This is a genomic window from Kocuria sp. CPCC 205235, assembly GCF_040980905.1.
Taxonomy (GTDB): Bacteria; Actinomycetota; Actinomycetes; order Actinomycetales; family Micrococcaceae; genus Kocuria; species Kocuria carniphila.
This window is the reverse complement of record NZ_JAVKPR010000001.1, coordinates 173,015-229,751: the sequence shown is the minus strand read 5'-3', so window position 1 is coordinate 229,751 and position 56,737 is coordinate 173,015. Positions and strand designations below refer to the sequence as shown.

At 63.7% G+C, this 56,737-nt stretch carries 50 protein-coding genes, 2 pseudogenes and 2 riboswitches (2 of these 54 cut by a window edge); of the genes and pseudogenes, 26 read left to right on the top strand and 26 right to left on the bottom strand.

What is annotated here, in order from left to right; all coding sequences use genetic code 11:
- From paaI to RF638_RS01065, 3 genes are all read left to right on the top strand, one after another.
- On the top strand, window positions 1-276 hold the 3' portion of the coding sequence (gene paaI, locus RF638_RS01075) for a hydroxyphenylacetyl-CoA thioesterase PaaI (protein WP_303382944.1). 135 nt of this gene lie to the left of the window's left edge; the window shows 276 of its 411 coding nt (coding positions 136-411); its start codon lies beyond the left edge, outside the window; the stop codon is at window positions 274-276.
- 5 nt (window positions 277-281) lie between these two features.
- Complete coding sequence (locus RF638_RS01070) at window positions 282-1,619, top strand: phenylacetate--CoA ligase family protein (RefSeq protein ID WP_303382943.1); 1,338 nt, start codon at window positions 282-284, stop codon at window positions 1,617-1,619.
- 112 nt (window positions 1,620-1,731) lie between these two features.
- Entirely contained in the window at window positions 1,732-2,361 is a 630-nt protein-coding gene (locus RF638_RS01065) for a TetR/AcrR family transcriptional regulator (RefSeq protein WP_259915451.1), read from the top strand.
- A gap of 249 nt (window positions 2,362-2,610) precedes the next feature.
- Here RF638_RS01065 and paaZ read toward each other — a convergent pair whose 3' ends face one another.
- Entirely contained in the window at window positions 2,611-4,722 is a 2,112-nt protein-coding gene (gene paaZ / locus RF638_RS01060; RefSeq protein ID WP_368841242.1) for a phenylacetic acid degradation bifunctional protein PaaZ, read from the bottom strand.
- 167 nt (window positions 4,723-4,889) lie between these two features.
- Here paaZ and RF638_RS01055 point away from each other — a divergent pair, with 167 nt between their 5' ends.
- Window positions 4,890-5,387 (top strand): hotdog fold thioesterase, encoded by a 498-nt coding sequence (locus RF638_RS01055; RefSeq protein WP_095796182.1) that lies wholly within the window; start codon window positions 4,890-4,892, stop codon window positions 5,385-5,387.
- Between the two features lie 494 nt (window positions 5,388-5,881).
- Here RF638_RS01055 and aceA read toward each other — a convergent pair whose 3' ends face one another.
- Window positions 5,882-7,168, bottom strand: a complete 1,287-nt coding sequence (gene aceA, locus RF638_RS01050) for an isocitrate lyase (protein ID WP_095796183.1) — start codon at window positions 7,166-7,168, stop codon at window positions 5,882-5,884.
- 164 nt (window positions 7,169-7,332) lie between these two features.
- Here aceA and RF638_RS01045 point away from each other — a divergent pair, with 164 nt between their 5' ends.
- Both RF638_RS01045 and rraA read left to right on the top strand, forming a co-directional pair.
- Window positions 7,333-8,877, top strand: a complete 1,545-nt coding sequence (locus tag RF638_RS01045; RefSeq protein ID WP_368841241.1) for a helix-turn-helix domain-containing protein — start codon at window positions 7,333-7,335, stop codon at window positions 8,875-8,877.
- A 138-nt stretch (window positions 8,878-9,015) separates the two neighbouring features.
- Window positions 9,016-9,483 (top strand): ribonuclease E activity regulator RraA, encoded by a 468-nt coding sequence (rraA, locus tag RF638_RS01040; protein ID WP_095796185.1) that lies wholly within the window; start codon window positions 9,016-9,018, stop codon window positions 9,481-9,483.
- A 27-nt stretch (window positions 9,484-9,510) separates the two neighbouring features.
- On the opposite strand, the gene RF638_RS01035 is transcribed toward rraA, so the two are convergent.
- The 9 genes from RF638_RS01035 to RF638_RS00995 all read right to left on the bottom strand — a co-directional run bounded on the left by RF638_RS01035 (window position 9,511) and on the right by RF638_RS00995 (window position 20,135).
- Window positions 9,511-10,788: a type II toxin-antitoxin system HipA family toxin gene (locus RF638_RS01035; RefSeq protein WP_095796186.1), complete on the bottom strand. Its 1,278-nt coding sequence runs from the start codon at window positions 10,786-10,788 to the stop codon at window positions 9,511-9,513.
- Entirely contained in the window at window positions 10,785-11,315 is a 531-nt protein-coding gene (locus RF638_RS01030; RefSeq protein ID WP_368841240.1) for a helix-turn-helix domain-containing protein, read from the bottom strand. The genes RF638_RS01035 and RF638_RS01030 overlap by 4 nt, the downstream gene beginning before the upstream one ends.
- 223 nt (window positions 11,316-11,538) lie before the next feature.
- Window positions 11,539-12,324, bottom strand: coding sequence for a hypothetical protein (locus tag RF638_RS01025; RefSeq protein ID WP_095796188.1), 786 nt, complete (start codon window positions 12,322-12,324; stop codon window positions 11,539-11,541).
- A gap of 312 nt (window positions 12,325-12,636) precedes the next feature.
- Window positions 12,637-13,503, bottom strand: a complete 867-nt coding sequence (locus RF638_RS01020) for a 3-hydroxyacyl-CoA dehydrogenase family protein (protein WP_368841239.1) — start codon at window positions 13,501-13,503, stop codon at window positions 12,637-12,639.
- The gene (locus tag RF638_RS01015) at window positions 13,500-14,327 is read right to left on the bottom strand and encodes an enoyl-CoA hydratase/isomerase family protein (protein ID WP_368841238.1); all 828 of its coding nucleotides are present in this window, start codon (window positions 14,325-14,327) and stop codon (window positions 13,500-13,502) included. Before RF638_RS01015 ends, RF638_RS01020 begins: the two co-directional genes overlap by 4 nt.
- A gap of 7 nt (window positions 14,328-14,334) precedes the next feature.
- Window positions 14,335-15,558 (bottom strand): acetyl-CoA C-acyltransferase, encoded by a 1,224-nt coding sequence (locus RF638_RS01010; protein ID WP_368841237.1) that lies wholly within the window; start codon window positions 15,556-15,558, stop codon window positions 14,335-14,337.
- A gap of 232 nt (window positions 15,559-15,790) precedes the next feature.
- Window positions 15,791-17,221 (bottom strand): MFS transporter, encoded by a 1,431-nt coding sequence (locus RF638_RS01005; RefSeq protein WP_095796192.1) that lies wholly within the window; start codon window positions 17,219-17,221, stop codon window positions 15,791-15,793.
- Between the two features lie 355 nt (window positions 17,222-17,576).
- Window positions 17,577-18,557: a hypothetical protein gene (locus tag RF638_RS01000; protein WP_368631007.1), complete on the bottom strand. Its 981-nt coding sequence runs from the start codon at window positions 18,555-18,557 to the stop codon at window positions 17,577-17,579.
- 366 nt (window positions 18,558-18,923) lie between these two features.
- The gene (locus tag RF638_RS00995; protein ID WP_129700883.1) at window positions 18,924-20,135 is read right to left on the bottom strand and encodes a cobalamin-independent methionine synthase II family protein; all 1,212 of its coding nucleotides are present in this window, start codon (window positions 20,133-20,135) and stop codon (window positions 18,924-18,926) included.
- A gap of 13 nt (window positions 20,136-20,148) precedes the next feature.
- Window positions 20,149-20,239, bottom strand: a riboswitch (SAM riboswitch).
- Between the two features lie 93 nt (window positions 20,240-20,332).
- Between RF638_RS00995 and RF638_RS00990 the strand changes: the two genes are divergently transcribed.
- A complete protein-coding gene (locus RF638_RS00990) occupies window positions 20,333-21,085 on the top strand; it encodes a 3-hydroxybutyrate dehydrogenase (protein ID WP_368841236.1) in 753 nt (250 codons plus the stop codon).
- Here RF638_RS00990 and RF638_RS00985 read toward each other — a convergent pair.
- Together RF638_RS00985 and RF638_RS00980 are read right to left on the bottom strand one after the other, a co-directional pair.
- Window positions 21,082-21,714 carry a M23 family metallopeptidase gene (locus RF638_RS00985; protein ID WP_254049193.1) on the bottom strand — a complete coding sequence of 211 codons (633 nt, stop codon included), beginning with the start codon at window positions 21,712-21,714 and terminating at the stop codon, window positions 21,082-21,084. The genes RF638_RS00990 and RF638_RS00985 overlap by 4 nt on opposite strands.
- Window positions 21,715-21,935: 221 nt before the next feature.
- The gene (locus RF638_RS00980; protein WP_129700889.1) at window positions 21,936-22,754 is read right to left on the bottom strand and encodes an IclR family transcriptional regulator; all 819 of its coding nucleotides are present in this window, start codon (window positions 22,752-22,754) and stop codon (window positions 21,936-21,938) included.
- 167 nt (window positions 22,755-22,921) lie between these two features.
- On the opposite strand from RF638_RS00980, the gene RF638_RS00975 reads away from it, so the two are divergent.
- From RF638_RS00975 to RF638_RS00960, 4 genes are all read left to right on the top strand, one after another.
- The gene (locus RF638_RS00975) at window positions 22,922-23,665 is read left to right on the top strand and encodes a CoA transferase subunit A (RefSeq protein ID WP_173674259.1); all 744 of its coding nucleotides are present in this window, start codon (window positions 22,922-22,924) and stop codon (window positions 23,663-23,665) included.
- Entirely contained in the window at window positions 23,662-24,339 is a 678-nt protein-coding gene (locus RF638_RS00970) for a CoA transferase subunit B (RefSeq protein ID WP_095796197.1), read from the top strand. Before RF638_RS00975 ends, RF638_RS00970 begins: the two co-directional genes overlap by 4 nt.
- Window positions 24,336-25,526 carry an acetyl-CoA C-acetyltransferase gene (locus RF638_RS00965; protein WP_368841235.1) on the top strand — a complete coding sequence of 397 codons (1,191 nt, stop codon included), beginning with the start codon at window positions 24,336-24,338 and terminating at the stop codon, window positions 25,524-25,526. Before RF638_RS00970 ends, RF638_RS00965 begins: the two co-directional genes overlap by 4 nt.
- Window positions 25,527-25,634: 108 nt before the next feature.
- Window positions 25,635-26,468 (top strand): CoA ester lyase, encoded by an 834-nt coding sequence (locus tag RF638_RS00960; RefSeq protein WP_129700891.1) that lies wholly within the window; start codon window positions 25,635-25,637, stop codon window positions 26,466-26,468.
- A gap of 10 nt (window positions 26,469-26,478) precedes the next feature.
- On the opposite strand, the gene RF638_RS00955 is transcribed toward RF638_RS00960, so the two are convergent.
- Both RF638_RS00955 and RF638_RS00950 read right to left on the bottom strand, forming a co-directional pair.
- Window positions 26,479-27,699, bottom strand: a complete 1,221-nt coding sequence (locus RF638_RS00955) for an NAD(P)/FAD-dependent oxidoreductase (protein WP_368841234.1) — start codon at window positions 27,697-27,699, stop codon at window positions 26,479-26,481.
- Between the two features lie 48 nt (window positions 27,700-27,747).
- Window positions 27,748-28,293, bottom strand: a complete 546-nt coding sequence (locus RF638_RS00950) for a MarR family winged helix-turn-helix transcriptional regulator (protein ID WP_095796201.1) — start codon at window positions 28,291-28,293, stop codon at window positions 27,748-27,750.
- A gap of 180 nt (window positions 28,294-28,473) precedes the next feature.
- Here RF638_RS00950 and RF638_RS00945 point away from each other — a divergent pair, with 180 nt between their 5' ends.
- A complete protein-coding gene (locus RF638_RS00945) occupies window positions 28,474-29,001 on the top strand; it encodes a DUF2243 domain-containing protein (protein ID WP_368629041.1) in 528 nt (175 codons plus the stop codon).
- A 56-nt stretch (window positions 29,002-29,057) separates the two neighbouring features.
- Window positions 29,058-29,822 (top strand): cytochrome c oxidase assembly protein, encoded by a 765-nt coding sequence (locus RF638_RS00940; protein WP_368841233.1) that lies wholly within the window; start codon window positions 29,058-29,060, stop codon window positions 29,820-29,822.
- A 10-nt stretch (window positions 29,823-29,832) separates the two neighbouring features.
- Here RF638_RS00940 and RF638_RS00935 read toward each other — a convergent pair whose 3' ends face one another.
- The gene (locus RF638_RS00935) at window positions 29,833-30,327 is read right to left on the bottom strand and encodes an N-acetyltransferase family protein (RefSeq protein ID WP_368841232.1); all 495 of its coding nucleotides are present in this window, start codon (window positions 30,325-30,327) and stop codon (window positions 29,833-29,835) included.
- Window positions 30,328-30,487: 160 nt separating this feature from the next.
- On the opposite strand from RF638_RS00935, the gene RF638_RS00930 reads away from it, so the two are divergent.
- Entirely contained in the window at window positions 30,488-31,882 is a 1,395-nt protein-coding gene (locus RF638_RS00930) for a short-chain fatty acid transporter (protein WP_368841231.1), read from the top strand.
- On the opposite strand, the gene RF638_RS00925 is transcribed toward RF638_RS00930, so the two are convergent.
- The gene (locus RF638_RS00925) at window positions 31,879-32,373 is read right to left on the bottom strand and encodes a GNAT family N-acetyltransferase (protein ID WP_129700901.1); all 495 of its coding nucleotides are present in this window, start codon (window positions 32,371-32,373) and stop codon (window positions 31,879-31,881) included. The two genes, RF638_RS00930 and RF638_RS00925, sit on opposite strands and share 4 nt — an antisense overlap.
- Window positions 32,374-32,476: 103 nt before the next feature.
- On the opposite strand from RF638_RS00925, the pseudogene RF638_RS00920 reads away from it, so the two are divergent.
- A pseudogene (locus tag RF638_RS00920) lies at window positions 32,477-33,585 on the top strand (alcohol dehydrogenase catalytic domain-containing protein).
- A 27-nt stretch (window positions 33,586-33,612) separates the two neighbouring features.
- On the opposite strand, the gene mmsB reads toward RF638_RS00920, so the two are convergent.
- Both mmsB and RF638_RS00910 read right to left on the bottom strand, forming a co-directional pair.
- Window positions 33,613-34,533, bottom strand: a complete 921-nt coding sequence (gene mmsB / locus RF638_RS00915; protein ID WP_129700903.1) for a 3-hydroxyisobutyrate dehydrogenase — start codon at window positions 34,531-34,533, stop codon at window positions 33,613-33,615.
- Window positions 34,534-34,567: 34 nt separating this feature from the next.
- Complete coding sequence (locus RF638_RS00910; RefSeq protein WP_095796208.1) at window positions 34,568-35,971, bottom strand: MFS transporter; 1,404 nt, start codon at window positions 35,969-35,971, stop codon at window positions 34,568-34,570.
- A gap of 130 nt (window positions 35,972-36,101) precedes the next feature.
- On the opposite strand from RF638_RS00910, the gene RF638_RS00905 reads away from it, so the two are divergent.
- Entirely contained in the window at window positions 36,102-37,052 is a 951-nt protein-coding gene (locus RF638_RS00905) for a LysR family transcriptional regulator (protein WP_368841230.1), read from the top strand.
- A 27-nt stretch (window positions 37,053-37,079) separates the two neighbouring features.
- Here RF638_RS00905 and RF638_RS00900 read toward each other — a convergent pair whose 3' ends face one another.
- The gene (locus RF638_RS00900) at window positions 37,080-37,601 is read right to left on the bottom strand and encodes a TetR family transcriptional regulator (RefSeq protein WP_368629029.1); all 522 of its coding nucleotides are present in this window, start codon (window positions 37,599-37,601) and stop codon (window positions 37,080-37,082) included.
- A 93-nt stretch (window positions 37,602-37,694) separates the two neighbouring features.
- Here RF638_RS00900 and bioB point away from each other — a divergent pair, with 93 nt between their 5' ends.
- The 4 genes from bioB to bioD all read left to right on the top strand — a co-directional run bounded on the left by bioB (window position 37,695) and on the right by bioD (window position 42,201).
- Window positions 37,695-38,798 (top strand): biotin synthase BioB, encoded by a 1,104-nt coding sequence (bioB, locus tag RF638_RS00895; protein WP_095796211.1) that lies wholly within the window; start codon window positions 37,695-37,697, stop codon window positions 38,796-38,798.
- Window positions 38,791-40,239, top strand: a complete 1,449-nt coding sequence (locus RF638_RS00890; RefSeq protein ID WP_129700909.1) for an aspartate aminotransferase family protein — start codon at window positions 38,791-38,793, stop codon at window positions 40,237-40,239. The genes bioB and RF638_RS00890 overlap by 8 nt, the downstream gene beginning before the upstream one ends.
- 88 nt (window positions 40,240-40,327) lie before the next feature.
- A complete protein-coding gene (locus RF638_RS00885) occupies window positions 40,328-41,485 on the top strand; it encodes an 8-amino-7-oxononanoate synthase (protein ID WP_129700911.1) in 1,158 nt (385 codons plus the stop codon).
- Window positions 41,485-42,201: a dethiobiotin synthase gene (bioD, locus tag RF638_RS00880; protein ID WP_095796214.1), complete on the top strand. Its 717-nt coding sequence runs from the start codon at window positions 41,485-41,487 to the stop codon at window positions 42,199-42,201. The genes RF638_RS00885 and bioD overlap by 1 nt, the downstream gene beginning before the upstream one ends.
- A 181-nt stretch (window positions 42,202-42,382) precedes the next feature.
- On the opposite strand, the gene RF638_RS00875 is transcribed toward bioD, so the two are convergent.
- Window positions 42,383-43,909: a gluconokinase gene (locus RF638_RS00875; RefSeq protein ID WP_129700913.1), complete on the bottom strand. Its 1,527-nt coding sequence runs from the start codon at window positions 43,907-43,909 to the stop codon at window positions 42,383-42,385.
- 253 nt (window positions 43,910-44,162) lie between these two features.
- Here RF638_RS00875 and ilvD point away from each other — a divergent pair, with 253 nt between their 5' ends.
- The 4 genes and pseudogenes from ilvD (at window position 44,163) to RF638_RS00855 (ending at window position 50,544) form a co-directional block, all read left to right on the top strand.
- Window positions 44,163-46,001 (top strand): dihydroxy-acid dehydratase, encoded by a 1,839-nt coding sequence (gene ilvD / locus RF638_RS00870; RefSeq protein WP_095796216.1) that lies wholly within the window; start codon window positions 44,163-44,165, stop codon window positions 45,999-46,001.
- A 188-nt stretch (window positions 46,002-46,189) separates the two neighbouring features.
- Window positions 46,190-47,815, top strand: coding sequence for an amino acid permease (locus RF638_RS00865; RefSeq protein ID WP_095796217.1), 1,626 nt, complete (start codon window positions 46,190-46,192; stop codon window positions 47,813-47,815).
- Window positions 47,816-47,872: 57 nt separating this feature from the next.
- Window positions 47,873-48,903, top strand: a pseudogene (locus RF638_RS00860) (ornithine cyclodeaminase).
- Between the two features lie 138 nt (window positions 48,904-49,041).
- The gene (locus tag RF638_RS00855) at window positions 49,042-50,544 is read left to right on the top strand and encodes a sodium:alanine symporter family protein (RefSeq protein ID WP_129700917.1); all 1,503 of its coding nucleotides are present in this window, start codon (window positions 49,042-49,044) and stop codon (window positions 50,542-50,544) included.
- A 124-nt stretch (window positions 50,545-50,668) separates the two neighbouring features.
- Here the strand turns inward: RF638_RS00855 and RF638_RS00850 are convergent, their stop codons facing one another.
- On the bottom strand, window positions 50,669-51,964 hold the full coding sequence (locus RF638_RS00850; protein WP_368841229.1) for a hypothetical protein: 1,296 nt from the start codon (window positions 51,962-51,964) through the stop codon (window positions 50,669-50,671).
- 144 nt (window positions 51,965-52,108) lie between these two features.
- Between RF638_RS00850 and RF638_RS00845 the strand changes: the two genes are divergently transcribed.
- The gene (locus RF638_RS00845; protein ID WP_129700919.1) at window positions 52,109-52,675 is read left to right on the top strand and encodes a hypothetical protein; all 567 of its coding nucleotides are present in this window, start codon (window positions 52,109-52,111) and stop codon (window positions 52,673-52,675) included.
- 132 nt (window positions 52,676-52,807) lie between these two features.
- Here the strand turns inward: RF638_RS00845 and RF638_RS00840 are convergent, their stop codons facing one another.
- The 4 genes from RF638_RS00840 to RF638_RS00825 all read right to left on the bottom strand — a co-directional run bounded on the left by RF638_RS00840 (window position 52,808) and on the right by RF638_RS00825 (window position 56,460).
- A complete protein-coding gene (locus RF638_RS00840; RefSeq protein ID WP_095796220.1) occupies window positions 52,808-53,299 on the bottom strand; it encodes a CoA-binding protein in 492 nt (163 codons plus the stop codon).
- Window positions 53,296-54,690 carry an O-acetylhomoserine aminocarboxypropyltransferase/cysteine synthase family protein gene (locus tag RF638_RS00835; RefSeq protein WP_368841228.1) on the bottom strand — a complete coding sequence of 465 codons (1,395 nt, stop codon included), beginning with the start codon at window positions 54,688-54,690 and terminating at the stop codon, window positions 53,296-53,298. Before RF638_RS00835 ends, RF638_RS00840 begins: the two co-directional genes overlap by 4 nt.
- Before the next feature lie 61 nt (window positions 54,691-54,751).
- Window positions 54,752-54,849, bottom strand: a riboswitch (SAM riboswitch).
- Window positions 54,850-54,961: 112 nt separating this feature from the next.
- The gene (locus RF638_RS00830) at window positions 54,962-55,657 is read right to left on the bottom strand and encodes a succinate dehydrogenase/fumarate reductase iron-sulfur subunit (RefSeq protein ID WP_095796222.1); all 696 of its coding nucleotides are present in this window, start codon (window positions 55,655-55,657) and stop codon (window positions 54,962-54,964) included.
- Window positions 55,657-56,460 (bottom strand): succinate dehydrogenase cytochrome b subunit, encoded by an 804-nt coding sequence (locus RF638_RS00825; RefSeq protein WP_259916401.1) that lies wholly within the window; start codon window positions 56,458-56,460, stop codon window positions 55,657-55,659. The genes RF638_RS00830 and RF638_RS00825 overlap by 1 nt, the downstream gene beginning before the upstream one ends.
- 178 nt (window positions 56,461-56,638) lie before the next feature.
- Here RF638_RS00825 and RF638_RS00820 point away from each other — a divergent pair, with 178 nt between their 5' ends.
- Window positions 56,639-56,737 carry the 5' portion of a hypothetical protein gene (locus tag RF638_RS00820; protein WP_129700923.1) on the top strand. 459 nt of this gene lie beyond the right edge of the window, so the window shows 99 of its 558 coding nt (coding positions 1-99); its start codon is at window positions 56,639-56,641; the stop codon falls past the right edge of the window.

Below are 56,737 nucleotides of genomic sequence, written 5' to 3'. Positions count from 1 at the left end.
CACGGAGGCATGATCTTCAGCCTGGCTGATTCGTGCTTCGCCATGGCCTGCAACGATCCCACCGGGGATGGCAGCACCATTACGGTGGCGCAGGGTGTGGACATCAACTTCATCAGTTCAGCTCGAGTCGGTCAGACCCTGACCGCCGAGGGTCGTGAGATCGCCACCACCGGTCGCAGCGGCCTCTACGACCTGTGCGTCACAGCCGAAGACGGCTCCGTGGTCGCCCAGTTCCGCGGCCGCAGCCGCACCGTGCCCAACCGTCAGAAAGCTTGAAGGTCATGACCACCTGCTCCGTTCCCAATCCGTACAAGCCCACCAAGTCCGCGGATCCCTCGCAGCCGGATCCCGAAGAGACCATGAGCCGGGACCAGATCGAGGCGCTGCAGACCGAGCGTCTCAACTGGACCCTGCACTACGCCTACGAGAACGTTCCCGCGTACAAGGAACTCTTCGACGAGCACGGCGTGCACCCCGATGAGTTCAAGGAACTGGAAGACCTGGCCAAGTTCCCGTACACGGACAAGGAGTTCCTGCGAAAGTCCTACCCGTTCAAGTCCTTCGCCACGCCCATGTCCGAGATCCGCCGCATCCACGCGTCCTCCGGAACCACCGGTCAGCCCACCGTGGTGGCCTACACCGAGGATGATCTGGAGACCTGGGGAACCCTGGTGGCCCGTTGTTTCCGCATGTCCGGCGTGAAGCCCGGCGACAAGGTGCACAACGTGTACGGCTACGGCCTGTTCACCGGTGGCCTGGGTGCCCACTACGGCGCCGAGCGCCTCGGGTGCGCCGTGATCCCGATGTCCGGCGGTCAGACCGACAAGCAGGTGCAGCTGATTCAGGATTTCCAGCCGGAAATCATCCTGTCCACCCCCACCTACCTGCTGACCATTGCCGATGGCTTCCGTAAGCACGGGATCGATCCGCGCGAGACCTCCCTCAAGCACGCCGTGCTCGGTGCCGAGCCGTGGACCGAGGAAATGCGCCACGAGATCGAGAAGACCTTCAACATCACCGCGTGCGACATTTACGGCCTGTCCGAGGTTATGGGCCCCGGCGTGGCCGGCGAGTCCGTGGAGACCAAGGACGGTTCCCACATCTGGGAGGACCACTTCCGCCCGGAAATCATCGACCCGTTCGACGATCGCGTGCTGGACACGGGTGAGCCCGGTGAGCTGATCTTCACGTCACTGACCAAGCAGGCGTTGCCGATCATTCGTTACCGCACCCACGACCTGACACGTTTGCTGCCGGGTTCGGTGCGCCCGGGTCACCGCCGCATGGGCCGCATCACGGGCCGTTCGGACGACATGATCATCCTGCGCGGGGTGAACCTGTTCCCTTCCCAGATCGAGGAACTCGCGCTGCAGGTCCCGACCCTCTCCCCGCACTTCACGTTGGAGATCACCCGGCCCAAGCGCATGGACCAGATGACCATCCACATCGAGCGCCGTGAGGGGGCCACGCTCGAGGAGGCTCAGGAGGGCGGCAAGAAGCTCGTCCACGAGATCAAGACCAAGATCGGTTCTTCGGCTTCGATCAATGTGGTGGAGCCCGGCTCGCTGGAGCGTTCCTCCGGCAAGTTGCGCCGCATTTACGATCACCGCGAGAAGTAGGGGCTGATCAGCCATGACGCCGAGCACCGGGGGATTTCCTCCGGTGCTCGGCGCGTTCGGCTCGCGGTAGCCTGTTGTGATTGTTCAGTAACTGAAAGTAGAGTCCGGGTTCATGCCAGCACAGCCACGCTCACTTACACACGACGACGCCGCCTCGGCACCACGTCGTGGCCGTCCAGGCTATGACCGGGAGACTTTGCTGGCCGTGTGCGTGGAGGTGTTCAACCGCCACGGTTACGACGCCACGTCCATGGGCACGCTGTCCACTCACCTGGGTATTTCCAAGTCCGCGATCTACCACCACGTGGCCTCCAAGGAAGAGATCCTGGAACAGGCGCTCAACCGCGCGCTGGATTCCCTGGAGGCCGTTTTTGAGCACGTCCAGGCCACCGATTCCCGCGCCGTGAACAAGCTCGAGATGATCATTCAGGGCTCCGTGCGGGTGCTGGTGGATCAAATGCCCTACGTGACGCTGCTGCTGCGACTGCGCGGGAACTCGCCGGTCGAGCTGAAGGCGCTCGAGCGGCGTCGGCAATTGACGCGGATGGTCGAGAACCTGGTGCGCACGGCCCAGGACGAAGGCGACCTGCGCACCGACATCTCCAACAAGTCCGCGCCCCGTTTGATGCTGGGCATGGTCAACTCGATCGTGGACTGGTACCAGCCCGAACGCTCCGGAACCGTGGACCAGCTCTCGGACACCGCGGTCAAGATGATCTTCGCCGGGCTGCGGGCGATGTAGCGGCAGATTTCGAGTCACCGCCGAGATCTGAGACGTCCTTAGGCCGCCGCCAAGATTTCAGACACTTTCACGCCGCCCAGAGCCGCTCTGAGTGGCTTTAGAGTGCCAGGAATCTGTCCCGGCCGTGCCGAGTGGCCTGAGAGTGACTGAGTTCTGGTTCCTAGTCAGGTGGCAGGAACGCAACGGCGGTGGTGGGGACTCGAATCGAGTCCCCACCACCGCCGTTTTCAGTTGCTTGGCCAGCCCGGGTTACTCAGTGTCCTCCGGCATCGGCCAGGTCTTGGAGACCAGAGTCAGCACGTCGTAGGTGGCGACGATCTCGTCGTTCTGGTTGGTCAGACGGGCGTCCCAGGCGACCTCGCCGTATTCATCGGTCACGCGCGGGGTGATCTTCTTGGCGGTCAGGGTCACGCGGATGGCGTCGTCATAGGTGACCGGAGTGATGAAGCGCAGGTTCTCCAGGCCGTAGTTGGCCAGCACGGGTCCCGGGGCGGGCTCCACGAACAGGCCGGCGGCCCAGGAGACCAACAGGTAGCCGTGGGCCACGCGGCGCGGGAAGAACGGGTTGGCCATAGCGGCCTCCTCGTCCGTGTGCGCGTAAAAGGTGTCGCCGGTCTTGTCCGCGAATTCCAGGATGTCGTCGAGCTTGACGGTGCGCAGGTCGGAGACGAACTGGTCACCGATGCGCAGCGTCTCCAGCGACTTGCGGAACGGGTGCTCGCCCGTGCCGTTCTCAACGTCCTCCCGGGTCACGGTGTTGGCCGTCGCGCCCCAGTGCCACTGGCCGGTGATGCCGGTGAGCAGATCCGGGGAACCTTGGACGGCGGTGCGCTGCATGTAATGCTTCACCGCGCGGATACCACCGAGCTCTTCACCGCCGCCGGCGCGACCGGGTCCACCATGCACCAGGTGCGGAACGGGGGAGCCGTGACCGGTGGAGGTCTTGGCGTCGTCGCGGTCCAGGAACAATACACGGCCGTGGTGGGAGCCGATACCTGCCGCGAATTCACCGGCCAGTTCTGGCGAGTGCGTGCACACCGTGGCCACCAGGGAGCCGCCGCCGAGTGCCGCGATCTCCACGGCGTCGGACACAGAACCGTCGTAGCTGATCACGGAAGTGACGGGGCCGAAGGCCTCGACCTCGTGCACGGCGGGGGTGCGAGCGTCGTCGAAGGACAGCAGGGTCACGGGGAAGAATGAGCCCTCGGACGGAACTGAGGACAGCGCCTCCGGGCCGCCGAATTCCACGACCGCGCCGGCGTCGATCAGGGCGCGTACGGAGCGAGAAACCTCTGACTGCTGCTCGTCGGAGGCCAGGGCACCAACGGTGGTGTCAGAGGAACGAGGATCGCCCACCTTCGCGCGTTCGGACACGCGGGACTCGATGGCCGAGATGACCTCCGAGCGGATGTTCTGCGGGACGATCACGCGGCGCACGGCGGTGCACTTCTGACCTGCCTTGGCGGTGATCTCCAGGACCACGGACTTCACGAACGCTTCGAACTCGGGCGAATCGGAGGTGACGTCCGGGGCCATGATCGCTGCGTTGAGGGAGTCGGTCTCCGCGGTGAAGCGCACGCCCTTGTCCTGCACGTTCGTGTGTGAGCGCAGGGACTTGGCGGTCGCGGCTGAGCCGGTGAACGCCACGTGATCGCGGGCGTCCAAGTGGTCGAGCAAGTCACGGGCCGAGCCGGAGATCAGCTGCAGCGAACCTTCAGGCAGCAGGCCGGAATCCAGCATCAGGCGCACGCACGTCTCGGTCACGTAACCGGTGGGCGTCGCGGGCTTCACGATGGACGGAACGCCGGCAATGAACGCCGGAGCGAACTTCTCGAGCATGCCCCATACCGGGAAGTTGAACGCGTTGATCTGCACGGCCACACCGGGGATGCGGGTGTAGATGTGCTCACCCAGGAACGAGCCGTCGCGCGAGAGCTGTTCCACGGCGCCGTCGACGATCACGTTTGAGTTGGGCAGTTCGCGGCGACCTTTGGAGGAGAACGTAAATACGGTGCCGATGCCGCCGTCGATGTCGATCAGGTGGTCCTTGGCGGTGGAGCCCGTGGCGTAGGAGATCTCGTAGAGCTCGTCCTTGTGCTCGGTCAGGTATTGCGCGAGCTGCTTGAGGATCAGCGCACGGTCGTGAATGCGCAGCTTGCCCAGGTTTTCCTGGCCCACCGTGCGGCCGTATTCAATGGCGGCGGCGGTGCCCAGGCCGTCGGTGCTGACGCGGGCCACGAGCTCGCCGGTCGCGGCGTTGTTCACGTCCGCGACTCGCTCCGGGTTCTCCGGCTGCCACCACTGGCCGCTCACGTAGCTGGGGAGGATCTCGATGTCCTGGGTTTTGGTTTGGGTGCTCACGCGCCGGTCCCTTCTCAACACTTCAAGCCGAACGATCGGTCAGTATTTAGTCCAGGATAACCTAGGTCACAACAGCGCACCACCGTTTTTCGGGCAACGACGCCGCTCGGGTACCTCGCGCACGCAACGCACCGCGGCGGCGTCGGACGCCAAGTTAAGGAGGAACCATGCACGAGGACCCCACCCCGGCGGACATCCGCGCGGACCAGGACCGGAAGAACCGCGAGAAGCTCCCCTTCGAGGACGCGGACGGCCAACCCTACGAGCCGTGGACCATCCAGCTGGGCGAGTTGGACAACAAGATGGGCGTGGTGATCGAGGAGCAGTCCGCCGAGCGCGTGGTCGCGACCATGCCGGTGGAAGGTAACCGTCAGTCGCTGGGCCTTTTGCACGGCGGTGCATCCGTGGCCCTGGGCGAGGCGCTCGGTTCGTGGGCCGCGGTAATTCATGCCTCCACGTTCGGCAAGGTGGCCGTGGGCGTGGACATCAACGCGACCCACCACTCCTCCGCACGCTCCGGCATGATCCGCGGCGTGGCCACAGCCATTCACCTGGGCCGCTCGGCCACAACTCACGAAGTGGTCATCAGCCACATCGACACCGGCAAGCGCCTCTGCACGATTCGCATCACCAACTTCCTCAAGGACACCAAGAAGAAGTCCTGACGGATTACCCCGCGCACGGAACAGCACTGCGGCCCGCACACTCACTGACGAGTGTGCGGGCCGCAGCGCTGAGGGGCCTGGTGCGACGGACGCGAGCGAGCGGCGTCGTCGATAATTGGTCGAGAGAGCGGTTGGCCGTCGGGCAGTCCATGTGCAATCTCAGGTGAGGTAACAGCATTCGGATGGCCTTATGTGAGGACAATGCAGTTTCGGGGCCCGGAATCTGCATCTTCCTCACATCAGGCTGCACCCTGCGGTTTCCTCACATCACGCTTGCCAGAGCACCATGCGCCGACAATTTCGCGTGAGGGAACGGCAGGCGGGAAGCGCAGCTCTCTTTTGCCAACGCCCTTCGCCTGATCGAGAGTGCTCAGGCGCGAGGGGGAAGGTGGCGCGATTCGCCAGGGTGAATCCTGACATAACGGTCGCCCGGAGGATCATGCCCTCCGGGCGACACGACTACTTCTACTTGGAGGCGACTACTCGCGCATCGCTCAGAACTGCGCGGTCTCCGTGGAGCCGGCCAGAGCGGTGGTCGAGGAGTTGGGGTTCACAGCCTGGGAGACCAGATCGAAGTACCCGGTGCCCACCTCGCGCTGGTGCTTGGTGGCGGTGTAGCCGCGTTCCTCGGCGGCGAACTCGCGCTCCTGCAGCTCGACGTACGAGGTCATCTGGTTGCGGGCGTAACCGTGGGCCAGGTCGAACATCGAGTAGTTGAGGGCGTGGAAACCGGCCAGGGTGATGAACTGGAAGCGGTAGCCCATGGCGGAGAGTTCGCGCTGGAACTTGGCGATGGTCTCGTCGTCCAGGTGCTTCTTCCAGTTGAAGGACGGCGAGCAGTTGTACGCGAGCATCTGGTCCGGGAAGTCCTCGTGCACGGCGTCTGCGAACTTGCGAGCGAGCTCAAGGTCCGGGGTGCCGGTCTCCATCCAGATCAGATCCGAATAGGGAGCGTAGGCCTTGGCGCGGGCCACACAGGGCTCCAGGCCGTTGCGGACCTTGTAGAAGCCTTCGGAGGTGCGCTCGCCGGTGATGAACTCGGCGTCCTGCTCGTCCACGTCGGAAGTGATGAGGGTGGCGGCCTCGGCGTCGGTGCGGGCAATGATCAGGGTGGGAACATCCTCGATGTCCGCGGCCAGGCGGGCGGCGTTCAGGGTGCGCACGTGCTGCTGCGTGGGAACGAGTACCTTGCCGCCCAGGTGACCACACTTCTTCTCGGAGGCCAGCTGGTCCTCCCAGTGCACACCTGCGGCGCCGGCGTTGATCATGGACTTCATCAACTCAAAAGCGTTGAGCGGGCCGCCGAAACCGGCCTCCGCATCCGCGACGATCGGGGCCATCCAGTTGTCGACCGTTTTGATGCCCTCGGAGTGCTCGATCTGATCCGCGCGACGCAGTGCGTTGTTGATGCGCTGGACCACCTGCGGCACCGAGTTGGCGGGGTACAGGGACTGATCCGGGTATGTCTGCCCGGCCTGGTTGGCGTCACCGGCGACCTGCCAACCGGAGAGGTAGATGGCCTTGAGGCCGGCCTTGACCTGCTGAACCGCCTGGTTACCGGTCAGAGCGCCCAGAGCATTGATGTAATCCTCCGTGTTGAGCAGCTGCCAGAGCTGGTCTGCACCGCGGCGTGCGAGGGTGTGCTCCTCTCGAAAGGAACCCTGCAGACGCAGGACCTCCTCGGGCGTGTAATCACGGGTGATACCGAGCCAGCGGGGATTCTCGTCCCAGTCCTGCTGAATCTCCTGGGCGCTGCGCTGATTGCTGTTCGTGGGGTTCATGACGGTCTCCTTCGTCCTTGTGATGCGACGGTTGTGCGATGAAGTTCCGCCGCTCTGTGCCTTGTGACTACTACTTTGGCGGGTTTTCAGCCGGTTGCACCCAGAAAATTCTGTGAAGAAATCAAGTTCTTCACGTTTCGGCATGTTTTCCGTAAGCTCGTGCCATGGCACCTCGTTCGACGACGCCGCAGGGCCAACGCACCCGCGCGAGCGCACCTTCTGCCCCGCCCGCCGATTCGGTCTTCGACGGCGATCCCGCGGACCCTATCGCCGTGGGTCGCCGCATCCGCTACCGCCGTAAGAGGCTCCGCGTGACCCTGGGGCAGCTGGCCGATCAGGTGGGCATGGCGGCGTCGGCGTTGTCGCTGATCGAGAACGGAAAGCGCGAACCCAAACTCTCCACGCTGGCGGCCATCGCCAAGGCGCTGGACACGTCCGTCGAGCAGCTCATCGGTGCCAAGACGCAGTCCAAGCGCATGGAGCTGGAGATCGAGGTGGAGCGGGTACAGCGCGGGCCCATGTACTCGTCGCTGGGGCTGCCGTCCGTGCGTGTGGGGCCGGGGCTGAGTACCGAGGCGCTCGAGGCCATCGTCGCGCTGCAACGGCAGCTCGCCCACCGTCTGGATGAACAGGCAGCGACACCCGAGGAAGCCCGACGCGCCAACACCGACCTGCGGGCGCGCATGCAGAAACTCAACAACTACTTCGAACGCATCGAGACGATGGCCGGGGAGCTGCTGGCGGCCATCGGGCACGGCGGTGGGCCACTCTCTGAGCACCACATTTCGTCGCTGGTCTCCCACGTGGGGTTCGAGATCCACCAGGTCCCGGATCTGCCGCACTCGACTCGGTCGGTCACCGACCTGCGTAACAAGCGGTTCTACCTGCCGGCGCGCTCGAGTATCGGCTCCACCTGGTCCGTGTTGCTGCAGGCCGTGGGGCATTTGCTGCTGGACCACAAGCGTCCCGAGAACTATGGGGAGTTCCTGGAGCAGCGGGTTGAGACCAACTACTTTGCGGCCGCGCTCATGATTCCGGAGTCCTCGGCGGTGAAGTTGCTCGCCGAGTCCAAGGCCCGCCGGGAGCTGTCCGTGGACGACCTGCGCGACGCGTTCGCCGTCTCCCACGAGACCGCCGCGCACCGCATGACCAACTTGATGACCCAGCACTTCGGGATCCCCACGCACTTCGAGAAGGTCCATTCCTCCGGGATCATCCACAAGGCCTGGTCCAATGACGGCATCGCATTCCCCACCGACCACACCGGCGCGGTCGAAGGCCAGCGCGCGTGCCGCTACTTCTCTGCACGGCAGGCGTTTTCGGCGACCAACCGGTTGCTCTCGCACTTCCAGTACACGGATACCCCCGGCGGCACGTTCTGGTGTTCGGCGCGGGTGGAGCGGTCCACGGGCGGCGAGTTCTCCATTGCGTTCGGGGTGCCTTACGAGCACGTCAAATGGTTCCGCAACAGGGACACCGCCGTGCGCAAGCAGTCCACCTGTCCCGACCCCGCGTGCTGCCAAGAGCCGCCCGGCGCGCTCGCGGATACGTGGGACGGGCAGTCCTGGCCCTCGGCAAGGCCCGCGACCCACATGCTTGCGGCGATGCCGGCCGGTGCCTTCCCGGGGGTGGACGAGACCGAGGTCTACCGCTTCCTGCGGCGGCACCAGCCCGCGCCCACCATTGATCCGGACGGTGACCTCACGTAGCCTCCAGAACATTCCCGCCGACGACGCCGCTCACGCGCCTCGAAGCCGGAGCTCACGTTTTCGTGACCTCGGCACCCGCGAGTAGAGAGCCGTCGGCGACCCGTGTTTCACGTAATTTCTGCCGACGAAAGGCGACCCATGAGCTTTGCGACCGCTGACCTGTACGACGAGCACGGCGAGGACCTGCAGTCCGTGACCACCCAGATGATCTCGGTGGGCGGTGTGCATCGGTTCACCGGCCCCATCCGTACCGTGCGCTGCTTCGAGTCCAACGTGGAGGTCAAGAAGCTCGTGGCCACCCCGGGCGACGGCGCAGTGCTCGTGGTCGACGGCCAAGGATCCATGAACCGCGCACTCCTGGGCGACAACGTGGCCCGCACCGCCATGGAGAACGGCTGGGCCGGTGTGATCGTCAACGCCCCCGTGCGCGACCGCGTGGAACTGGGCACGCTGCAGATCGGCGTCAAGGCGTTGGGCACCAATCCCCGCAAGTCGGAGCCCAATGACTCGGGCGAGACGGACGTGATTGTGAACTTCGGTGGGGTGACCTTCCGCCCCGGCAAGACCGTGTGGGCTGATGAGGACGGGATCCTCGTGGAGCGGTGATCTGAGACTCAGGCCTCAGTCGTGGAGCTAGCGATCGAGAAGGGTGATCGTAGTTTCACACAGTGACCTGACCGTTGGAAGTAGTCGATCAGGCAGTTGACTGCCGGTAACCGCATGACGTTCTTCGGAGATGACTTCTTCTAGAGCATCAGGAATCATCATTGCGAGCACCCGCACAGTTGCCAGGAGCCATTGCCCATCAACTTTGGCTTCTGCGGCGAATTTGGCCCAGTGTCTGTGTGCAACTCGTCCGAACCGCCGCTCACCGCCTATGGCCATGGCAGCGTTTCGTAGCCCGTCCTTTTTATCGGGGAATCCGTTTTCATTCTTGTACTCGTAAGGTAAGCCAGAGGCTACGTCGTATAGCGGGGCAAGGGCCACTACATCCGGTGCAAGAATTATCGAATAGTTCTTTGCGTGCGCATCTGGCGCACCGATTAGATAGTTCCCTATCAACCCTTCGATGAACCGCAGGACCTCGCTTTCCTCTGCACCCGCCCGGCGTAGGGTTCGGACAATTGACAGTGCGCTTGGACCCTGTTGAGCTTCGTATTTCTTGGTCGGTAGGGTCGATGTTGCCTGACAGAAGTCTTCTTGATGGATGCGAAGCACTCTGCCATCGATTGTCATCCGGTCGTAGCGTTCCACAACAATGGCATTTGTGCCGTCGAATTGCATATACCTTGAGTTGGCAACCGTGAGCCCAACTTTCGAGAGTGTTCGGAGCGAAAGATGCTCATTGAGCGCTTGGTCTCGAAAATCATGAATGCCAGGTTTAAAAATGTGAGTGGTTGGCTCCGCCCCCGTTGCTTCGAACCACCCGTCGTCCCAGCGCAAGGCAAACTTCGATTGTGCTCCTGCTAACGACCAGCGTTCTCTGTCAACAAGCCAGGACCCCTTGGGCTGAGAGATTAGTGCGCGTAGGCGCTCACCAACCTCGCGTTCTGTGCACGGAATCAAGTTACCTTTACTTTGCCGAGCTGAATCCAGTTCATCTGGGCGTGCAAACTGGATAGCACCTGCGCACTCCAATCCAATGTGTTCCAGGAGCGCGAACGGATTTCCAGAAGAGATACCGAAATTGTGGGCTAGAGCCTCCCTTACGCCTTCTCCTTCTGGCAGAAGACCCTCAATGAACGCGTCAGTCGCCCGTCTCGGGTATGGGGCCAGGCGGTACGGCAATGCCACGGAGACCTCTAAGGCGGGGTCCGAGTCTTTGAGGTATTGGAACGTTCGGTTCCCTTGCGGGCTTTGAATCAGAACACCGACTACTTCTCCATGGAGCAGCACAAGCAATTCTTTCATCCTGCATCATCCTGCTTCGGATGATCGTCAGGGAGTGTGTTGCCGGTGAGCTTGGTCGCTTGGCGGATGGTTTCGAGGAGCTCGGGTGGGAGCTGGGCGGCTTGGCGCATGGTTTCGAGGAGCTCAGGCCGAACCTGGGCAGCTTGCCGCACGACGTCGAGTGTGGTGCGTGACGGCGCCGAATATTGACGCATGATGTTCAATGCTTTTCGAGCTTCAGATGTGGTTGAGTCTCTGATCTTTTGCGCAGATACGGTGCCCGGGGTGGAGGCCTTAGCTTGTGGTGATCCTGCCTCGTCTTGCTCTGGCTGCTCGATTAGCTGGATGGAGAGATCTAGGGCTCGCAAGACCGCGAGCACTTTGCTTAGCTCGGCTCCCGTCCGTGCCCCTTGTTCGAGGCCGATCAGCCACTTGCGGGAGACTCCGGCGCTTGTTGCCAGCGAGGCCTGAGTCAGTCCGGCACGGGTGCGAGCGTCGTGGATTGCTGCGCCTAGTTGGCGTCCTGTTGTGATAGCTCGGTTCCCCATGATGTGAACGTACCATCACATGATTATTTGTGTACATACCGTCACTTCTGGAGGGGTGCACGTATCGTCACATTCTGTAGTGTGAAGGTGCTGTCACATTATCCAATGTCCATGCAGTTGATTTTTGACGGCTGCTCCCCAGCCAAAATCAGGACTGCGGCCCCGCTTCGTGTGAAGTGGGGCCGCAGTCTTATTCGGGGGCGCGAGCTGCCGCTCAGCACATTTACTGTTCGGGAACCAGAGCCTGGCCGTCCCAGACGTAGTTCACGGTTTCCCCGGTCTCCCGGCCTTCGCCCTCCAGGGTCTTCTGAATCACAGTGGGTTCTCCGTCCTCACTGATTTTCAGATCAGCATTGGAGAACGGGGTCTTTACTGCACCCTCACCCGGGGGCATGGTGCCGTTGGAGTCGTAGCCCTGATCGGTGGGCGTCAACACGGTCACACCCTTGTCATAGGAGAGGTACACATTGCCGTACTTGTCCACGTTGGAGCCGTTGTTGAGCTCCCACTTCTGGCCACCCAGGGAGGGGGAAGTGCCGAAGGACACCACGGGGCTGCTGTCTTCCGATCCCACGTAACCCACGGGCTGACCGTTCTGGTACAGAGCGTATGAAGCCAGACCGGTGCTGGGCGCAGCGCCCTCGGGGCTCGTGACCTCGTGATAGGTCACGACCTCCATGGCACCGAACTTGGGGTGCTCCACGGGGATGCGTCCGGTTTCAGTGCACTGGCCAGCGCACGGATCGGCTACTGCAGGCAGCTGTTCTGCGCCGTCGGATTGCTCACCGGTTGCGGTTGAAGCCGGGTCTGCGCCGGGTGTCGCAGATTCGGTGCCCTGTGCGGGCTCCTCGGTGCCAGAACCGTGAGCGGTCTGAGCCGCGGGGCTGGTGGTTCCTTCCGCGCTGTCCGCTGCGGGGCTCGCGGTGGCCTCGGTATCGGCCTGGCCGCAGCCCACCAGCAGCGGGATGGAGAGAGCAGTTGCGGTGATGGCAGTAGCTTTCTTGTTCATGATCCTGACCTCCTTGGAGGTGGTTGCCGTTCAGGTCACAACCCACACTTCCCGGGGTGATTTGCGAATGCAATACCTCGTGACGGAATCGTGATCCGCTGCTCAGCCCCTCGGGCTGCCGTGTCGAGCGGGGGAATCCGCTTCCCCGCGCGGCTGACAGCAGCAGCTAACTATTAACCAATGCAAACGAAAAGCCCCGGTGGATAGTTCATGTATGAACTATCCACCGGGGATGGTGCGATGTGCCCGTGGGGCGGGCCGAGCGGCGTCGTCGGGCGGGAATCCAGCTATGCCGGAGAACCCGAGACGAGGCTACGAGTAGTCGTAGAAACCCTTGCCGGACTTCTTGCCCAATTCGCCGCGCTCAACCATGTCGCGCATGAGCTGCGGGGGTGCGAAGCGCGGGCCGAGCTTGGATTCGAGGTACTCCGCGATGCCCAGGCGCACGTCCAGACCCACGATGTCCGTGAGCGCGAGCGGTCCGATGGGGTGCTTGTAGCCGAGCACCATGGCGTTGTCGATGTCCTCGGCGGAGGCCACGCCTTCCTCGACCATGCGAATGGCCTCGAGACCCAGCGCAACGCCCAAGCGGGAAGACGCGAAGCCGGGAGCGTCGTTCACGGTGACCGGGGTCTTGCCGATGCCGGCCACCCACTCGAGGGTCAGCTTCTGCAGCTCATCGCTGGTCTGCTTGCCGATCACGATCTCCACGAGCTTGGAGGCCGGAACCGGGTTGAAGAAGTGCAGGCCGCAGAAGCGCTCGGGGCGCTTGAGCTCGGCAGCCAGCCCGTCCACGGACAGGGAGGACGTATTGGTGGCCAGCCATGCGGTCTCGGAGAGGTTCGCCTCGACCTGCTGCAGCGAGGAGACCTTGAGGTCCCAGATCTCGGGAACGGCCTCGATGACCAGCTCGCACTCGGAGAAATCGGAGTGCTCGAGGCTCACAGCGAGGTTCTCTGCCCACTTGTCCAGGTTGCCGTCGATCTTGCCGCGCTCAAGCGACTTGGCAAGGTCGGATTCGATGCGCTCCTTGGCAGCCGCGGCCGCCTGGGGATTCGCCTCGACCACGGTGACGTTGGAGCCGGAGATCAGGAACGCGTGCGCGATACCCGCACCCATGCGGCCACCGCCCAGCACGCCCACCTTGGCGGGAACAGTGCCCTTGGTCTCTTCGCTCATTTCTTGCTCTCCTTCTTCCGGTCCAGGAACGCCTGCATCCGGTCAAACTTGGCTTGGGATTCGAACAGGACCGCCTGCGCGAGTTCGTCCACGTGCGGGTGGGACTCGCGCGGCATGTGGAACACGCGCTTGGACACGCGCACGGCCAGCGGGTCCTGCTTGCCGATGCGGTCGGCCAGCGCGTGCGCGGCATTCACCAGTTCAGCCGGTTCGTGAATTTCGGTGATCAGGTGCGCGGCCAAGGCTTCTTCCGCGTTGAGGATGCGTCCGGCCAGCACGATCTCCTTGGCCACCGGTTCACCCGCGAGTTCCTTGATGCGCCACAGGGCACCCGCAGCGGCGATGATTCCCAGGCCGGTTTCCGGCTGGCCGATCTTCACGTACGGGGTTCCCAAGCGGAAATCCGCGGCCCACGCGAGTTCCGCACCGCCACCCAGCGCGTAGCCGTCCAGCGCAGCGATCACGGGCATGGGCAGTTTGGCGATCCGGTCGAAAATCTGCGAATTCACCCCGCGCAGCGCATCCTCACGACGCCGCTCGCGCAGCTGCGCGATATCCGCACCCGAGGCGAAAATCCCCTTGCCGTTCACTTCCGTGCCGGACAGGATCATGATCTTCGGGTTGCGTTCCAGGTAGCCGCACACGGTGTGCAGCTCGTCGACCATGGTCTGGTCGATCGCGTTGCGCACGTCCGGGCGGTCCAGGATCACGTGCAGGCGGTCCGGGGTTTCTTCCAGACGGATGGCGCTGAAGTCACCCTGCAGGATCTGCTGATTCGCTTCGGCTTGATTCTTACCGTTCGACGACGTCGCGTGCTCGCTCATGCGGGCATCACACCTTCTCCACGAGCATGGCAGCACCCTGGCCCACGCCGATACACATGGTGGCCAGACCCTTGTCCGCGTTCTCGCGTTCCATGCGGCCCAGCAGGGTGATCACGATGCGCGAGCCGGAGGAGCCCAGCGGGTGGCCCAGGGCGATGGCACCGCCGTCGCGGTTGACGATGTCCGGGTTCAAACCAAGACGGCGGATCGAGGCCAGGGACTGGCTGGCAAAGGCTTCGTTGATCTCGGCGGCCCCGAGGTCATCCACGGTCCAGCCCGCACGCTTGAGGACCTTCTCTGTGGCGGGGACCGGGCCCAGGCCCATAATCTCGGGAGCCAGCCCGGCGGAAGCACCGTCGATCACGCGGGCACGGGCCTTCAAACCGTATTTCTCGATGGCGCTCTCGGAGGCCACGATGATGGCGGAGGCGCCGTCGTTGAGGGATGAGGCGTTACCGGCCGTGACTACGGAACCGCCCTTGACTACGGGGCGCAACTTAGCCAGGACGTCCAGGGTGGAGCCGGCTCGAGGACCCTCGTCGGTGTCAACGGTGGTGACGGCACCCTTGCGGCCCTTGACCTCGACCGGCACGATTTCGTCCTTGAAGCGGCCGGCCTCAATGGCTTTGATGGCCTTTGCGTGGGACTCGGCGGCGAATTCGTCGCAGTCCTCACGGGAGATGTTGTCCACGCGGGCCACTTCCTCTGCAGTTTCCGGCATGGAGTAGGTGGCCTTGCCGTCGCGGGAGAGCGGGCCGTCCTCGAACTTCTCGTTCACGAAGCGCCAGCCGATGGAGGTGTCGAAGGCTTCGCCGGGCTTGGCGAACGCGGTCTTGGGCTTCTCGACAACCCACGGGGCACGGGACATGGACTCCACGCCACCGGCAATCACGATGTCAGCCGCGCCGGACTTGATCATTTGGGAGGCGATGGTGATCGCGGACATGCCGGACGCGCACAAACGGTTCACGGTGATGCCGGGCACGGTGTCCGGGTAGCCGGCCAACAGCCACGCCATGCGGGCCACATTGCGGTTTTCTTCACCGGCGCCGTTGGCGTTACCGAGGATGACCTCGTCAACGGCTGCGGGATCGATGCCGGCGGCTTCGACCACGGACTTGATGCAGAGGGCGGCCATGTCGTCAGGGCGAACGGAGGACAGTGCCCCGCCGTACCGACCTACAGGGGTGCGGGCCCCTCCGACTAGAAAAGCTTGCGGCATCGTGGACATGCTGTCTCCTTCGCAGGGGCAATAACTGACCGATCGTTCATCTAAAGATTCCACGACTTTGTGACCTACGTCAATACACTCGGTCGGGATTGCGGGATTCGGACTTTTTCGGCTCCAATGCGTTCGGTTTCATGCTGAGGGTCGGAGCTGAATGACCTGCGAATGCGATGTGGCCGGACCCGCGAAGGATCCGGCCACATCTGTGATTCAGTTGCATGCACTGCGCGGAGCTTTACCGGCGGTGCTGCGGGGCATTGCTGTCCATGTCCTCGGGCAGTACCGGGGGAACTTCTTCGCCCGGGTGCTTGGCAATGAATTCCTCGTGCACTTCCTCGATGTGCAGGTCGCGGCCCTGGTCCGACTTGCGGACGAAGCACACGGCCGTGAAGGACACGACGGAGAGCAGAGCGATGTAGAGGCCAATGGTCCAGGACTGGCCAGTTTCGTTCAGCAGCAGTTGGGCGATCAAGGGGGCAAATGCGCCGCCAATGATGGATCCGAGTGCGTAACCGATCGAGATGCCGGAGTAGCGGACACGAGCCGGGAACATCTCCGCGTACATCGCGGACTGAGGGCCATAGGACGGGCCCAGGCCGATGGTCAGGATGAAGATCGCCGCCGCGAACAGTGGCAGCGATGCCGTATTCAGCATGAACCACATGGGGATGGCCCACAGGATGATGAACGCGTAACCCAGCTGGAACGTCAGTTTTCGTCCGATCTTGTCTGACATCCAGCCGCCGAGCATCGTGAAGATCAACCAGCCGATGCCCCCGATCAGGGATGCGACCAGGGTTTCGGATCGGGGCATACCCAGGACCGTGGCACCGTAGGACGCGAAGAACGCGATCACTAGGTAACCGGCGGCGTTGTTGGCGGCAAAGATCAGGGCGGCCAGGGTTACTTCGCGCTTGTTGGTGCGGAACAACTGGCCCAGCGGAGCTGAAGACTCCTTGGCGCGCTGCTGCATGGCAACGAACACGGGAGACTCATCCACCGCGCGGCGAATCGCGTAGCCAACACCGATCAGCACGATCGAGAACAAGAACGGAACGCGCCAGCCCCAGGACTCGAACTGCTCGGGGGTCAGCAGGGATGTCACGCCGAACATGAACAGGGTGGCCATCAGCATGCCCAAGGGCACGCCGATCTGCGGGTAAGCCCCGAACAGGCCGCGCTTGTGGTTGGGGGCGTGCTCCACAGCCATCAGGGCCGCGCCTCCCCACTCGCCACCGGCTGAGAAGCCCTGCAGGACGCGCAAGCAGAGCAGAATAATGGGCGCCGCAATACCGATCTGTTCGTAGGTGGGAAGCAGGCCGATCAAAGTGGTGGCCGCGCCCATGCCGAACAGCGTCAGCACGAGTGTGATCTTACGACCGTACTTATCGCCGATATGGCCAGCCACGATGGCGCCCAGCGGACGGAACAGGAAGCTGATGCCCAGGGAAGCCCAGGCGACGATCTGTCCCACAGCCGGATTCTCAGCGCCTGCCGGGTTGAAGTAGTGCGTGGCCAGGATGAAGGCCGCTGCCTGAGCGTAAATGAAGAAGTCGTACCACTCGATGGTTGTGCCCACCAGGGTGCCGGCGAGAACCTTGCGCTCTTCGCGGGACATGGTGTGCGCCTGCTGCTGTGCGGGCGGGGAAGCTGCGTTTGTAGCCATGGAAGCTCCAGGATCATGAGTTGCGCGGTCCGGGCCCGGCAAGATCTGTGATTACTGACCGAATGGTCGTTGGAATAGATAGTACTGATGATCGTGACTCGCGTCACTACCTCCGCGCAAAATTATCAAAGGTTTGAGGAAACACGTGTGAAGCTCTGTCTCGGGTGCCGTGCTGACCAGTCTCTTCCCCTGGGCGACGACCTTCCCTCGGGCGTCCAATGAGCCATTTCATTCGGTCTTACTGTGTGGTAGACCCGGTTACTCTGCAGTACGGTCGCATCAAATGGTTGCGCGGGGTCTGGTCCCGCGTTCCGAATTTCGCAACCAGGCTCAGCAGCGCGGATCAACCGGTCACCTAGCGCAACTGCTGATCCAACCAGCACATCCACTGGGCTCGACGGTCTGGGTGCCTGAGGTCGTCCCAGGTCAGCACTCGCACCTTCCATCCAGCATCACGAAAGCGTTCGAGCCTGTAGTTCTCGTCCCGGTAGATCTGAGTGTCGATTGCGTGGTCATTGCTGTTGTATTCGAGGGCCGTCCGCTTGGCGACCCATGCGAGGTCGGGGAATCGTTCCCGGCCATCCAGCATCACCAGTGGGTTCATGCTGGGCGGCGGGAAGCCGTTCTTGAGGACCAGCAATCGAGTCAACGTTTCGGGTGAAGACCACGTGCGTTCCACCGCGTGGCTCAGAAGTCTGGCGATTCGACAGGCGGAGCGTGAGCGTGGGGGAAGCAGGGCGAGAGTCCGCGAGATTTCTTCACGGTCGAACGGTTTCAGCCAGATCTTGTTGGTGACCTGGATCCGGTGCGCCAGCAGGTAGTCCAAACAGGCAATGATTCGCCACGCGGACAGGTAAGGGGCGGCCACGGTCAGTGCTTCGATCGGATGGGTGAGGGCGCACTCCGATGGACCCAAGTACGGGTTCAGCCCATAGGACTTGGTCAATGTGGCACCACCCAGCTCTGACGTGGGGCGGTAACGGTTCCAGGCCAGGTGGGGTGAGCCCATGGCGCTCACAAAGGCGCGTGCTCGCGGAGCGGGTTCGTGTCCGAGCGTCGGATTGATCCAGTGTTGAGTGGAGTCGACGGGCACCTTGTACAACCGCAATGCGTGGAGGCCGGTGATCGGCAAGCCGCTCATGTTCCGCCGGAAGTGTCGGTGCAGCAGCACGGAGAGCATCGCGGGTTCGTAATGCTCTGGCTTGTGGAACCAGTATCCGCGGGTCAGGCGCACCATGGCGGGGTCCGCGTTGAGCTGAGGAGCGCGCAGACCCCAGTCGACCGTCGGCAACACATCTGGCAACGGGTCGAAACTCAGTACTCGAGCGGCTTTCATGACCGCGACTGTAGGCGGTCTCGGGGTCGGTCAGTTCGAGTTATCCACAGGCACTTCTGCCGACTGTGCTAGCTCTCCGGTTGAGCCCCACCATTTCATCCTGCCTTACTGCCCGGTAGGGCGGGTTACTTTGCCGTAAGGCGGCATCAGATGGTCGGCCGCGATGGCCGGCTGAGCTGCGACGCCGGCCGGACCCGGCGGACCCGGCGGGCGGGGAGGCGGCGTGGCCCTAGGCGGCAGCGGGGGCACTAGCGGTGGGGTGGGGAGGATGAGCCAGGGTGATGGGGGCGGGAAATGAGGGGGCAGAGGCGGGTGGCGCGAGCGGCGTCGTCGTCGATTGATTGCCGACGCCGCTCGCGAACCTTGCTAGAACAAGCGCTCGGTCGCGAGGCGCGCGCCTTCGACCAGGGAGCCGAGCTTGGCCAACGCGATCGAGGGGTGGAGGCGACCGCCCAGGCCACAGTCAGTGGAGGCGATGACGTTCTCGCGACCCACCACGGACGCGTACTGCTCGATGCGGTCGGCCACGAGCTCCGGGTGCTCCACCACGTTGGTCGAGTGGGAGACGAAACCGGGGTAGACCACCTTGCCCTCGGGGAGCGTGTGGTCCTTCCAGACCTTCCACTCGTGGCCGTGGCGGGGGCTGGACGCCTCGAAGCTGTAGCCGCCCGCGTTGATGGTGAGCATGAGGTCCACCAGGTACTTGAACTCGAGGTCTGTGGTGTGCGGGCCGTGCCACGAACCCCAGCACAGGTGGAAGCGGATCTGGTCCTCGGGGAGGTCGCGCAGGGCGTAGTTGAGGGCGTCCACGCGGATCTTGGTGAAGGCCAGGTAGTCCTCCACGGTGGGCTCGGGGTTGATCTGGTCCCAGGACTCGGCGATGGAGGGGTCGTCGATCTGAACGGTCAGGCCGGCATCGATGATGGCCTTGTACTCCTCGCGCATGGCGTCCGCGCAGGCGTACACGAGCTCTTCGTCGGTCGAGTAGTACTCGTTGCGGACACGTGCGCAGGAACCCGGGGACAACGCGGCCACGAAACCCTGCTGGGCTCCGGTCTCGACCATTGCGTCCTTGAGACGGCGGATGTCGCCGGCCACGGCTTCCTGACCGGCGTAGGTCAGCGGCCCGGTGATCTTGGGCTGGGCGACCGAGGCGCGGTGCGCGAGAACTCCGGCCGTGGGGTCCTCGTAGGCGTCGCGGAAACGAGCGCGGTCGCGGCGGTCCGGGAAGCTGGTCAGAACGATGTTGCCGGGGGAGGAGCGCTTGACCTCGGCGTCCTGCCAGCGGTCCTCGTTGGTGGGGGTCAATCCGCCCAGTCGGGAGAACGAGTAGTTCCACCACGCGCCGTAATCCACGGAGGAGGACATGGTGTGGCCGTATTCGCCGTCGTTGACGATGTCCAGACCGATCTCGCGCTGCTTGCGGACGATGTCGATCACGCCGTTATCGAGCGCGGCATCCAACTCCTGAGCGGTGGCTTCACCCTCCTGGAAGCGCTTGTTGGCCTCCAGCAAATCGGGGGTGCGGGGCAGCGATCCCACGTGGGTGGTCTGAATACGATCGGTGTTCTGAGGCATGAACTAGCAGTCCTTTCCATCGGTCCTGGCGGTAGCACCGTGGGCTCAATCCCGGGTTGCTGCGGCGTCGACGAGCCAGATCTCTCGGCCGCTCTGGATGGGTACTCACTCATCAAACAACATGCATGGGTGGTCGGGCCAATTGTGGCGCGCGTAATGTGTGGGACGTAGATCACCCATTACCGAGGAGTTGGGGCATGTCGGACAGCACTCTCAAGGGCAAGAAAGCACTGGTCACGGGCGGTGCGAGTGGCATCGGCGCGGCAGCGGTTCGGGCCCTCGCGCAACGCGGCGCCCACGTGATCGTGGCCGACATCGACCCCGCCGCCGCCGAGACCATGGCACAAGAAGTCGGCGGAGAGGCGTGGGCCGTTGACCTCACCGACACCGCAGCGCTCGCGGACCTGAGTCTCGACGTGGATGTGCTGGTCAACAACGCCGGGATTCAAAAGGTCGCGGCAGTCCAGGACTTCGATCCCGCTGACTTCCACAGGATCCTCACGCTCATGCTCGAGTCCCCGTTCCTGCTGATCCGCGCCGCCCTGCCCCACATGTACGAGCGCGAGTGGGGTCGGATCATCAACGTGTCCTCGATTCACGGTCTGCGCGCCTCAGCGTTCAAATCCGCGTACGTCGCCGCGAAGCACGGTTTGGAGGGGCTGTCCAAGGCCGTGGCCCTGGAGGGCGCTCCGCACGGTGTGACCAGCAACTGCGTGAACCCCAGCTACGTGCGCACGCCTCTGGTCGACAAGCAGATCAAGGACCAGGCGGCCACCCACGGAATCCCCGAGGACGAAGTGGTCGAGAAGATCATGCTCACCGAATCAGCGATCAAACGCCTGGTCGAGCCGGAGGAGGTTGGCGAGCTCATTGCCTTCCTGGCCGGTCCCTCCGCCGGCATGGTCACCGGTGCCGCCTACACGATGGACGGCGGCTGGACGGCGTCCTAGCCAGATGGCACCGGGCGCTCCGGGCCGTCGCCCACGATCTGACCGTTGCGGGGTAGGCCGTCCGGAAATGACAGGGGTAAGCCAACAGCCTGAGCGAAATCCAGAGAATCGACCGCCTGCACATGCACGTGCGGTTCGGTGCTGTTCCCAGAATTTCCGAATTGGGCAACTGCGGTCCCAGCCTGAATGCTCTGGCCAACTCGAACCCTGATGCTGCCTTGCCGCAGGTGGCACAGTGCTACGTACTGGCCGCTGAAGGAATCCTGCACCACCACGTAATTTCCAGCCAACGCGCCCCATCCGGCGGCGACGCGGCAGGCTTGGGTCAGCGCGTAACCAACGGAGGACAACCCGCGGAAGGCGTCGTGATCTTCGGCGTGGTCGTCCGCCAGAACCACCGTGCCGGTCACGGGTGAAATGACCGGTTGTCCGAAACCGACGAACTTCTCGGGAGCCTCCGTGCGCAACAGCGACGTGCCAGTGAACCTGGCCGAACGGTTCTGTCCATCCACCGGCACAAAATCCATCGCGAAACTGGTGCCGAACCGATCGGTTCCGTGGCTCGGCACTCGATTCGCGGGGCTGTTCTGCACCAGGCACCGCCCGTGGAACGGATAGTCGAGTTCCATGCCCTTCATTCTTGCCCGTCCGGCGACTCGTGGGAATAGGCCACGACGCCGCTCACACACCCCGGCACGCACGGCGGGTGGGCCGAGCGGCGTCGGCGAACCATTTCGTCAGGGGTTACGACAAAGTAACCGGGTCTACTGCGCAGTAAGCCCTCATCACATGGTCCGGCCCGTACGCCACGCCGACGACGCCGCCCGCACACCCTTCCAGGCCCGGCACCTTACGCCGAGGGCGCCCCGGTGCGCAGGGCCGTGGACAATTTGTGCGCCTGATCGAGCAGCGCCGCGCCCAGTTGGGGGCGGCGTTCGGCGCGGAATCTTGATTCGATGCCGGTCAATGACAGGGCGTACCGGGGTTGTCCGGAGGCATCGAACACCGCGGCGGCCATGCCCCATGACCCTTCGACAATGCGTCCCGGATTCAGGGACCAACCGTGGTCGCGAACGCGGGCGACGAGTTTGCGGACGTGTGCGTCGCCGTGCTGAGAGCCGAGGCGTTGCCGTTCGTCCCGGGTGTCCGCTAGGGCGGTTTCGAGCTGATCCGGCGGGAGTTGACCGAGGATCGCGATCCCCGCGGACGCCACGCCCAGCGGGAGGCGGAGCCCTTCGTAAAGCACATGGGAGCGGACCGGAAACGACCCCTCGACGCGGGCCAGACAGATGACTTCGTTGCCGCGGCGGGCAGAGAAGAACGCGGATTCACCCGTGGCCTCCGCGAGGCGCTGCAGGCACGGGGTGGCGAGTTCCTGAGCCGGATAGCGCTGGGCCGCCACGGTGCCCAGGATGTGGAGTTCGGGTCCGAGCGCCCAGTTGCCGTTCTCGGTGCGGTCGACCAGGCCTTCATCGGCCAGCGCCGTCAGGAGCCTATGGGTGGTGGGCCTGGTCAGTCCGGTGTGGAGCGCAATTGCCGCGGTAGAGCCAGCCGTTTCACTCGCGGCAACCGCCTGCAGGATGGCCGCCACCCGGGCCACGACCTGAGTGCCCCTCTGGGTATGCGGTGAGCGGGAGTGCGACGAGGTATTGGAATCCGGTGTCGTCATCGTCGTCCCCTGGCTTGGAGCTGTCGCGAAGTTGTTCACATTATGGACAGACTAGACGCTGTTTTTCAGAATGTGAGGACTTGCCCGGAAGAATGCGGAAGTTCATTGACCAGGATGTGGGCGCTTCCTACGCTGAGATGGAGATCACACATTACGAAAGGGTGACCGTGTCCAAACTCAGAGACAACGTTGCCGAACTCCTGGCCGACACACTGCGGGACGGCATGACCCTGGCCGTGGGTGGCTTTGGCCTGTCCGGTATCCCGCGGGACCTCATCGAAGCGGTGAGGGACAGCGGCGTGAAAGACCTGACCGTGGTGTCCAACAACATGGGCGTGGACGGCAAAGGCCTGGGACTGCTGCTCGAGAACAAGCAAGTCACCAAGGTTTTGTCTTCCTACGTGGGGGAGAACAAGGAGTTCGCCCGTCAGTACTTGGAGGGTGAGCTCGACGTCGAGTTCACACCCCAGGGAACGCTTGCCGAGCGGCTGCGGGCCGGCGGTGCGGGAATCCCCGCGTTCTACACGGCCACCGGTGTTGGCACCTTGGTTGCCGAGGGCAAGCCGACCGCGGAGTTCGACGGCCGAACCTATGTTCAGGAACGCGGGATCGTCGCTGACGTGGCTCTGGTGCACGCGTGGCAGGGAGATACGGACGGCAACCTGATCTACCGCCGCACCTCGCGGAACTTCAACCCGGTGTGCGCTGCCTCCGGCAAGGTCACCTTTGCCGAGGTCGAGAACATCGTGGAACCGGGCGAGCTGGATCCGGACCACATCGTGACGCCCGGTGTGTACGTGCAGCACGTGGTGCAGTACTCGGGTGCCCCCAAAGACATCGAGCAGCGGACCACGCGACCGAGGCCGGGCGCGGCGACGTCGTCGGCCGAATCGGAAGGAGGCGCGGCATGAGCTGGACGCGCGACGAGATGGCGGCCATTGCGGCGTCGGAACTCAACGACGGCGACTACGTGAACCTGGGTATCGGCATCCCCACGATGGTGGCCAACAACCTGCCCGAGGGCGTGAGCGTGGTGCTGCAGTCCGAGAACGGTGTGCTGGGCATGGGGCCGTTCCCGTATGAGGGCGATGAGGACCCGGACCTGATCAACGCCGGCAAGCAGACCATTACTCTGCAGGACGGTGCGGCGATCTTCGACTCGGCCACGTCCTTCGGAATGATCCGAGGCGGCCACGTGAAGATGGCGATCCTGGGTGCCATGCAGGTCTCCGAACAGGGGGATCTGGCTAATTGGATGATCCCCGGCAAGATGGTCAAGGGCATGGGTGGCGCCATGGACCTTGTGGCCGGAACCCCGCGTGTGCTGGTCTTGACGGAACACGTGGCCAAGGACGGTTCGGCCAAGATCAAGCGCGAATGCGACTTGCCGCTGACCGGCGTGGGCGTGGTGGACCGGATTGTCACGGACTTGTGCGTCTTCGACGTGGAGGATGGCGGGTTGGTGCTGCGGACCCTGGCCCCGGACGTGACCGAAGAAGAAGTGGCAGAAAAAACCGAAGCGAAGTACCGGGTTGACCTTGTGGACGTCACCCCGGATTCCGTTCCCGTACAGGAGGACAAATGACCGAGAACGCCAATGATGTTGTGATCGTCAATGGGGCGCGTACCCCGCAGGGCAAGCTGATGGGCACGCTCGCGTCCCTGAGCGCGGTGGAGCTTGGGGCGCACGCCATCAAGCACGCCGTGGAGCGCTCGGGTATTGCCCCTGACACCGTGGATTACGTGTACATGGGCAACGTGGTGCAGGCCGGAAACGGCCAGAACCCCGCAAAACAGGCCGCCGTGGAAGCGGGTCTGCCCATGACCGTGCCCGCCATGACGTTGAACAAGGTGTGCCTGTCCGGGCTGGTCGCGGTGACCGAGGCGGCCCGCATGATTCGCGCCGGCGAGGCCTCCGTGGTGGTGGCCGGCGGCATGGAATCCATGACCAGCGCGCCGCACCTGTCCCTGGGCGCTCGCAAGGGCAAGGCCTACGGCGACATGACCCTGGCCGATTCGCTGGCCAATGACGGTCTGGTCGACGCCGCTTTGGGGGTTGCGATGGGCGAGCTCACAGAGACGGGCAATTCCGAGCGCTCGATCGGCCGCGAGCAGCAGGACCAGGTCGCGGCACGTAGCCACCAGCTGGCGGGTGAGGCGCAGTCCTCGGGTGTGTTCGCGGACGAGATCGCGCCGCTGGAGATCCCGCAGCGCAAGGGCGATCCGGTCACGGTGTCCGAGGATCAGGGTGTTCGTCCCGAGTCCACGGCCGAGGGCCTCGGCAAGTTGCGCGCTGCGTTCACCAAGGACGGCACGATCACTGCCGGTAACTCGTCCCCGATTTCGGACGGCGCCGCGGCCGTTGTGCTGACGACGCGCGCCTACGCGGAGGAGCACGGTCTGTCCTGGCTGGCCGTGGTGGGCAAGCCGGGTCAGGTTGCGGGTCCGGATACGTCCCTGCACTCCCAGCCGTCGCGAGCCATTGACCATGCGCTGGAACGCGCTGGGTGGTCCGTGGATGAGCTGGATTTCGTGGAAATCAACGAGGCATTCGCGGCAGTCTCCGTGCAGTCGGTCGATGACCTGGGGATTCCGTTGGAGAAGGCCAATATCCATGGCGGTGCCATTGCCTTGGGCCACCCGATCGGCGCGTCCGGTGCTCGTCTGGCGCTGCACGCGGCTCTCGAGCTGGCACGCCGGGGTTCCGGCAAGGCGGCCGTGTCGCTGTGTGGCGGCGGCGGTCAGGGTGAGGCGTTGCTGTTGAGCCGCTAATGCAGTGACGTTTCCGCAATCCGGATAATGGAATAGTTATTCCATTATCCGGATTTGTGCTGCATACTCAGTGGACGAGACCCACGCCACACTCAGGAGATGCGCCCGATGACTCACACCCATGCCTTCAACGGACCGGCTTGGATTGTCGTTCCCGCCGATCAGCCAGAGCAGTTCGCTGAGGCTGCACAAGCGGCGGACGTGGTGGTGTTGGACCTGCACAACGGCGTGCTGCCGCGGGACAAGGAGTTCGCGCGCCAGTGCATCCTGGAATGCCCGTTGGATCCGGCCCGCACGGTCATCCGAGTGAACCCGGTGGGGACCGATGAGCATGCTGCAGATCTGCAGGCGTTGGCTTCTACGACCTACCGGCGTGTGGCGGTTCCCAAGGTTGAATCCGCCGAGCAGCTCGCGGGGCTAGTCGACTACGAAGTCGTGTCCATGATCGAGTCTCCCCATGGTGCCCTGGCGCTGGGCGAGATTGCCGGCGCGAGCGGCGTCGTCGGCCTCATGTGGGGATCAGAGGACCTGATCGTGAATCTGGGTGGCCTCACGAGCCGCAAGTGCAACGGCGCGCTCCGGGATATTTCCCTGCACGTGCGCTCGCAGACGGTGCTGCACGCGGCGGTGGCAGGGATTTTCGCGGTCGACGGGATCTTCCTGGACGTCGAGAACCTTGAGGGACTGCTGGGCGAGACCCTGGACGCCTCCAGCTCCGGTTTTGCCGCCAAGGGTGGGATGCACGTCTCGCAGATGGCCGTGATCAAGGAAGGGTTCCGCTCCAAGCCGGACAAGCTCGACTGGGCCCGCGGCGTGGTGGAAGTGGCCGCGGAGCAGCGGGGATCGTTCCGGCATGGGGCGCAGGTCATTGACGCGCCCGTGATCACTCTCGCGGAGCGCATGGTGGCTCGCGCCGATGCGAGCGCATCCGTGACGCCCTAGCTTTTCGAGGCTATTTCAACGCGTGCGACAGGGGAGCGCGCTGCTCAAGTAGGTGTTGGCCCCGCTCGTAATCGTCGTCCGAGTTGTAGGTGAGCACGCCCACCAGCTCGCCGCGTTCGTCGCCGTACCAGACCACGAACCCGTCCGGCCGCTCCCGGAACTCTGCCGTGCTGAAGCCGTCTCCCCACGCGGAGTATTTGAGCGTGTGGTCACCGATGATGCTCCAAAAACCGGGGATCGAATCCCACGATTTTTGCGCGTTCTGCTCGACCGCAGCATTGTGCCCGGCGATTTCTCCCATGGCCAGCGCGTCACCCCAGTGCTCGACCATGATGGGCCACCCCGCCACGCCATGCTGGGCCAGCGCGGAATCTCCGGCGACCCACACGGTGGCGTGCGCCTTCAGATGCTGGTCGGTCATGATCCGGCCGCCCCGGACCTCCGCAGGCGAGTTGTCCAGGAGCGTGCCGCCCGGAGTCACACCCACCGCGGCAAGGATCAGATCGGGGTTCAACGATGTCCCGTCATCGAGTTGCACGACCCGCGGGGCCGCCACGGACTTCACGCTGCGGCCGGTACGCACCTCGACACCGACGGCCTCAAGCCAGTCCTTGATTCTCGACGACGCCGCTGCGCCCAGTCGTTGCTCCTGCGGCCCGTTTTCGGGCGTCACCAGGGCGACGTTGAGGCCGCGTTGGGCCAGTGACGCGGCTGCTTCGCAGCCGATGAAACCGGAGCCGATCACCAGGGCGGTATACGCCGTTCGCGCGGAGGCTACCAGGGTCCTTGCGTCATCGAGTGATCGCAGCAAATGGATTTCGGCACCCTCCTGCGCGGCGTGAAGCGACTTGGAGCGCGCACCCGTGGCAACAATCAACCGGTCGAATTCCACGGACCAGCTCTTAGCCGCCACGGTCTGCTTCTCTATGTCCACGGCCGAGATCGACGAGGCGAGCAGCAGCTCCACACCGTCCGGAAGGCCCTCTCCATTGACAGGGTCGCCGGTGGGTTCTTTCTCGCCGGACAGGACTTCCTTGGACAGCGGCGGGCGTTCGTAGGGTGGATCGATGTCTTCGGTGACCATGAGCACGGGACCCGGCCCGGCGGCGTCGAGGTAGCTACGTGCCGCGCTGACGCCACCCGCGCCGCTGCCGATGATCACCAGGGGATAGTGCTCCCGTGAGGGGAGGGACTGGTGACGGGGGAATGTCGAGGCATCCGAAACTGTCATGCTCCCATTTTGCTGACCGCTTGAGGGGGCTGACCAGGGGTTCGGAGGCTACTTGCGTGTTTTCGCTCCGATGGCCGTGCGGTGGTCCATGATCTTGTCGAGCAGGCTGATGAGCAATTCGCGCTCTTGTTCGGTGAGGGCCTGGCTCCAGTCGTTCTCGCGGGAGTTCTGCCGGGCGAAGACCTCTTGGATCTTGGTTTGGCCCGTGTCGGTGAGGTGCAGGATCAAGGAGCGCCCGTCCGCCTCGGATGCCTGTTTGACCAGCAGACCTTTGGATTCCAGATTGCCCGCGAGGTTCGAGACCGCAGCACGGCTCATTCCCATGAGCTCGGCCGCGCGGTGAGGGGTCAGGGGGCCCGCAACCCACAGCGCGAACAGCATGCGATAACTGGCCCACGTGCCACCGGCGGGGCGGTGAATGGAGGACTCGAAGTCGTAGATCACCGATGAGGACGCCCGGAACAGCGTGACGAACAGGCGGTTGGCCGTGACGTCGCATTCCGGGAACTCTTGCGAGATGCGTGACGCGGCGGCATTTGCGAACTGCCAGTAATCCGGGTTCACCGCGTTCGGGGCGTCGTCAGGTGTGGGCATGGTCCAAATTTAGTGTGCAGCCAAGCCGTTCGGGGAGTTTCTCTCGGGTGGGCAGGTTGTTAGACCTTTTATTACCTGGTGAGATCTCAGCGGCGCGAGGCTCATGGTGGTCACGTATTGAACCGCTTGCTCTGGGAATGAACAATGAAGGCAGGAGCCCCGTTGTCGCGTTGAGGAGTGCTGGAAATGTCCACCGTTGAACCGAACGCACGAAACGAAGCGCGAACGGGACACCGTGGCGGGGTCGAAACCAGAGACGAACGGCACCCCGGCAAGCGAACCGTGCTGTCGGGATTCCTGTTTGGTTGCGGTATTGCAGCGTCCATGATCGATCTGTTCATCTTCCACTTGGGCCTGCAATGGCACCATTTTTATGATCTGTCCACCCATGAGGTGGCGTTGCTGACGGACGGGATTTTCCACGCGTTCGGGTGGTTCATCACCGTGTGGGGCCTGTTCCTGCTGGCCGATATCCGACGCCGCGGGGGCGTGAATTGGAAGCGCTGGGCTGGGGCAGTGGCCCTGGGCATCGGGTCGTTCCAACTCCTCGACGGCGTGCTCAACCACAAGATCCTGGGCATCCATCAGATCCGGTACGGCGTTGACCTGCTGTTGTATGACACGGTGTGGATCGGATCTGCGATCGTACTCATGGTGATCGGGTGGGTGGTGCTGCGCATGACCCGTTCGGCCCATGACGCTCGCTGAGGCTGCCCGTGCACGCTCATGACTCAGCCCACGCGACTGGCCTTGATGGCTGGCTCGTGTTCGAAGTATTTGTTGCGGCATTGCTGATTGCCACGGCGGTCGGGTATGCCTGGTCCCTCTGGGCCGGGCGGCACCGCAGTGCGTGGCCGGTTCATCGGACCGTGTTCTTCTACGCGGGACTGGCCTGCGTGGCCGCGAGCCTGGTGGGCCCCTTGGGCCAGGCCGCTCACGAGAGTTTCACCGCGCACATGATGGGGCACTTGTTGCTCGGGATGATCGCCCCGCTCCTACTGGTGCTTTCGGCTCCGGTGAGCGTGCTGTTGCGGGCCTTGCCCGTGGGGCGAGCGCGTGCGGTGTCTCGCATGCTCCGTTCGCCCTACGTCCGGGTGATCACGCACCCGGTCGTGGCCGCTCTCTTGAACGTTGGCGGCTTGTGGGTGCTGTACACCACCCCGCTGTTTCATTGGATGCACGGTTCCGTGTGGGTGCATGCGCTGGTGCACACCCATATTTTCTTGGCGGGGTATGTGTTCACGGCGTCCATGGTGGGCGTGGACCCGGATCCGCACAGGGCGTCGTTCAAGCTTCGAGCCGGGGTGCTGATTGCGTTCATCGCAGCGCATTCGATTCTGGCCAAGTGGTTGTACGCCCACCCGCCCATGGGGGTGGGAACCGCGGATGCGCAGTTCGGTGCCCAGCTCATGTACTACGGCGGAGATGCGGTGGACGTGCTACTGATCGTTCTGCTGTTCACCGGGTGGTACCGGGCCACGAGACCGCGGTCAGCGAGCTCGGATAGGGCGCGAGCGACGTCGTCGTAGACGGCCCCGACTAACGCACCATGCGAATGGTCTTCAAACCGTTGGATGCGCTGTCGATCCGCTCGGCGCCGTCCGCCTCAAAGCCGTTCTTCTCGTAGAATCTGCGCGCTCGGGGGTTGTCCTTGGCCATCCACAGCTGTGACGGCTGATCGTCGAGGGAGGCGTCCAAGAGTTCTTGTCCTGCGCCCGTCCCGTGGAATTCCTTGAGGACGTAGAGCATGAACAGCTGGAAGTCCCGCACGTCATCCTTTTCTTGAGGGTGGGCGGTCATCGAGAACCCGATGATGTGATCATCCGCTTCTGCCACCCACGGGTACATGTCCTGGCCGTGATTGTCCACGATGGCTTGCCAGGTGCGGCGGCGGGATTCCCAAGCGGTGTCTCCGAGGAAAGCGTCGGGTAATTGGCCCGTGTACGTCTCCTGCCAGCACCGGAGGTGCACGTCGGCCAGCGGTTCAACGTCGGTCGGTTCGGGGCGTCGCAAAGTGATCGGTGGAGCACTCATGGTTTAACGCTAAGAAACGGCCCCGGGGGCGGTTCAAGCGGCCGGTAGCGCCCGGCCCGAAATACCGTGTGATCCACGCCACTCTCGATAGCCTCAGGGGTGGTTGGTGACCCGATCCCACCGCACCAAGCCGTACCGATCTGACTGACGAGGTATCGCCATGAGCACCCCCGAGCACCATTCCGACACCCGCACCACGGCTGAGCCGCCGCTGGCCCGGCTGATGCGACCCGTGAACTCCGTGGTGGAGCGGTTCATCCCCTCCGCCTTGATCTTCGCCATCGTGCTGACCGTGGTCGTCGCCGTCATGGCTCTGATCCTCACCGATTCCGGTCCCGTGACCGTGATCGAAGGGTGGGGAATGGGCCTGTCCGGGCTGTTGGAGTTCATGACCCAAATGGCCTTGGTGCTGTTGCTCGGCCACGCACTCGCCAGTACACGGCCGGTGCGTGCGCTACTCGGCAGGTTGGCTTCCGTCCCGCGTTCACCTTTGCAGGCGTACGTGTTCGTGTTTGTCGTGGCAGCCATTTCCTGTCTCATCACCTGGGGTTTCGGGTTGGTTGTTGGCGCCTTACTGGCGAGGGAGGTCGCCCACGAGTTCGGCCGCAGGAACATTCCCATCAGTTTCCCCATGCTGGTGGCCGCAGGGTTCTCCGGCATGGTGGTGTGGCACATGGGGTACTCGGGTTCCGGACCGCTGACCGCGGCCACGCCGGGTTCTTTCATCGAGAAGCAGGTGGGGTACGTGATTCCCATCAGCGAAACGACCTTCTCATGGTGGAACATGAGCGCCGCGGTGGCGACAGTGATTCTGGTGGCAGCGGCCCTGTGGCTCGTAGCTCCTCGAGTAGTGCCCGCATCTCACAGGATCACCGCGGAGGCGCTCAAGGAATCCGATCAAGAGGTGCAGCAGCCCAAGGTCGAGGCCCCGGCAGATCACTTGGACGCGTCACGACTGCCCACTCTCCTCATCGGGATCGCTCTCGTGGCCTACCTGGTGATCCATTTCGCGCATGGCGGGTCGGTCACGCTCAACATCGTGAACTGGATGTTCCTCGCATTGATTTTCTTGCTGTCCCGCAATTCGTTTGAGGTCATGGGCCTGATCAAGAATGCTGCCTCCAACGTGGGCGACATTCTGCTGCAGTTCCCGTTGTACGCCGGAATCATGGGCATCATGACCGCCACCGGTCTCATCCAGGTGCTGTCCGATTCGATCGTGGCGGTGGCCTCGCCGCAGACTTTGGGGTTGCTGGCGTTTCTGTCCGCGGGTCTGGTCAACTTCTTTGTCCCTTCCGGCGGTGGCCAGGTGGCCATCCAGGCGCCCATTCTTCTCGACGCCGCCGCGAGACTCGACGTGGACCCCTCCGTCATGATCATGGCCGTGGCATACGGCGACCAGTGGACGAACATGATCCAGCCGTTCTGGGCGCTGCCGCTGTTGGCCATCGCGGGCCTCAAGATCCGCGACATCCTGGGTTACACCACGGTGGTGCTCTTGGTGTCGGGAGTCGTTTTCGGTGCCACCATGTTGATCGTGGGGGCAGGGGTTTAGCGCACCATTCGCACGATCATGAATCCGGTGGCTTGAATGTAGACCGCTTCGGCGCCGTCTGTGGTGAAACGGTTGCGTTCGTAGAAGCGCCGTGCCCGGGGATTGTCCTTGGCGACCCAGAGGAACGCAGGATTGTCACCGATGACGGCCTCTAGGAGAGCCTGTCCGGCACCGCTGCCGTGGTGCTCGGCGAGTACATAGAGCATGCGAAGTTCCAGGGGACGAGCGGCATGTTCATCAGTCGACGGTGCGGCACCCGCGAATCCGATCAGCTGGTCCTTCGTCTCAGCGACCAGCAGTGTGCCGTCCCTCTCTGGACGTTGCAGCGTGCCTTGCCACATCTCGACCCGGGCGGCGCGAGCGGCGTCGTCGAAGGCCGAGGCCGGCATCAACTGCCCGTAGGTTTCCCGCCACGTCTCCACGTGGAGGTCCCCGAGGGCAGCGGCGTCGTCGAAAGTGGGCTCGCGCAGGGTGATAGCCGGCGGGTTCATGGCCCTATGGTATTGCCGCAGTGGGCGCGTGTGGATGTCCGAGGTTACGTTTACTGTGGTTCACATCTCACCCGCGAAGTGCAGCACTCAGCCAGGAGTCACCATGAAGATCACCGGAGCAGTCCTCGAAGAGATCGGCCTGGAGCGTCCCTACACGGAGTCGAAGCCACTGAACATCACGGAGCTGGACCTGGACGATCCCGGCCCGGACGAGGTACTGATTCGTATTCGGGCCGCAGGCCTGTGCCATTCGGATCTTTCCGTGGTCGATGGAAATCGAGTACGGCCCACGCCCATGCTGCTTGGCCATGAGGCTTCCGGGGTCGTGGAAAAAGTCGGTGAGAACGTCACAGACCTGTCCGTGGGAGAGCAGGTCACCACGGTGTTCCTGCCGCGCTGCGGTGAATGCAAGAACTGCCTCACGGACGGAAAACTGCCGTGCACCCCGGGCACCGCCGCCAACAATGACGGCGTGCTCATCGGTGATCACGTGCGGCTACATCGGGAAGGTGAGGAGGTTCGTCACCATCTGGGGGTCTCTGGGTTCGCGACGCACGCCGTGTTGAACCGGCAGTCGGTGGTTCCGATTGGCGACGACGTGCCCGCGGACGTCGCCGCCGTCCTGGGCTGCGCGGTGCTCACCGGCGGCGGCGCCGTGCTGAATGCCGGCCAACCGGCGGATGGGCACGCCGTGATGGTCGTGGGCCTGGGGGGGTGGGGATGGCTGCGCTCATCACGGCCGTTTCCATCGACAAGGGCAAGGTCATTGGAGTGGACGCCAACCAGGAGAAGCTCGCACGCGCCCGTGAATTGGGAGCTGACGAGGTCTACACGCCCGCACAGGTGACCGAGCAGGGCATCAAGGCCCCCGTGGTGATTGAGGCGGCCGGGCATCCCAAGGCGTTCGAGACCGCAGTGGCCGCGACAGAGGTGGGCGGCACCACGGTGACTGTGGGTTTGCCGTCCCCGGATGCGCGATCCAGCATTTCGCCGCTCGTACTCACCGCTGAGGCCCGCACCATCAAGGGTTCCTACCTGGGCTCAGCCGTGCCCGCCCGGGACATCCCGATCTACGCGCAGCTGTGGCGCGAGGGGAAACTGCCGGTCGAAGAGCTGATTTCCGGGCGAATCGCACTGTCGGAGATCAACAGCTCACTCGACCTACTCGCGGACGGTCAGGCCGTCCGCCAGGTGATTCTGTTCGAGGACTGAACCTGCCCCCGCCCGGGATGAGCGCTGTCAGGCCTCGTCCGGGTTCCAGCCCCGGATTTTTCCGTCCGGGGCCGCGTACTTGGCGATCAGGCTGCAGTCCAGGTTCTCGTAGCCCTCGTCCACGAGTTGCTGGAACCGCTGGGCCGCGAGCTCGGCCGCGGGGAGGTTCACCCCGGTCTGTTCACCCGCAGCCAGCGCGAGCCCCACATCCTTGGCCGCAAGTGCCGCGGAGAACGTGGCCTTGAAGTTGTTGTTCGCCGCCGAGGAGTCGACGATGTCCGGCACGGGATACCACGTCTGCAGGGCCCAGGAGTTGCCGGACGAGACCGAGGCGATGTCCCAGAACACCTGCGGGTCCAGGCCCAGCCGGTCGGCAAGGACAGCGCCTTCGCCGCAGGCCTCCAGGCTGATGAACAGCATCATGTTGTTCACGATCTTCGCGGCCTGACCGGTTCCCGCCTCGCCGGTGTGGACGATCCGCCCGGCCATGGGCTCGATGTACTGCTTGGCTTTCTCGACTGCGCCGCTCTCGCCGCCCACCATGAACGTCAAGGTCCCGGCCGCCGCGCCACTAATGCCTCCGGACACCGGGGCATCGACGAATTCGAATCCCGCCTCCGCGGCGGTCTTGTGCAGGTCGACCGCGGTTTCCACGTCGATGGTCGAACTGTCGATGAGCAGGGCGTCTTGTGGCGCGAGGGCCAAGACTCCACTGTCCCCGAGGTACACGGCTCGCGAATGCTCACCCTTTGGCAGCATGGTGAAGACCACCTGCGCGCCGTCCAGGACTTCCTCGATAGAACTGCAGGTCGTCACGCCCTGGGCCTTAGCCTCGTGCATCGCTTGTTCATTGAGGTCGAAACCGCGGACGTCGTGGCCCGCCTTCACGAGGTTGGCGGACATGGGTCCGCCCATGTTTCCCAGGCCGATCCAGCTGATGGTGGTCATGGTGGTGTCCCTTTCGGCGGGCCCCCGAGGAAGATCAGGAGCTGGTGGTGTGTGTCGTGCGTTCCTGGTCCAGGCGGCGTCGGTCTTCGGCGTCGATCGACTGCAAAGAAATACCGCGGGTCTCGCGCAATGTGGCCACGGCGAACAGCGTGATGAGGCACGCGATCGAAATGTAGATGGAAATGGGCACCCAGGAGCCGAACTGGCGCAACAGGGTGGTCGCAATAATGGGAGCCAGCGAACCCGCGACGATCGAGGTGACCTGGTAGCCCAGCGAGACGCCCGAGTACCGCATGCGTGTGGGGAACATCTCGGCCATGATGGCGGGTTGTCCGGCGTACATGAAGGCGTGGATTGCCAGGCCCAGAACGATGGCGGCAAGAATGACCCAGTCGTTCTGAGTGTTGAACATGGGGAACGCGATGAACGACCACACGATGCCCATCAGCGCACCGGCTGCGTACACGGGGCGTCGGCCGATCTTGTCCGTGAACCGGCCCATCAGGGGCACCAGGATGGCGTGGATGATGTGCGCCACCAGCAGGAGCAGCAGGATGTTAGAGGTGTCCATCTTCAGCTGTGTGGACAAGTACGTGATCGAGAAGGTGACCACGATGTAGTAGAGGATGTTCTCTGCGAAGCGCAGTCCCATGGCGCCGAATACGCCGCGGGGGTAGCGGCGGAACACTTCGGCCACACCGTATGCGGCACCCTTGGCCTCGATGACCTCTTCCTGAGTCTCCTTGAAGATTGCAGCGTCCGAAACATGGGTGCGGATGTAGTAGCCGACGATCACGATGACCACGGACAGCCAGAAGCCCACGCGCCAGCCCCACGAGAGGAACTGCTCGTCGGAGAGCGTGCGGGAGAGGATCAACAGAACCACGGTTGCGAGCAGGTTGCCCAACGGGACCGCGGCCTGGGGCCAGCTCGCCCAGAAGCCGCGCTCCTTGTTGGGAGAGTGCTCGGCCACGAGCAGCACGGCGCCGCCCCACTCGCCACCCACGGCGAAGCCCTGTGCGAAGCGCAGGATCACGAGCAGCGTGGGAGCCCAGTAGCCGACTTGGTGGAACGTGGGTAGGCAGCCCATGAGGAAGGTCGCGGCACCCACCAGAATGATGGCCACTTGGAGCAGATGCTTACGGCCGAACTTGTCACCGAAGTGCCCGAAGACGATGCCACCCAGTGGGCGTGCAATGAAACCAACCGCGTAGATGAGGAAGGCCTTGATGATGCCGTCCAAGGGGTTGCCCGTGTCCACGAAGAACAACGGGCCGAACACCAAGGTGGACGCGGTTGCGAACAAGAAGAACTCGTACCACTCGACCACGGTGCCGGCCATTGAGGCGGCCACGACCTTCTTGAGTCCCGCGCGGTTCTCCGGAGTGTCATTGGGATCGAGTTCGGCTGCGGGGGTGGCCCGGTCCGCGGTGCTCATGGGGTTCTCCTTATGAATCAAAACCGTGACCGCGATCACGCCGCAGTGGGTCAAACCTACTGCTAGCTCCGGACTTCCTCAATGACCAGAACCTGGCCCCCGCTGTGCAAAAATGCACACACTGCTCTCGATGAGCTTTGCGATACACATGGGAGGGGTGCGAGTGGCGCAAGACGTCGACAATCTGTTGCTACTGCTCTCCGTGGTGCGCCACGGCTCGTACTTGGGTGCGGGTGCTGCGCTGGGGATCAGTCACACCACGGTCTCCCGCAGGATCGCGGCCCTGGAGAAATCTGCCGGAGCCCGCCTGCTCGTTCGTTCCGGGGAGGTATGGGAACCCACGGAACTGGGGCGCGAATTCGTCTCGGCCGGTGAAGACATTGAACTGGCACTCGGCTCGTTGGCGTTGGATTCGGGCGGCGTTGGCGGTTCTGTGCGGGGTGTGGTTCGCGTACTCGTGCCCGAGGGGTTCGGTGGTGTGGTCGTTGGGGCGGCCATACGCAGATTGTCCGAAACCCACCCCGGCGTTCGCCTGGAAATGATCAATGCCGCGCGGAGGGCCAGAACCAATCTGGTGGGCATCGACTTCGAAGTGGTGGTGGGACGGCCGGAGGTCTCACGGAACGAGGCTTTCCACTTGGCTGACTACACGTTGGGAATGTACGCGTCTCGGTCCTATCTCGAGACCCATGAAGCGATCACCGAACCCGACCAGGTGCAGGACCACCCGCTCCTCTATTTCGTGGAGTCGATGCAAGACGTTCCGGAGCTGACGGATCCGGTGAGTTACTTTCCGCGTATGCGGCAATCGGTGGGGGCTACGTCCTCCATGGTCCATGTGGAGCTCACGCGCGCCGGTGCGGGGATCGGACTCCTGCCGTGCTTCATGGCCGAACGGGCCAGTGACCTGGTGCGACTGTTCCCCAGAGAACTGACTTTCCCCGTGTCCTACTGGGTAGTCTCACGCCCCGATCTGCTCCGACGGCCCGCGGTGCAAGCAGTCATGAGTGCTCTCCGGGCCGCGGTGCACGACATGAATGATGAGCTTGCGGCTGCCCCGCCGGAGGATGAGCGGGCCTAGCGGGAGCCGGATTGGCGCGGATCACCCTCAGCTCAAAAGCAGCTCGAGACCCGCAGTGAACTCCGCTTCAGAGGATGAGGTGTCCAGCCCCATGGCCTCCCGCGTCTGCTCCGTGCTGACCGACCCCAAGGTGAAGCGAACCAGGGTGAGGGCTGTATATTTCGCTTCGCCCTGGGGTGATCCGGATTCAGTGGAGAGCGCCACCAGTTCCGGCACCGGACTCAGACTTTCCGGGTTGATCGAGTGCGCCACGCTCACGACTTCCGCGCCATCGCGCACGGCCAGGATCAGCGAACGAAACTCACGCGTCAGGTGGGCGGCGCGATCACGCGGGGGAGCGGCGTCGTCAAGTGCCTCTGTTGAGAGCGGCGCAACCATGCGCTGGGCGAGCACTCCGAGCAGCTCTTGTTTATTGGCCACGTGCCAGTAGAGGGCGCCGGGTTGGACTCCGAGGTCCTTGGCAAGGCGGCGCATCGAGAGGTCGCCCAGGCCGTAACTCTGCAGAATGCCCCACGCGGCAGCCACGATCTGGTCGCGAGACAGGGCCATGGTGCTCCTCGAAATCTGGGCGGGGACGATTGGAACTTTACCCGCGGGGCACCCTCGGATTGACAAACTTGAACACTGTTCAATAATTGAACGGTGTTCAAGAACTTCAACGATCTCGCAGATCGCACGCTCAACGGTGAGCCGGTGACCCCCGAAGAGGCGCTCCAACTGCTCGAAACCAGTGATCAGGACATGCTCGACCTGGTGGCTGCCGCGGCCCGATTGCGGCGCGAGCACTTCGGGATGACCGTCAAGGTGAACTACCTGGTCAACCTCAAGTCCGGGTTGTGCGCGGAGGACTGCGGCTATTGTTCGCAGCGGTTGAATTCCGGCGCGGGCATCCTGAAGTACTCGTGGCTCACTCCCGAGCAGGCTGTGGAGCAGGCGCAGCACGGCATCAAGGGTGGCGCGAGCCGCGTGTGCCTGGTGGCGAGCGGTCGCGGACCGTCCAATCGCGAAGTCAACACCGTGACGCAAACGGTCGAGGCGCTCAAGGAACAGCACCCCGGGGTGGAGGTCTGTGCTTGCCTGGGTCTGCTCAAAGACGGCCAGGCCGAGACCCTCAGTGACGCCGGCGTGGATGCTTACAACCACAACCTCAACACCGCCGAGTCCAATTACGAGAGCATCTGCTCGACGCACACCTACCAGGACCGCGTGGACACCGTGGAGCGAGCCAAAGGCGCGGGGCTCTCGCCGTGTTCGGGGCTGATCGTGGGCATGCGTGAGACGGACGAACAGCTCGTCGAGGCGCTTTTCGCCTTGCGCGAGCTCGATTCGGATTCGGTGCCGGTCAACTTCCTGATGCCCTTCGAGGGCACTCCCTTAGCGGGTACTTGGCAGCTGAGCCCGCAAAAGTGCCTCAAGATCCTCGCCGTGGTGCGCTTCGTCTGCCCGGACAAGGAGATTCGCATGGCGGGCGGTCGCGAAATGCACTTGCGTTCGCTCCAGCCGCTGGCGTTGCACGTAGTCAACTCGCTGTTCTTGGGTGACTACCTGACGTCCGAGGGCCAGGCCGCCAAAGCGGACCTGGACATGATTGCCGACGCCGGCTTCACCGTTCTCGGGTCCGCTTCCGACGACGCTTCGAATGCCGACACCGCGGCCGTACCCGAACCCTACGAAAAGGTGGACCTGGGTTTGGAGCCGGCGCTGCGGCGTCGTGGGGCGGGCACGGCGGTGGCCCCCAATGCTTAAATCGGGCGAGCGATCCCTCGCCGACCGGGACCGGGGCTTGTTGTGGCACCCGTACGAAGCACTCGACGGCGAGCCACCGTACGCGGTCGAGGAAGCCGACGGCGTCAGCCTGAATCTGCGGTCCCCGGATGGCGAGTTGATACATGCCATTGACGGCATGTCGTCGTGGTGGTGTGCGGTGCACGGCTACCGCAATACACGGCTGGACCGTGCTGCGGTGGAGCAGATCAGCCGGTTCTCCCACGTGATGTTCGGCGGTTTAACCCACCAACCCGCAGTGGAATTGGCCGAACGACTCGTGGCCGTCACGCCGGAGGGTCTGGACCACGTGTTCCTCGCCGACTCCGGTTCCGTCAGTGTTGAAGTGGCCCTCAAGCTCGCGGTCCAGTATCAAGCGGCGCGGAGTCGTCCCGAGCGGCGCCGTATCCTCACGGTCCGCGGCGGCTACCACGGGGACACTACCGGTGCCATGAGCGTGTGCGATCCCGAAGGCGGCATGCACGCGCAGTTCAGCGGGCTCGTTGCGGACCAGTTGTTCGTGGCACCCCCGCCCGCAGCGCGCTTCGTTCCGGCCGGGGATCTTGCCGACGCCGCTGATCGCTTTTTCGACGCCCCCGCGCCCGACTACGCGGTGTCCGACGACGCCGCTTCCGGATGGTTCGGCAATCTGCCGGCGGGTTCGTGGTCGAGCAATACCGACGAAGTTGATCGTTGGATCTCGGAACTACAAGAAACCGCGCGGCACCACCGACACGAGCTGGCGGGCGTGATCGTCGAGCCCATCCTGCAGGGCGCGGGTGGCATGCGCACCTACGATCCTCGCTGTCTCAAGGCGCTGCGCGAGCTCGCCGATGAACTGGACCTGGTCTTCATCGCGGACGAAATCGCCACCGGTTTCGGGCGCACCGGCGCGTGGTTCGCGTGCGAGTGGGCGGGCATTGTCCCGGATGTGATGTGCGTGGGTAAGGCGCTGACCGGCGGTTACCTGACGCTGGCGGCGGTCCTCGTCTCGCGGCGGGTTGCGGTCGTCGTCACGGATTCGCCACAGCGTGCACTGATGCACGGCCCCACCTTCATGGCCAACCCGTTGGCGTGCGCGGTGGCTCATGAATCGCTGGCCATGCTTCAGGAGAGCTGGCGGCCGAGCGTGACCCGGCAGAATCTGAAATTACAAGAAATCCTGCCGACTGCCACGGAGCTGTCCACGGTGGCGGATGTCAGAGTGATCGGGGCCGTGGGGGTTATTGAATTCCACGACGCGCCGGATCGGGGCGTGCTGACTCGGACTGCCTTGGAACGCGGCGTCTGGCTGCGACCCTTCGGGAATCTGCTCTATGCCATGCCGCCGTACGTCTGCACCGAGCGCGAGATCGAGCGGATCGCCCGCGCCATGGTCGCCGCGGCAGGAACTGTCGCGCAGCAGGCGGTGAGCGCACGGTGATGGCCACTTGCCCGGCAGCTGAACCGGTCGCGGTGCCGCACTGCGAAGCGCCATCGCCTTTGTCCACGCGTGCGCAGGAGGCCACCTCATGATTGGGAAGACCGGACCGCTCGATTCCTGGCTGCACGACAAGGCGAGTACACGCGCGGACTTGGGGCTGCGGCGTCGTACCGTGGCGATCCGCGAGAACTCGGTCGATTTGGCGTCCAACGACTACCTGGGGCTGTCACGGGATCCGCGAGTTGTGGCTGCCGCGGCGGAAGCCCTGCACCGGTACGGCGCGGGATCGCGCGCGTCCCGACTGGTCACCGGAACATTGAGCGTTCACGCGGACCTCGAACGGGCCCTCTGCGATCTAACGGGACAGCCCGCCGCGCTTGTATTCTCCAGCGGGTATGCAGCGAACACTGGCTTGCTCACGGCCCTGGGGGAGGCGGACACCCTGATCGTTTCCGATCAGCACGTGCACGCGTCCCTGGTGGATGGGGCGCGTCTGTCTCGAGCGCCAGTGGTGATTTCCGGGCACAACAACGTTGAACACGTGGCGCAGTTGCTCAAGGAGCGCAGTCAGAAGCGCGCCATCGTGGTCGTCGAGTCCATCTACTCGGTGCTCGGCGATCATGCTCCACTCAAAGAACTCGCCGCGGTATGCGAACTCCACGGGGCACTGCTCGTGGTGGATGAGGCACACGGAATCGGTGTCGCTGGGCGGGGACGCGGGCTCGCACACCAGGAAGGCCTGGCGGGCCACCCCAATGTGGTCCTGACCGTCACGCTGTCCAAGGCCTTGGGCGCACAGGGCGGAGCGGTTCTGGGGTCCGAGCTGTTGCGCGATCACCTGGTCAATGTCGCGCGTCCTTTCATTTTCGATACGGCGCTCGCCCCGGCCAGCGCGGCCGCGGCAACTGAGGCGTGCCGAATCATTGTCCGCGAACCGGATCTGGCGGAACGGCTGCACGCTAACGGCCGAGTCATCGCTGAGGTACTAGGGATCGAGCACGCCCTCGCGGCAGTTCAGTCCGTACCGATCGAATCGCCGGAGTTGGCGCTCACTACGGCCGAGACCTTGCGCGATCGAGGGATTCTGGTCGGCTGCTTCCGCCCACCGTCAGTGCCGGACGGCATCAGTCGGTTAAGGCTCACGGCCCGAGCAAACGTGGAATTACAAGCATTGACGGACGCATTGAGCGAGGTCCAAGACGTCATAACTGAGTTGGGTGCCCGACCGCTCGGGGTGGTCGCGTGATGGGTAATCCTTTGGCGCGGGCGGCGGAACTCCTGACCGGGGTTGTGGTCGTCACGGGCACCGATACGGACGTCGGCAAGACCTACGCCACCGCGGCCCTTGCCTTGGCCGGGTGCTCGGCGGGGCGGCGTCGGATTGCCGTCTATAAACCGGTCCAAACGGGCGTGCTTCCCGGTGATTCCGGCGACATCGACGACGTCGCCCGCTTACTTGCCGCTGCCGGCGTACCTAGCGATCTCCTCACCACTGCCGAAGGTCAACGACTCTCGGCGCCCATGGCCCCGCCACCGGCAGCGGCCATCGACCAGGTGCCACTGTTGAACCTCGACGATCACGCGGAACGCGTTGCCGCGCTGCTGAGCGATCACGACCTGGTGCTCGTTGAGGGCAGCGGAGGTGTGCTCGTGGAACTCGACGGTCAGGGGCGCAACATCGCGGATCTGACCGAGCGCATAAGCCGCGACGTCGATCCGTACGTGGGAGTAGTGCTCGTGGGCCGCCCCGATTTGGGCACCCTGAATCACACATTGCTCAGCCTCGAAGCTTTGTATCGCAGGGGAGTGCGCGTGCTCGGAACGGTGCTGGGTAGTTGGCCCTCGAATCCGCAGATACTGCACGAGACCAATCGCGACTACATCGTTAACATCCATGCGGAGGACGGCAGGAGCATCCCTCTCCTTGGTGCCATCCCGAAGGGCTGGGGCTCCGTGGGCTGAGTATGAGGTGAAGTAACTGCAGGTCTGAAGTGTGGTGGGAGGGAAATGCCATTTCGGAGCAGGAAATCGACACTTCCCTCACTTGAGACTTCGTCGGTGCCGTTGCCTCACCTCAGACTCGCGCAGGTTGCTGGATAGTGCAGCTGCGCGGAGCATGCTCCGCGGTTAGCGCTCCGCCGGATCAGGACCCCGCCACCAACGCGTCGTACACGCGCTCGAACCGCTCGTGGACACCGTCGTAGTACTCACGAGTCTCATATTGCGGGGAGTACGTGCCAGCGGGTTCGTGATTCGCCGGTTCCACATCCGGTGCCAGTGACTCGAGCATTAACAGCGCCGTGCCGCGGGCGGTGGAGCGCTTCATCACCTGATGGATGACAGGTTTGCCCAGGTAATCGCCAAGAATCTGCAGCCACGACGGTAGACCCTGCGTCACGCTTCCCGCGGCCACGATCTTCTCGACGTCCTTGGCAGCCTCTTCCATTTCATCGGCAACTCGTCGATACGACGCCGCGATGCCCTCCAACATGCCGCGCGCCATTCCCGTGGCATGGGTGGACGCGGAGACATCGACGAACGCGGTGCGCGCACTGCCGGCCCAACCAGTGGAACGTTCGCCGGTCAGGAAGGGCAGCACCCCCGGGGTCGAAGGGGACACTGCTTCCGCCGCAATCTCGTCCAGGTCAACGCCGTCCAGATTGAGCGTGGTCTCAAGCCAGCTGATGGCCCTACCGACATCATTGAGGGCACCACCCAACAGGCATCGAGAAGAGTCGATCCGGTAACACCACAGCCCGGGCGGAATATCGTTCGGCCGGTGATGCAGGAGCACTCGCATGGCTCCGGAAGTGGCAGCCGAGACAACCATGGTCTGCTGATTGTCGCCGCCCACGCCGACGTTGGCACACAACCCATCGGCAACAGGTGCGTACCACTGGGCGTCGGAGAGAGCCTCCCAGCGTTCGGTGCGTTCGGGGTCCACGTCCGGTAGCGGCTGATCGGGGTCGAGGATCGGGGACAACACGTCCTCGGTGATTCCCGCGGCCTTGAGCATGCACTGATCCCAGTTGCCGGAGCGCCGGTTGAGCAGCCCGGTCCACGCGGCGGTTGCGGTGCCCGCTGCCGTAGTGCCCAACAGTTTCAGCCAGACATATTCCCCGATGGACATCCATCGAGCGGCTTCCTCCATGATCTCTGGCTGCGTCTCTGCGAGCCAGCGGAACCTCGGCGCCAGATAGCTCGTGTGCAGTCGGGCGCCCACGATGTCCTGGACTTCGCGCTCGTCCAGTTCTTTCCGGAGCTGCGCGAGCTGCGGTGCGCAGCGGGAATCCGCATACGTGAAACACAGGGTAATAGCGTCCCCGTCTTCGTTCACGCCCACGAGAGATGACGCGAAAGTATCGAGGCCGACGCCGCGCACTCGCCCGGCCAGCTCGGGCCGGTCACACACGAGGTCCAGAATCTCGGTCAGCTCTTCGACCACCTGATCGGGATCGATCACCGATGTGCCGTCGGAGTTAGTGGTGAAGGAATGCGGAACCTTGTGCCGGTAGCCACGGACCGGGGTCCCGGTGGCATCGTGGAGAGAGCCGCGGCTTGCCGTGGAGCCAACGTCAAGGGCCATGACCAACGGGTCCACTGCTTTCTTGAGTTCGACAGCGAACTCCACCCCGTCATCCGGTCGCGGTGTGTCCTTGTGTTTGGCCATGATTCCTCCTGCTCCATTGCGGTGGATCGACACCTTCAGTCTATGGAGCGGGGCCGAGCGTGGGGCGGGAGCAACTCGCGTGAGGGAGGCAGGAAACGGGAGAGAGCGGCGTCGGCGTCCCAAATTTTGAGATGCATGACCGACATGTGGATAGCGTCAGGGGCCGCGCGTATCCTTGAACGAACAAATCTTTCGGGTCGCGGCAACTTCGAGCCGCGTGAGAGCCCGAACCACACCTTGGGAAGGAGTCACTGTGCCGCAGCTGCGATCAGCCACGTCAACCACCGGCCGGAACATGGCGGGAGCGCGCGCCCTGTGGCGTGCCACCGGCATGGGAAGCGAGGACTTCGGTAAGCCGATCATCGCGATCGCCAACTCCTTCACCCAGTTCGTCCCCGGACACGTGCACCTGAAGAACATGGGCGAGCTCGTGGCCTCCGCCGTACACGAGGCTGGCGGTGTGGCCAAGGAATTCAACACGATCGCCGTGGATGATGGCATCGCCATGGGCCACGACGGCATGCTCTATTCCCTGCCCTCCCGTGACATCATCGCGGACTCCGTGGAGTACATGGTCAACGCCCACTGCGCGGACGCACTGGTGTGCATCTCCAACTGCGACAAGATCACTCCGGGCATGCTCATGGCTGCCCTGCGTCTGAACATCCCCGTGGTGTTCGTCTCCGGTGGACCCATGGAATCCGGTGAAGGTGTCGAGGGCGTGGTGGAGCACCGCGTGGACCTGGTGGACGCCATGGCCCTGGCCGTGGATGAATCCATCACGGACGCTCAGTTGGCCCAGATCGAGGAGAATGCCTGCCCCACCTGTGGTTCGTGCTCCGGCATGTTCACCGCCAACTCCATGAACTGCCTGACCGAGGCGCTGGGGCTGTCCCTGCCCGGTAACGGCACCACGCTGGCGACCCACGTGAACCGTAAGCGCCTGTTCCTCGAGGCCGGCCGCCGCGTGGTCGAGTCCGCCAAGCGCTACTACGAGCAGGACGACGAGTCCGTGCTGCCCCGCAACATCGCCACCAAGGCCGCGTTCAGCAACGCCATGGCCTTGGACGTGGCCATGGGCGGTTCGACCAACACCGTGCTGCACATCCTGGCTGCGGCCCAGGAGGCCGAGGTGGACTTCAACCTCTCGGACATCGACGCACTGTCCCGCAAGGTTCCGTGTCTGGCCAAGGTGGCGCCGAACTCCACTAAATTCCACATCGAGCATGTACACCGCGCCGGTGGTATCCCCGCCATCCTGGGTGAGCTGCGCCGCGGCGGCCTGCTGGATGAGGACGTCCACACCGTGCACGCCCAGACCATGGGCGAGTGGCTGGACGAGTGGGACATTCGTTCCGGCAAGGCTTCGAATGAAGCTAAGGAGTTCTTCCTGGCCGCACCCGGCGGTGTTCGCACCACCCAGGCGTTCTCGCAGGCCAACGAGTACGAGGACCACGATCTGGACGCCGCCGAGGGTTGCATCCGCGACATCGAGAACGCGTACACGATCGAGGGTGGCCTGTGCGTGCTGTTCGGCAACATCGCTGAGGACGGCGCCGTGATCAAGACGGCCGGCATCGACCCCGAGCTGTTCCACTTCAAGGGCAATGCCTACGTGGTCGAGTCCCAGGACGAGGCCGTGCACGAGATCCTCTCCAAGAACGTCAAGGAAGGGGACATCGTGGTGATTGCCTACGAGGGCCCCAAGGGCGGACCGGGCATGCAGGAAATGCTGTACCCGACCAGCTACCTCAAGGGCTTGGGCCTGGGTAAGAAGTGCGCCCTGATCACGGACGGTCGCTTCTCCGGCGGTACCTCAGGCCTGTCGATCGGCCACATCTCCCCGGAGGCCGCAGCTGGCGGTGCCGTGGGGCTGATCGAGCACGGCGATGAGATCGAGATCGACGTGGAGAACCGCGTGCTTCGGGTCAACGTCGACGACGCCGAGCTTGCGCGTCGTCGCGAAGCCAAGGGTTCCGCACCCTGGAAGCCCACCAAACCGCGAGAGCGCAAGGTGTCAAAGGCGTTGCGGGCTTACGCCTCCATGGTGACCTCTGCCGATAAGGGCGCAGTGCGCGTTGTCGAGGACTAAATGAAAGTTATTCATTTGTAGCGAAGCCGCTAGTGAAATGAAGAAGATGACCCCGTTTATTAACGGGGTCATCTTCTTGTCATATTTGCCCTTTCGGGTGGCGCGCGTGTCACAGGTAACAACCCTGGTCCTAAGCTCAGCTCTCAGGCACGCGAAGATGTACGGGCCTCATGCGAAAGGACTTTTGGATGGCACAGCAGGGCCCACACATCGGGACGACCGAAGAGCGTCAGATCCTTAAAGAGCGGTTCAACGATGAAACCGTTGGTTTCCACAAGGGACTGGGTGCGCGACAGCTTCAGATGATCGCGATCGGTAGTGCGATCGGAACGGGTTTGTTCCTGGGTGCCGGTGGCCGGTTGGAGCAGGCGGGTCCGTCGCTGTTCATTCTGTACGCGATCTGTGGTTTTTTCGGCTACCTGATTCTTCGGTCGCTCGGTGAGCTCGTGGTGCACCGGCCGTCCTCCGGGTCCTTCGTGTCGTATTCACGCGAGTTCTACGGTGAGAAAGCGGCGTACGTCTCCGGTTGGCTCTACTGGTTGAACTGGGCCATGACCGCGGTCGCGGATGCCACGGCCATTGCCATCTACATCAAGTGGTTCGGGCAGTACAGCGAGACCGTGGCGGGTATCCCGCAGTGGATCTTGGCGCTGGTCGTAGTGGTCCTGGTGGTTGCCATGAACATGGTCTCCGTCAAGGTGTTCGGTGAACTGGAGTTCTGGTTCTCGCTTATCAAAGTCCTGGCGCTCGTGATCTTCCTGATAGTTGGAATCTTCTTCGTCATGTTCGGAACACCCACCGGTTCCGAGGTCGGTTTCTCCCTGATCCAGGACAACGGTGGCCTGTTGCCGGCCGGTATTCTTCCGGCGTTGATCGTGGTGCAGGGCGTGGTGTTCGCCTACGCCGGTATCGAGTTGGTGGGAACCACTTCCGGTGAGACCCGCAACGCGGAGAAGGTCATCCCGCGGGCGATCAACACCGTGATCTTGCGTATTGCCGTCTTCTACGTCGGTTCCGTGCTGCTGTTGTGCCTGCTCCTTCCCTACACCGCCTACAGCGCCACCGAGAGCCCGTTCGTGACATTCTTCTCGTCCATCGGCGTGGATGCGGCCGGTCCGATCATGCAGCTCGTGGTGATTACCGCGGCGCTGTCTTCGTTGAACGCGGGCCTGTATTCCACTGGACGCATCATGCACTCCATGGCGCAAGCGGGATCGGCCCCCAAGTTCGCCGGAAAACTCACCAACTCCGGTGTGCCGTTCGGCGGCATTTTGATGACGGCCGGTGTCGCTGTGCTGGGTGTGGGCCTGAACTTCGTGGTTCCCGAGCAGGCGTTCGAGATCGTGTTGAACCTGGCCGCACTGGGAACCATGGCCGGTTGGGCGGCTATCACCATGTCGCACATGAAGTACGTGTCCATGGCCAGGCAGGGGTTCTACAACAGACCCTCTTATCGCGCACCACTGGCTCCTTTCACCAACTGGTTGACCATTGCGTTCCTTGCGGGTGTGATTGTGCTCATGGCCGTGGACTACCCGGTGGGCACCTTGACCCTGGGATCCTCACTCGTGTTGATCCCCATCCTGATGATCGGTTGGTTCGTGGTGCGCGGTCGAGTCCGTGCGATCGCTGCCGAACGAGAGGGCTACACGGGGGCGTTCCCCGTTCTGGCGGAGCGTCCGGTGGTGAGCGCCTTCCGAGTCGGCCGCGAGCGGTCCACCGGATCCGGCTCCACCACTTCCACGGCTTCACTGCATCAAGTTCCCAAGCCGCACACGGACGCAGCCACCACCGACACCACCAACTCCGACTAGATCAGCACCGACAAGCACACCACTGACGGGGATCATCCCTCTAAGGAGAACGAGACCATGACACAGTTCGTCGACGTACCCAATATGGCCCGATGGATCCAGCGCGAAGGCGTCGAGGGGATCATGCGCAACATGGTCAAGTACCTGGAGAGAGAGATTTCGCCCGCTGGGAGAAGTTCGACAAGATCCCGCGCGTGGCCAGCCACACGCCGTTCGGGGTGATCGAGTTGATGCCCACCTCGGATGGCGAGGAGTATTCCTTCAAGTACGTGAACGGCCATCCGTTCAACCCCGCCCGCGGCTACCAGACCGTGACCGCGTTCGGCGTGCTCGCCAACGTGGACAACGGCTACCCCACGTTCCTGGCCGAGATGACCCTGCTGACCGCGCTACGCACCGCAGCGACGTCGGGAATGGTGGGCAAGCGCCTGGCGCGCCAGGACTCCAAGCGCATGGCCATGATCGGTGCCGGCTCCCAGGCCGAGTTCCAGGCACTGGCCTTCCGTGCCGCGATGGGTATCGAGGACCTGGACGTCTACGACGTGGACCCCGCCGCGATGGACAAGCTCAAGCGCAACCTGGAACCCCTGGGCTTCCGCATCAACGCCATGACCTCCACCGATGAGGCCGTGGCCAACGCAGATATCATCACCACCTGCACCGCGGACAAGGCGCAGAACACCATCCTGGTGGACAGCCACGTCAAGCCCGGCGTGCACATCAACGCCGTGGGCGGTGACTGCCCGGGTAAGACCGAGCTGGAGGCGGCGATCCTCTATCGCTCCACCGTATTCGTGGAGTTCCCCGAGCAGACCCGCATCGAGGGCGAGATCCAGCAGGTCGAAGAGGACTTCCCGGTCGTGGAGTTCTGGAAGGTCCTCACCGATCAGGCTCCCGGGCGCACCTCGGAAGAAGAAAACACCATCTTCGACTCCGTGGGCTTCGCCATCGCGGACTTCTCCGCCCTGCGTTGCCTGCGCGATTCGACGAACGGTACGGAACTGCAGAGCTACATCGACCTGGTGGCGGAGCCGGAGGACCCCAAGGATCTCTTCTCGCTGGTGAACTCGCTCAAGCCCGTGGGCTGAGCCTCGCTCACACCCCGGCTGCAGTTTCCGCTACTGTGACCTAGATCAGTGCAACAGCACACACTAGGTACCCGGTCCCGTTCACTCCACAACTGCGAGTGAACGGGATCGTTCCGAGGGAGAAGTCCGGGGATTTTCATGGATGCATTAACAGAACTTGTGGGAACGGTGGGCGAGTACGTCTGGTACGTCGTCTTCGCGATCCTGATCGGCGTGGGGCTCTATCTGACCGTTCGTACGGGCGTGATCCAGCTGCGCGGACTCCCCGAGATGTTCCGCGTGCTTACCGACCCTCCCGGTGACGCCGAGGACGGCAAGAAGGGCATCTCGTCCTTCCGCGCGTTCACCGTGTCCGCGGCGGCCCGCGTCGGCACCGGCAACATCGCCGGTGTTGCCATCGCCATCAGCCTGGGCGGCCCGGGTGCCGTTTTCTGGATGTGGACCATCGCGGCCATTGGCGCGGCGAGCGCCTTTACCGAGTCCCTGCTCGGTCAGCTTTACAAGATCAAGTCGCGGGACGGTTACGTGGGTGGCCCGGCGTACTACATGGAGCGGGGCCTCAAGAAGCGCTGGATGGGGTTGATCTTCGCGGTCACCATCACCATCACCTACGGTTTCGTGTTCAACTCGGTGCAGTCCAACTCGATCGTGGACGCCGTCAGTGGTTCCTTCAACCTGGACATGGCCGACAGCCAGAACCTGTGGATCCGCATCGTCATCGGTCTTGCCCTGGTTGCCATTACCGCGGCCGTGATCTTCGGCGGTATTCGCTCGATCTCCAACGTGACACAGATCGTGGTTCCCGTGATGGCCATCCTGTACCTGATCCTGGGTCTGCTGGTCGTGGCGCTCAACATCACCGAGGTTCCCGCCATGTTCCTCATGATCGTCGAGGGTGCCTTCGGAATCCGCGAATTCGTGACCGGCAGCTTGATCGGTGTGATCATCCAGGGCATGAAGCGCGGCCTGTTCTCCAACGAGGCGGGTATGGGTTCAGCGCCCAACGCCGGCGCCACCGCTTCCGTGTCCCACCCGGCCAAGCAGGGTTTCGTGCAGTCCCTGGGCGTCTACTTCGACACCATGATCGTCTGCTCCGTCACCGCGTTCATCATCCTGCTCTCCAACCCGACGTTCGGCGATGAGCGCCAGGGTGCCTCGCTCACTCAGACCGCGCTGGGCGCACAGCTGGGCGACTGGGCCATTCACTTCCTGACCGTCGCGATCTTCCTCTTCGCGTGGTCGTCGGTGATCGGCAACTACTACTACGGCGAGTCCAACATTCGCTTCATGACCGGTTCTCGCGCGGTCATGACGGGTTACCGCTTCCTGGTGTTGGCGTGCGTCTTCCTGGGTGCCATTGCCGCTCTGGATCTCGTATGGTCGCTCGCGGACCTGTTCATGGCGTTCATGGCCACCATCAACCTGATCGCCCTGGTCGGGTTGGCCGGGGTCGCAGCCAAGGTCTTGCGCAATTACATGGACCAGCGCAAGGCCGGTGTGGAACCCGTCTTCCACTCCGGTGACATCCCCGGTCTGTCCGGCCTGGGCGCGTGGGACGGCACGGACTTCGTGACCACCCGCGAGCACTGGATCGTTCAGGCGGAGGAGAAGGCCGAAAAGAAAGAGGCCAAGCGCGGCTAGTCCCGTCGCGGCGTCGTCGTCATGAATCGTTCGCGACCAGGACGACGACGCCGCCCGCGCACCAGACGAAAGGCCCCTCACCTGGCGTGGTGAGGGGCCTTTCGCTACGACTGATGAACCGGGGTCAGTGAGGGTCCTTCGAATCGGAAGTCTCGCGCTTGTCTGCGCCGCGGTCCTTGCCGTTCTTCTTGCCGAGACTGCGAACGACCTCTGCGTCGATGGCGCCGGTAATGGCGTCACCGTCCGCGGTCGATTGGTCCGCGGCGTCTTTGAGGCGCTTCTCGTGGCCTTCGGGGAAGTCCTTGTCCTCGGACTCCTTCAGGGTCAGTAGCGCGCGCATGCGGTCGCGGCGGCTTTCTTCGCTCGCGATCTTCGGGCGGCTACGGAACCACCAGACCAGCATGACGAGCACCATGATCATGCCTACGTAGCCAATGGCCGGGTACACGTAACTCATGAGCGTGCCGAAGCCGATGAGGCTCACCAGGTAGCCGGCCACGCAGGTTCCCAGGAACACCGGGACGTAGCGCTTGCGGTGGTTGACGGTGATGCGGCGGCCCAGCGCGTAAAACATGCTGATGCAGGTGTTGTAGATCATCACGAACGTCACGATCACCATGCCCAGTGCAGCCGTGGGGTGCATGGTCTCGAAGAGCATGAGCATGGGGATGTCAGAGCCTTCCACGGACTCGTAATTGACCAGCAATGCCACGGCGTTCATGACCAGCAAGATCGTGTACACCACGCCACCCAGGACACCGCCCCAACCGGCCACGCGGGGGTTGGGGGTGTTGCCGCCGATCATCAGGCTCATGGAGACACCCAGCATCAGGGCCATACAGGTGTAGTTGATCGCGGACAGCCACCACGGAGACACGGGGGAATCGGCCTGCACGGCCAGATCACTCATGGCACCGAGGTCCACAGGCAGCTGCAGCATGGTGTAGATGAACGCCACGATCACGGCCACGAAGATCAGGGGTGTGACTGCGGAAATGATGTTGGTGACCTTGTTGACGTTGAGCAGGCCGGTGAGCATCACGATGCCCACCATGATGGCCGAACCGATCCAAGCGGGAAGGCCGAACTGCTGCTCCAAGGTGGAGCCGGCGCCGGCGAGCATCACGAATCCCATGGCGAACAAGGTCAGGGTCACGCTGATGTCCAAGAATCTGGAGACCACGGGGTGTGCCACGGAGCGGAAGACGCCGCGGTGCTCCTCTGCCAAGAAGTAACTGCCGATCTGGATGATCACAGCACCCGCGGCAATCATGAGAATGCCGGAGACCACGGCACCGGCAATACCCCACGTGCCGAATGAGATGAAGTACTGGACAACTTCTTGACCGGTCGCGAAGCCAGCCCCCACCAGGAGCCCGACAAAGGCCAGAGTGACTTGTAATGTTTTTCTGGCATTCACGGGTGACAACTCCTCGAATTTAGGGAACAAATGGCGAAAATCAGCGAACCTTCCCAGGATAGAGGACTACATGACAAACGCCACCTGGTGTGATAGGGCGAGTGAGATACTCGGGGCAATAGCTTGCCGAGAAAGGAGAATCGCATGGCGCAGCAATGGGAAGACGACCTCAAGGACTGGGTGGCCGGTTGGGATGCGGTGCGCGGAACCGAAGCACCGCCGCAGAACGTGGTGGCCTGGGACGGTTCAGTCCCTTCAAAGGACGGGCTCGTGTTGGTCTGTCCCGAGGATCAGGTCGTGATGGCCCGCGGCGCCGTGAATGCTCAGGAGAAGGAGGTGCTCTCGCAGGGCATCTTGCTGACGGGTGCGGTTCAGGAGCTGGACCGTGGACTGAGTTTCCCGGGTGAGTCCGGGATGTTCGATGCACCCATGGGGGACGTCACGCGGTTCGAAGTGGACGAATGGGGCAAGCCGGTAGCGCACTCCACGCTGTCCGTGCAGGACGAGGTTGCCTACATGGGCCCGCTGCTCACTGACGCCTCCACCGAACGCGATCCTGCCGAGGTGCTGGACCCGTTGGTCTCGTCCATGGCCAACGAGGCCTTTCTTGCTGATGCCGAGCGTTTGTACACCGTGGTCCCCGAGGACGAAGTTCCCGCCCGCGAGTCCCAGGGCTGGGAACGCGCGGCCGTGGTGTTGCGGTTGGGCTGAGAGCGACGTCGGCAGTTTGCAGCTGGGCCGGAGAACAGCAGGCCCCAGAACCATGTGATCCCGCCTCACTGCAAAGTAACCGTGGTTACTACGCAGTGAGGCGGGATCAATTGGTTGGTCACCCAATGACCGTCAGGCAACCACCTGACGCTTGGCGGAAATCACCCCGGTGTTGAAGCCGGCCAGGTGCAGGCCGCCGTGGAAGCGGGCGTGTTCGATCTTCACGCAGCGATCCATCACGGCGTTGAGTCCGGCGTTCTCGGCGATTGCTGCGGCTTCCTCGCTCCACGAACCGAGCTGCATCCACACGGTCTTGGCGCCGAGGTCCACGGCCTCCTGGGCCACGCCGGGCAGATCGGAGTCCTTGCGGAACGCGTCCACCATGTCCGGGACCTCGGGCAGGTCCGCGAGCGAGGGGTAGACCTTCTGGCCCAGCACCTCGTCCAACACGGGGTTCACGAAGTACACGCGGTACGGGGACGAGGACAGCAGATATGTGGCCACGAAGTAGCTGGCCCGCGCGGGCTTATTGGACATGCCCACGATCGCGATCGACTCGGTGTTGCGCAGGATGTTCAGTCGCTCGGGGGCGCTGGGGCCCACCCAGGTGCGTTCGGTGCTCATGCGTGGACTCCTTCGGCAGCTTTTTCGGACGTGGGTTCGGCGGTGGCCGCTGCGGGCGTCACGGTTTCGACGACGTCGCCCTCGCGGTTGATCCCGGTCGCGGCGGTCAGTGCCTGGTCCAGATCCCACAGGATGTCCGCGGGGTCCTCGAGACCCACGGAAATGCGAATCAGGTCTTCCCTCACGCCGCCGGATTCCAGCTGCTCGGAGGTGAGCTGCTGGTGGGTGGTGGACGCCGGGTGCAGCACCAGGGTGCGGGCGTCACCGATGTTGGCCAGGTGCGAGGCCAGCTGCAGGTTCTCGATGAACCGGCCGCCCACTTCGCGGCCGCTGAGCTGATCGGTGCCGGCTACACCGAAGGCGAACACGGAACCGATGCCCTGGGGCAAGTACTTCTGGGCGCGTTCGTGGTGCGGGTGATCTTCGAGACCCGCGTAGTTCACGTAGCCGATGCGCGGATCGGTGGCCAGCCACTGCACGACCTCTTGCGCGTTCGCCACGTGGGCGTCCATGCGCTGGGGGAGGGTTTCCACTCCCTGCAGCAGGTTCCACGCGGCCTGCGGGGTCAGCGATGGACCGATGTCGCGCAGCTGCTCGGAACGCAGCTTGGTCAGGAAGCCGTACTCACCGAAGTTCCCCCACCACGTCACGTTGTTGTACGAGGGGACCGGTTCGGTCATGGCCGGGAACTTGCCGTTGCCCCAGTTGAAACGACCGGACTCGACCACCACACCGCCCAGGGTGTTGCCGTGGCCGCCCAGGAATTTGGTGATCGAGTGGATCACGATGTCCGCGCCGTGCTCGAACGGACGGCACAGGTACGGGGTGTTGAGTGTGGCATCCACGATCAGCGGCAGGCCTGCCTCGTGGGCGACCTCCGCCAAGCCTTCCAAATCGGCGATCTCACCGGACGGGTTGGCCACGAGCTCGGTGTAAACGGCCTTGGTGTTCTCGGTGATGGCCGCCTTGTAGTCGGCTGGATCGGTGCCGGGAACAAAGGTGGTCTCCACACCGAAGCGCCGCAGGGTCACGTCCAACTGCGTGACCGTTCCGCCGTAGAGCTGGGAGGAAGCCACCACGTGATCGCCCTGTCCGCACAGCGCGGCAAAGGTGATGAACTCGGCAGCCATACCGGAGGCCGTTGCTACCGCGCCGATACCGCCCTCGAGGGACGCAATCCGTTCCTCCAGCGCAGCCACGGTGGGGTTGCCGATGCGCGAGTAGATGTTGCCGTACTTCTGCAGCGCGAAGAGGTTAGCGGCGTCGTCGGCGTCTTTGAAGACGAACGAACTGGTCTGGTAGATCGGGACGGAACGGGCGCCGTGCTCGGCGTCCGGGGTGCCGCCTGCGTGCAGTGCACGGGTGCGGAAACCGAACTGGTGCTCGGCCATAGGGCTCCTCCTTGTCGGCCGCGTACAGCTCCCGTCCGAACACTGCCCGGGGCCGCGCAGCACTCCATCGGTCCTGGCGGTAGCACCGTGCAGTAGGCCGATCGCTGCGGGTTGCTGCGGCGTCGTCGATCCAGGTCTCTCGGCCGCTCGGGATGGTGAGTCCATTGTGTCGCGTGGGTGTCGACGTTCACAAACCGGGGCCCGCCGGTGACCACGGTGCGAGACGGCCGTCGACGCCGCCGCGCGGGACCTCCCGCGCATCCGCGGTGAATTAGGCGTACTTCCCCGGGTTCATCCGGCGGAGATTTTCTCGAGCGACTTCCGTGAGGTTCTCGAGGGGGAGGCCGGCGGGGCAGACCTCCATGCAATCGCCCAAAAGGGAGCAGGGGCCGAACTCGTGCTCGGCGGCGTCGAGCACCTTGCTCGAGCGTTCGTTCCGTTCCTCCGGAGTCTTGGCGAGCGGCGGGAGTTCCTTGAGCAGCGTGCCCACGTACAACTGGCCGGAACCGTTGGGGCAAGCCGCCACGCATGCGCCACAGCTGATGCAGCCGGCGTTGCCCAGGGCCTTGAGTGCCACCGGGAACTTGGCCTCCTTGGCCACCCGCCGCAGAGCCTTCTTGTCCACGGACAGATCTTTCTTGACCGGGAACGAGCCCGCGCGCATGGGTTCGATGAAGATCTCGTCCCCATCGCGGTAGGCCCGCAGTGACTGCGTGCATGATGCCTGGTTCTTGTCCGGGCCGTGGGGCACGCCGTCCACGGTCACGCCGCACTTGCCGCAGATGCCTTCCCGGCAGCCATCGTCAAAGCTGACGGGGTCATCGCCCTGGCGAGTGAGGGTTTCGTTGACCGCGTCGAGTAGGTCCAGAATGCTCATGTCTTCGCGAGCCTCGACCGGGCTCACGGCCACGAACGTGCCCTGATCCTCGGCGGAAGCCTGCCGCCACACGTGCACTGTCAGCAGCATCAGCGCACCACCTTGGCCTGTACGGCCACGGGGATGGTGACGTTTCCGAGAGCCACAGTGGCACCCACCAGCTTGGCCATGGCCTCGATCAATTGGGCGCGCTGTTCGGTGGTCGTGAAGCCTGCGTCCATGGCGGCCGTGCGCACGCCGTGAATCATGTGGCCCGCCAAGGCAGCCATGGATGCGGTGTAGAAGAACGCGACGCTCGGGCGGGACAGGCTTGCCACCAGATTGCCGTAGGCGTCCCCGTGGCGATGCTTCACTGACGCCGCCGGACGCGCCCCCACCGTCAGGTCCGCCACGTGGTAGGCCGTGAACAGGCCGAGCACCACGCCCGTGGAGCGCATGGAGCGGGCAATGATCTGGGGGACCGAGCGACGTCGGCCGCGAGGGCGCCTGCGCTGCTTGCCCGTGAGTTGGAGCTTGAGGTCTTGAACCGTGCTCTGGACCGTGTGGCGCTCGGCGCGCATGGCTCGCAGTGTGAGCTCGGTGCCGGCCATGATGTGGCTCGTGGCGCTTGCGAGCAGTCCCACTCGAACCACCCACAACACCGAATTGCGCGGCAGCACCGGTGCACCGATCATGCGGAGGAATTCCGCGTACTCGTTGTAGTGCTTCCGGCCCAGGTAGACCTGCATGTTCCCGGCCATGTGCCCCGCGGTGAACAGGCTCAAGATGGTTCCGGAGGCGGCCATCGCGAGTTTGAGCTCGGCGTTGGTGGCGTCCTTGAACATCACTTCCCACGCGCTGGGCTTGGGAGTGGAGTCGGGGGTAACCGTCGGGGGCTGAGCGGCGGGATTCATCACTGAATCATCCTAAGAGTTCTGCGCGCAAGTATCAGTACGAGCGCCCCGGGAAGTAACGAACAACTCAATCCCCCTGGTGCGGGGGCGGATTTCCAACGCTCGAGGGAGTTGTCGAACGTTGCCTAGCCGTAGCCTGGAAGATCAGGAGCAACCAGGTGATGACTAGGAGCGCTGGATGACTGATTCAGGTGACGACCCGCGGCAAAGCACTCGCGGCCATGCCCAGGACCCCGGCGGCGATCAACCCCTCACGACCTTCAGCGAGCGGCCTCAA

Excerpts from the sequence above, each read along its gene's own strand:
- RF638_RS01070 (WP_303382943.1), top strand. The coding sequence starts at position 282 with ATGACCACCTGCTCCGTTCCCAATCCGTACAAGCCCACCAAGTCCGCG.
- RF638_RS01065 (WP_259915451.1), top strand. The coding sequence starts at position 1,732 with ATGCCAGCACAGCCACGCTCACTTACACACGACGACGCCGCCTCGGCA.
- RF638_RS01055 (WP_095796182.1), top strand. The coding sequence starts at position 4,890 with ATGCACGAGGACCCCACCCCGGCGGACATCCGCGCGGACCAGGACCGG.
- aceA (WP_095796183.1), bottom strand. The coding sequence starts at position 7,168 with ATGAACCCCACGAACAGCAATCAGCGCAGCGCCCAGGAGATTCAGCAG.
- RF638_RS01045 (WP_368841241.1), top strand. The coding sequence starts at position 7,333 with ATGGCACCTCGTTCGACGACGCCGCAGGGCCAACGCACCCGCGCGAGC.
- rraA (WP_095796185.1), top strand. The coding sequence starts at position 9,016 with ATGAGCTTTGCGACCGCTGACCTGTACGACGAGCACGGCGAGGACCTG.
- RF638_RS01035 (WP_095796186.1), bottom strand. The coding sequence starts at position 10,788 with ATGAAAGAATTGCTTGTGCTGCTCCATGGAGAAGTAGTCGGTGTTCTG.
- RF638_RS01030 (WP_368841240.1), bottom strand. The coding sequence starts at position 11,315 with ATGGGGAACCGAGCTATCACAACAGGACGCCAACTAGGCGCAGCAATC.
- RF638_RS01025 (WP_095796188.1), bottom strand. The coding sequence starts at position 12,324 with ATGAACAAGAAAGCTACTGCCATCACCGCAACTGCTCTCTCCATCCCG.
- RF638_RS01020 (WP_368841239.1), bottom strand. The coding sequence starts at position 13,503 with ATGAGCGAAGAGACCAAGGGCACTGTTCCCGCCAAGGTGGGCGTGCTG.
- RF638_RS01015 (WP_368841238.1), bottom strand. The coding sequence starts at position 14,327 with ATGAGCGAGCACGCGACGTCGTCGAACGGTAAGAATCAAGCCGAAGCG.
- RF638_RS01010 (WP_368841237.1), bottom strand. The coding sequence starts at position 15,558 with ATGTCCACGATGCCGCAAGCTTTTCTAGTCGGAGGGGCCCGCACCCCT.
- RF638_RS01005 (WP_095796192.1), bottom strand. The coding sequence starts at position 17,221 with ATGGCTACAAACGCAGCTTCCCCGCCCGCACAGCAGCAGGCGCACACC.
- RF638_RS01000 (WP_368631007.1), bottom strand. The coding sequence starts at position 18,557 with ATGAAAGCCGCTCGAGTACTGAGTTTCGACCCGTTGCCAGATGTGTTG.
- RF638_RS00995 (WP_129700883.1), bottom strand. The coding sequence starts at position 20,135 with ATGCCTCAGAACACCGATCGTATTCAGACCACCCACGTGGGATCGCTG.
- RF638_RS00990 (WP_368841236.1), top strand. The coding sequence starts at position 20,333 with ATGTCGGACAGCACTCTCAAGGGCAAGAAAGCACTGGTCACGGGCGGT.
- RF638_RS00985 (WP_254049193.1), bottom strand. The coding sequence starts at position 21,714 with ATGGAACTCGACTATCCGTTCCACGGGCGGTGCCTGGTGCAGAACAGC.
- RF638_RS00980 (WP_129700889.1), bottom strand. The coding sequence starts at position 22,754 with ATGACGACACCGGATTCCAATACCTCGTCGCACTCCCGCTCACCGCAT.
- RF638_RS00970 (WP_095796197.1), top strand. The coding sequence starts at position 23,662 with ATGAGCTGGACGCGCGACGAGATGGCGGCCATTGCGGCGTCGGAACTC.
- RF638_RS00965 (WP_368841235.1), top strand. The coding sequence starts at position 24,336 with ATGACCGAGAACGCCAATGATGTTGTGATCGTCAATGGGGCGCGTACC.
- RF638_RS00960 (WP_129700891.1), top strand. The coding sequence starts at position 25,635 with ATGACTCACACCCATGCCTTCAACGGACCGGCTTGGATTGTCGTTCCC.
- RF638_RS00955 (WP_368841234.1), bottom strand. The coding sequence starts at position 27,699 with ATGACAGTTTCGGATGCCTCGACATTCCCCCGTCACCAGTCCCTCCCC.
- RF638_RS00950 (WP_095796201.1), bottom strand. The coding sequence starts at position 28,293 with ATGCCCACACCTGACGACGCCCCGAACGCGGTGAACCCGGATTACTGG.
- RF638_RS00935 (WP_368841232.1), bottom strand. The coding sequence starts at position 30,327 with ATGAGTGCTCCACCGATCACTTTGCGACGCCCCGAACCGACCGACGTT.
- RF638_RS00930 (WP_368841231.1), top strand. The coding sequence starts at position 30,488 with ATGAGCACCCCCGAGCACCATTCCGACACCCGCACCACGGCTGAGCCG.
- RF638_RS00925 (WP_129700901.1), bottom strand. The coding sequence starts at position 32,373 with ATGAACCCGCCGGCTATCACCCTGCGCGAGCCCACTTTCGACGACGCC.
- mmsB (WP_129700903.1), bottom strand. The coding sequence starts at position 34,533 with ATGACCACCATCAGCTGGATCGGCCTGGGAAACATGGGCGGACCCATG.
- RF638_RS00910 (WP_095796208.1), bottom strand. The coding sequence starts at position 35,971 with ATGAGCACCGCGGACCGGGCCACCCCCGCAGCCGAACTCGATCCCAAT.
- RF638_RS00905 (WP_368841230.1), top strand. The coding sequence starts at position 36,102 with ATGAGCTTTGCGATACACATGGGAGGGGTGCGAGTGGCGCAAGACGTC.
- RF638_RS00900 (WP_368629029.1), bottom strand. The coding sequence starts at position 37,601 with ATGGCCCTGTCTCGCGACCAGATCGTGGCTGCCGCGTGGGGCATTCTG.
- RF638_RS00890 (WP_129700909.1), top strand. The coding sequence starts at position 38,791 with ATGCTTAAATCGGGCGAGCGATCCCTCGCCGACCGGGACCGGGGCTTG.
- RF638_RS00885 (WP_129700911.1), top strand. The coding sequence starts at position 40,328 with ATGATTGGGAAGACCGGACCGCTCGATTCCTGGCTGCACGACAAGGCG.
- bioD (WP_095796214.1), top strand. The coding sequence starts at position 41,485 with ATGGGTAATCCTTTGGCGCGGGCGGCGGAACTCCTGACCGGGGTTGTG.
- RF638_RS00875 (WP_129700913.1), bottom strand. The coding sequence starts at position 43,909 with ATGGCCAAACACAAGGACACACCGCGACCGGATGACGGGGTGGAGTTC.
- RF638_RS00865 (WP_095796217.1), top strand. The coding sequence starts at position 46,190 with ATGGCACAGCAGGGCCCACACATCGGGACGACCGAAGAGCGTCAGATC.
- RF638_RS00855 (WP_129700917.1), top strand. The coding sequence starts at position 49,042 with ATGGATGCATTAACAGAACTTGTGGGAACGGTGGGCGAGTACGTCTGG.
- RF638_RS00845 (WP_129700919.1), top strand. The coding sequence starts at position 52,109 with ATGGCGCAGCAATGGGAAGACGACCTCAAGGACTGGGTGGCCGGTTGG.
- RF638_RS00840 (WP_095796220.1), bottom strand. The coding sequence starts at position 53,299 with ATGAGCACCGAACGCACCTGGGTGGGCCCCAGCGCCCCCGAGCGACTG.
- RF638_RS00835 (WP_368841228.1), bottom strand. The coding sequence starts at position 54,690 with ATGGCCGAGCACCAGTTCGGTTTCCGCACCCGTGCACTGCACGCAGGC.
- RF638_RS00830 (WP_095796222.1), bottom strand. The coding sequence starts at position 55,657 with ATGCTGCTGACAGTGCACGTGTGGCGGCAGGCTTCCGCCGAGGATCAG.
- RF638_RS00825 (WP_259916401.1), bottom strand. The coding sequence starts at position 56,460 with ATGAATCCCGCCGCTCAGCCCCCGACGGTTACCCCCGACTCCACTCCC.